This window comes from Olsenella sp. KH3B4 (assembly GCA_900111695.1).
Lineage (GTDB): Bacteria > Actinomycetota > Coriobacteriia > Coriobacteriales > Atopobiaceae > Tractidigestivibacter.
Window position 1 is genome coordinate 172260 of record FOHD01000005.1, and the last position, 57068, is coordinate 229327.

The following is a 57068-nucleotide window of genomic DNA, read 5'->3' on the forward strand; positions in this document are numbered from 1 at the left end:
GCCCTCCGCATGAGCCGAGAACTCCTTGCCCAGGTAGGCAATGATGTCATCCGACTCGTACATCGCCTTGCCATCAATGAAAAGGCACGGAACCTGACGCTTGCCGCCGACCTCGACCAGGCGGTCGCGGTCCGCAGCAGACTCGTCGATGTTGTGCAGCGGCAGCACGATGCCGTTGGCATCCATGAACGCCAGCACCTTGTGGCAATAGGGGCAGCCGTTCTTAACGTAGAGTTGAAGGTCCTTCTCAGCCATGTTGTTCCTTTCGGAGAGGGTTCCAATTACGACACTGACCGGCGTATACCCCGATTTGGGCCGCCGCAGAAATGGTATTTGACAAGTTACAAATCTCCACATCCACAGGATCAATGCCGCCGTCACCGGTGACAATGGGTCACGCGGCAACATTTGGCTGATGAATTGGCCCTCTAGTAAGACGGTGCGATCACGAATTGCCGGTTGGTGGCAGTTTTCGATTAATCATTTATATGTTATTCATAACCAACACATTATTGACCAGCGGTTTGTCGGGGGTACGATCGACCGATACTCGGACCACCCCCATAAAACTGCCACCAACCGCAATAACGTGCCACAGCGCGGTAGATGAAGTGCCAATGAGGGCAGCAGGCAGCGTTGGAGGGCAATGGTGCGCGCCTGCGTGGCTAGTTATTGCGGTTGGAGGCAGTTTTTCGGCAGTATCTCAAGTAGCTCTGCCCCTGTCGGCCGAGGAACCCCAGGTAGTCGATTTGCGATAAGCCTTGTATCACATCAAGGATTTAATGCAAACTGCCACCAACCGTCATTTCGTAAAACTAACCCCGCCCCCTCGGTTCTTGAGCGGACTCCCAGAATCGGCCATGCACTATCCCAGGCAGATTCCAGCGAGAGCAACAAAGACCGCAAAAGAACGAGAGGGCGGGGCAAGCAAGACGGAACGAGGATGATCCCCTACAGGAGCCTCAGCGAGACCTCCTTGAGCTGCGCGCCCGTGACCTCGGACGGCGCAGCGCTCATGAGGTCGGAGCCGCTCGCCGTCTTGGGGAACGCCATGACCTCGCGGATGTTGTCCGCGCCCGCAAGCAGCATGCACACGCGGTCCAGGCCCAGCGCAAAGCCACCCATGGGAGGCGCGCCAAACTCGAGGGCGTTCATGAGGAAGCCAAACTGCGCCTTGGCGCGCTCGGGCGTGAAGCCCAGCTTCTCGAGGATCTTCTCCTGCAGCTTGGCGTCGTGGATACGCATGCCGCCACCGCCGGCCTCGTAGCCGTCCATGACAAAGTCGTAGGTGTGCGAGCCCATGGCCAGCGGGTCTGTGTCGAGGAGGTCGATCTGGTCCTCGTCGGGCTGCGTGAAGGGCTGGTGCTCGGAGTCCAGGCACTTGCGGTCCTCGTCCCAGTGGAACAGCGGGAAGTTCACAACCCAGAGGAAGTCGTGGCCCTCGCGCGGTACCTCGAGCTCGTTTGCCATGTGGCTGCGCATGCCGCCCAGGATCTCGTCAGCGTGCAGGCGGCTCTCGACGGCGAACATCACAAGGTCGCCGGGCTCGACGTCCATCTCGGCGCGGAGCGCGGCCATCTCGTCGTCCGAGAAGAACTTGACGATGGGGCTGGTCACCGAGCCGTCCTCACGGAAGGCAATGTACGCCAGGCCCTTGGCGCCAAACTCGGCGGCGACGTCAGCCAGACGGTCAATGCGCGCACGGGGCCACTTGCCGGCGCCCTTGGCATTGATGGCCTTGACGTACTGCCCCTCGGTGTTTGCGGCGGTAGCAAAGAGCTTGAACTTGGATGCCGAGAAGATCGGCGTCACGTCGTGGAGCTCCATGCCGTAGCGGGTATCGGGCTTGTCGGTGCCGTAGGTGTCCATGGCATCCCAGTACTGGATGCGGCGGAGCGGCAGCTCAAGCTTCACGCCCATCTTGCCAAAGGCCTCGGCGAGCACGTGCTCGAGCGCACCCATCACGTCGTCCTGGGTGACGAAGCTCATCTCGACATCCACCTGGGTGAACTCGGGCTGGCGATCCTTGCGCAGGTCCTCGTCGCGGAAGCACTTGGCCACCTGGTAATAGCGCTCGACGCTGCCCACCATGAGGAGCTCCTTCAGGAGCTGCGGGGACTGCGGCAGCGCGTAGAAGTGACCCGGCTGCATGCGGCTGGGGACCAGGAAGTCACGGGCGCCCTCGGGGGTGGACTTGAAGAGCGAGGGGGTCTCGACCTCCATGAAGTCGGAGCCGTGGAATGCCTCGCGCAGGGCAAAGGTGAAGTCGCTGCGCAGCTTGAGGTTGGACATCATCTTGGGACGGCGCAGGTCGAGGTAACGGTAGCGCAGGCGCACGTCCTCGGCGGTGTCGACGTGGTCCTCGATCTGGAACGGGGGCGTCTTGGACGTGTTGAGCACCACGATCTTGGTCACGTAGACCTCAATGGCGCCCGTGGCCAGTTTGTCGTTGTTCTGTCCCTCCGGGCGCTCGCGCACGGTGCCGCTCACCATGATCGGCCACTCGGAACGGATGGTCTCGGCCTCGTGGAAGGTGGCTTCGTCGCAGACCTCGGGGTCAAACTCGAGCTGGGTCACGCCAGCACGATCGCGAAGGTCGACAAAGATCAGGCCACCGTGGTCGCGGCGGTGCCACACCCAACCAGTGAGCGTGACCTCCTCGCCGATGTTCGACTCGCGCAGCTCGCCGCAGGTGTGCGTGTGCATGCTATAGGACATGTGGTTCCTCTCGCCTCTTCCGCCCCGTGCCGTGCGGGCGGACCAACAGATGACGGCGCGCCGACGTAGACCGCGGCGGCACGCGCAATTGGCCATGGTAAACCAAATGAGGGCAACCGCCCACCAACATGCACGGCCGCAACCGTGCCTTAACGGAAAGCCCGCATCGGACGAGAAGTTAAAAGGCCGAGAAGCCCCAAACCAATCGCCGGAACGCCTACAACGTGACGAAAAGCTCGCTCTTCTCGCGATCGTAAGCGCCACCCAGAATGTCCGCGCAGAGGTCCTGTGCCCAGGCGGGCGTCACCGAGGGCAGCTTGCTCGTTGCGGCAAGCTCATCGGTGTAGTCCGCGAGAAAATACGTAGTCTCGTCTGCGGGGTCAATGTGGGTGACCAGGGGCTTCATGCCGTAGGAGGCCACACGGCACGTGCCTTCGGCATCGCGTTCGAGCCGCACGCGCGCCATGCCGCCGACCATGTTCTGTGGGGCGTCCATGCCGCTCACGAAGTTGCCCACCGACCAGTAGCAGACCATCGTGTGGCCGTCTGCGCCAGTCATGGTCTCGACAGGACCCATCACGTGCGGGTGGTTGCCCAGGACCACGTCGACGCCGCACTCGAGGAAGAGGTCCGCCCAACGCTGCTGTTCGCCATCTGGTCCGGTGACGTTCTCGCTCCCCCAGTGCGGGCACACCACCACCATGTCCGCCTCCTCGCGTGCCCGCTTGCAGTCCTCGCGCACGCGGTCCTCGTCCAGCAGGGCCACGGCGCCCTTGGGGTCCGCATACCCGTTGAGGCCGTACGTGTAGTTGAGCACAGCCACGCGGAAGCCGTCCTTCTCGTACACAAAGATCTTGTCGTCTGGCACCGGCTCATCTGCCAGCGGGTCCGTGCAGCCAACAACCTCAACCTCAGGGTGAGCCGTGCGCCAGAACTCCAGCTCGGAGTGGATGCCGTCATAGCCACGGTCCATGGTGTGATTGCTGGCACGCAGCACCACGTCAAAGCCCGCACTTGCCTCGGCGTCGCCCACCTCCTGGGGACCGTTGAAGGCAGGGTAGCCCGAAAGCCCCATCTCCGTGCCGCCCAAAATGGTCTCCTGGTCAAGAATGGCAAGGTCACAAGCTGCAACTTCGTCACTCACGTTGGCAAAGAGGTGCGAGAAGTCATAGGAGCCGTCCGCCGTGCGACCGGAGGAGTAGACCGAGGGGTGGAGAAGGACGTCGCCCACCATGCAGATGTCAATGGTCGTGGGGGCCGCGGCACCTTTGTCATCGTCCACGGGGGCCTGCTGGGCCTGGGGCTCCTCGGCACCGGAATCACCGTGAGCCCAAACGGGCGTCTGCACTGTCCAGGCACCGTAGGCAAAGCCAAGCGCAATCACGATGCCGGCAAGCACAGAAAGCGCAAGGCGCAGCCCGTCGTGCGCATGTGAGCTGCCAGCAGAGCGGTCAACGTAGTCGTAGCTAGTGCGCTGAGAGGAGCGCTGGTACACGGGCAGCGGCGCCACGGCACGCGGCGCGCCCTTCTCGGCCGCGTCTGGAACCTCGCGGGAGTCATCGTGCGTTGGCTTCTGAGACACGTTGTCCCTCCTTGGCGTCAAACCTCGTCCGGATACGCGCAGCAATGGGGCCGCGCTGCTGGGATTTGCGTGACGTTACGGCCAGCGTGCGATAGGCGGGCGCGTTTGCGTGTACGCTCGTTTGGCTAGCCAATGTTCATCTTACGCAAGCGCGTCCGCGCCGCACAGCGTTACGGGAAACGGTTCTGCCAGCGGGCGCAGTGGGAGTGATGGGGATGCCCTACCAGACCGCAGTCTTCGACCTCGACGGCACGCTGCTCAACACGCTTGACGACCTCTACGAGGCCGTCAACCACTCGCTCGTGGCATACAAGCTGCCCAAGCGCAGCCTCGCCGAGGTGCGCCTCTTCACCGGAAACGGCATCCGCCGCCTCATTGACCTCTCAGTGCCCGAGGGCACCCCAAAGGACCTCGCCGACAAGGTCTTCGACGAGTTCAAGGCCTACTACGACAAGCACAAGCTCGACACCACGCGGCCCTACACGGGCATGGCCGAGGTAATCGATGATCTCCGCGCGGCCGGCATCGCCTGCGCCGTGGTCTCCAACAAGGCCGACTTTGCCGTCCAGGGCATCATCGACCACTTCTACCCCGGCAAGTTCGACTACGTGATGGGCGAGAGGGCCGGCATCAGGCGCAAGCCCAACCGCGACATGATCGACGTCATCCTACGCGACCTGGGGAGAAGCGTAGACGGCATGGTTTACGTGGGCGACTCCGAGGTCGACATCGAGACGGCCCAGAACTGCGGGTGCCCGTGCCTGTCCTGCTCGTGGGGCTTCCGCGACAGGGACTGGCTCGTCGAGCACGGCGCCACCACCATCGTGGACACGCCCGCCGAGCTCGAGGCAAAGATCCTGGCGTAGGACGGGAGGCGCAGCGGGACAAGGCAGCCTCCCAACGGAGCAACTTGCCGCAGCCCGTAGCGGCTAGCCGCGAAAGCCCCGCCTGAGGGTTCGGGACACGCGGGGATGCCGGTGCTCCACGAAGTACGCCACGGCAAGCGCACGGCGCGCGGGGAGCGTCATGCCGGCAGATGAGATTGTCGCCTGCAAGAGCATGGTGTGGGTCGTTGCGAGCACGTCAAGCGACGAGAGGGCGCGCTCGTCCCAGCGGGAGAGAAGCACGGGGCGCAGCGCCTCGGCAACCCGTTGGTAGCCGTCGTCATCCTGGCGAATCGCCTCGCGCATCACGAACTCCATGATGAACTCGACGAGGTTCTCGTCGTCCATCCCCAGGAAGCCACCGCGCTCCCAGTCGGCCAGGATGCGGTCGACGATGCCCACGTGCGCGAGCATCTTCGCAACGGGGTCGTCACTCATACGCGCCATGAGTGAGCCCTCGCGGGCGACGCGGTACTCGTAGAGCTTCTCGGAGGAGACCGCTGTGCGAGAGGACCGCGGGTATATGGCGAAGTCGAAGAGCTGGTCCTCGCCAAAGCGCACGTCCTCCGCAAAGCGTATGCCCTTGTCGTTGAGAAACTCGCGCCGGCAGGCGGTGCGCCACGCAAAGGGGCGCGTGTCATCGAGGAACATGAGCTTCGAGCTGTAGCCGTCATAGAGCGCGTCCTCGGGAGAGAGCACGCGCTCGAGCCAGCGGTCGCGCGTCTCGGGCGGGTTGAGCGTGGCGCCAAAGGTGAGCACGTCGGCACCGGTCTGATCGAGGAGCCGCACCATCTCGGCGCACGCGTTGGGGTGGAAGCGGTCGTCAGAGTCGAGAAAGCACACGTACTCGGTGGCAGCCGCGTCGATGCCGGCGTTTCTCGCCGAGGAGAGCCCGCCATTTGGCTTGTCTATCACCCGGATGCGAGGGTCGCGCTGCTCCCAGCGCGAGAGCACCTCGCGCGACCCATCGGTAGAGCCGTCGTTCACGCAGATGACGTCGATGTCCGCAAGCGACTGGTCCTCCAGCGAGCCCAGACATGAGTCCAGATAGCCCTCGACGTTGTAGACGGGCACAACAACAGAGATGCGACTCACAGCGCCGCCCCCTCCTGGTTGGTGCGGCGCACGGAATGGCCGTGCGCCTTGAACCGAAGCGCCTTCGCGAGGAGCGGCACCCCACCGAGCGCAAGGTAGCGCGCGACCTCGCCGGCAGGGAGACGCAGCGCGTCACGGGACCGGACGAAGCGTGCGGGGTCGTTGACCAGCGCGTCGAGGTCGGCCGCGGCACCAGGCTCGAAGAGCGTCATGTCAACGCGGCCGGCGGCCACGTCGTCTGACATCTCGTGGGAGATGCGCTCGACAAACTCGGGACGCAGGCTCGGGTCGAGCCGGTCGTAGTTCCAGAGGTAACTGTCGAGCTTCATACGCTCGAGGATGCCCGTGAGGCGCGAAGCCTCGGGGCCCGAGAAGTGCTCGCCCACGTACTCGGCCATGGACTGGTACTCGTCGCACACGCAGAACGCCTTCGCGCTCGACTTAACGGAGGACGCCTCGTTGTCCTGGCGGTAGCACAGCACGCAGTCGGCGATGAAGGTGGCGCGCTCGGCCGCCGCCCACACCTTGAAGTTGAAGCCTGCGTCCTGGTACGAGGCCCCAGGGGTCTCGAGGAATCGGATGCCGTTCTCCTCCAGGAAGGAGCGCCGGTAGACGCCAGACCAGATGGAAGGCTTGCGGAAGAAAATCGCGAGGTCGGCGTCCCCGCGCGGGCAAAAGGTCCTTCCCACCAGCGGCCCGTCGACGACCGAGAAGGGTATGCGGCGCTCGTTGGGGCTCGACCAGTACAGCCAGAAGTTGCCCTTCGCCACGTCGGCGTCCGCCGCCTCGGCAGCAAAGACGAGAAGCTCGAGGGCCTGTGGGTCGAAGAAGTCATCGGACTCGAGGATGCCCACGTAGCGGCCGCGCGCATGGTCGAGTCCCACGTTCATAGAGGCACCGTAGCCGGAGTTCTCCTTGCTCACCAGGGTGAAGCGCTTGTCCCTGTCGGCAAACCCGCGCACGATGTCTGCCGAGGCGTCGGTTGAGCCGTCGTCCACGCAGATGGCCTCGAAGTCGTCGAAGGTCTGGCCGGCAAGCGAGGAAAGGCACTTCTGGAGGAAGCGCGAGGCGTTGTAGATGGGCACGATCACAGAGACCATGGGCGTGGGTTGCATCTTTTCCTCCTCGCTCATCGGAATGCCTTCTCGCGCAGGACGCGCACAAGGTAGCGCGGGCCGCCGGCCTCCCAGTAGGTGCGCACGGTCTGTGCACGGTCGGGGCTTGTCTCGCTCGTGAAGTGCGCGGCGAAGTAGGCAGGCTCGTTCATGATGTCCGCCACCTCGGCCACCTCCCAGGGCTCGAAGTAGCGGAAGCGGTCCTGGTCGGTGCCGGTGGGCCGAAGCGTGCCGTCGAAGTAGCCCCGTGGGATGGCGCCACGCTCAACCTCCTCGCGCATCTCGGCCGAGAAGCGCTTGAGAAACGAGGGCCGAAGCTCCGGGGTAAGGCGGCCGTAGTTCCAGCGGTAGTTAAGGAACTTCACGTGTGCGCGGATGGGATCGAGGGCAGCCTTGAGGTCGGGACGGTCCTCGTCGAGGAAGCGGCACATCTCGGCATGCTCGTCACAGGTGCAGAAGACCTTGCCCTTGGAATTGACCGAGGACTTCTCGTTGTCCTGGCGGTAGTGGACGAAGGCGCGGCCGGAGTAGGCGACGCGCCTCGCGCAGGCAAGGACCTTGAAGGTGAAGCTGGAGTCCTGGTAGGAGGCACCGGGCGTGGGGAGGAAGCGAATGTGGTTCTCGTCCAGGAAGCTCCTCAGGTAGAGGGCGCTCCAAATGGACGCCTTGGACCAGAAGACCTCCGGGTAGTCAACGGGCGCGTGGGGGCCCATCCCCACCATCTCGGGCGACGCCAGGGGGAAGTAGAGGTCGTGGCGGAAGGAGTGGTCTTCGGTGGCCTTGGACCAGTAGAGCCAGAAGCTGCACTTGAAGACCTCGAGCGAGGCACGCTCGGCCTGCTCGACCATGTACGCGAGGCCATCGGGCTCCATGAAGTCATCGGACTCGAGAATCGCAACGTACTTGCCGCGCGCGGCGTCAAGTCCCTTGTTCATCGAGTCGCCATAGCCACTGTTGGACTTGTCCACCAGCCTGAAGCGGCGGTCGCGGTCGAGGAAGGACTGGATGATGGCAGGCGAGCAGTCCGTTGAGCCGTCGTTGATGCAGATGACCTCTATGTTGTCCAGGGTCTGGGCAGCAAGCGACGAGAGACACTGCTCGAGGTAGGCCTCGACGTTGTAGATGGGGACCAGCACCGATACCAGGGGCTGATTGGTGTCGCTCAAATTGACCTCCGTACGTCATGCAGGCAGGCGGAATGCTCGCCCACCAGGTAGTCTATCATGCGCGGCGTTGGCGCATCCCGTCTGCGCCCCCATGGGCTACGATGGAAGGGTTTAGCACGCGGGACGTCCCGCGAACGTCCATCCTCGAGCGAAGCGGACAATACAAGCTATGTGGCTCTCCTTCTACGTAACGATCCTCGTGACACTGCTCTTCCTGGGCGTGCCGGGGTATCTCCTTGGGCGCACCCTGGGGCTGCCCCGCATGACCGCCCTGCTTGCCGCAGCACCTCTCGGCATGGCGGTCATCTGTCTCATGGGCCAGGCGCTCTCCATGACGGGAGTCCCCGCCACGCCCGCCGCGATGGTTGGGGCGCCCTCAGCGCTGCTGCTGGTGGCGGCGCTTCTCCGCACCCGATTCCAGCCAGCCCAGCCTGACGGCGCACCCGCCGTGCATCCTGCCCTGGTTGCCGTCTTTCTCGTGGCGGGCATAGTTGCCGGCTACGTCTTTCTTGCGGGGATACTCCCCTCCCCCAATGCCTTCCACCAGGACTACGACTCGGTGCACCACATCAATTCCATCCGCGCGATGATGGACTCGCTCTCGATGTCGCCGCTTGACGGCAGCTCCTACTCGACGGAATCGGACGCGCTTGTGGCCGTGCAGTCGACGGGCTACTACCCCTCGGGCTGGCACGTGCTGTGCGCCACCGCTGCCCTTGCCACCAACGTGAGCGTGACCAGCGCAATCAACGCCGTGAACCTGGCGCTCATGGCCGTGGTCTATCCCCTCTCCATGCTCCTGCTGCTCTCGACGGTCTTCCCGGGGCGCACGCGCGTGGTGGCTTTTGGCGCCGTCGCGTCGCTTACGCTCACCATCTTCCCGTGGGGCATCTGCAACTGGGGGCCGGTCTACCCCAACATCGCCGCCTTCGCGATGCTGCCCGCCATCTGCGCCCTCTTCATGCGCGCATTCGACCAGGGCGAGCGGCGTCGGGCAACCGTCGACCACCTTATCGCCTGGGCACTTGCGACTGGCGGGGCGGTGCTTCTCCACCCCAACGTGGTCTTCTCGATGGCGGTCTTCCTGGCACCGTGGATCGTGTGGCGCCTTGCCAGCTCCACGCTGCGTCTGAGGCTTGGCTCGCGCTTGAGCCTGGGCCCGCGCGCGCTTGCCGTGGCCTTTGCCATCTTCTGCGTGGTTGCCTGGGTGGGTGCCACAAAGATTCCCGCCTTCGCCGACCTCGTGAGCTACCACTGGGACTCCTTCGCCGACGGCGACGGCGCCATCACCAACGCCTTGCACCTGAGCTACATGCGGGGCATGTGGCCCGCACCCGACGCCGAGCAGCTCTTCCCGGCGGCGATACTGCTGGTGGGAGGGGTGCTTCTCGTCTCTCGCCGAGACACGCGCTGGGTCGTGGTGCCTTACGTGATCACCGCCTTCATGGTCTACGTGGCGTGCAGCTCGACGGACGACGCCTTTAGGTCTGTGCTAATTGGCTTTTGGTACTCGGACCCCTACCGCATTGGCTCTCTGGCAACGATCTTCTCGGTACCGCTCATCTCGTACGGCCTGGACGCCGTGGCCGAAGGGGCCTGCAGGCTCGTGCGCCTCACGCCTTGCCGCAGCTGGCGCATGCTTCCTGTGGCCTTGGGGCTCATTGTTGCCGCGGCGTACGTGCCGCTTGCGCTCTTCTATCCTGGCCAGGCACGCAACGGCTACAGCTCCGAGAAGGGCAGCCCCTGGGACATCTACCAGAGCTACGCCTACCGGGCGTACTCCCATGACGCACCTCTCACCTACCGCGAGACGGACTTCATGGAGAGCGTCCACCACCTGGTAGGCAACGAGCTTGTCATAAACCAGCCCTTCGACGGCAGCGTCTTTGGCTACGGCGTCACGGGTCTGCGCTGCTACTACCGATACTTCTCGGGCTTTGGCGGCAGCGACGAGACCTGGCAGAGCCGCGTGATACGCCAGCGGCTCTACAACATTGCCAACGATCCGCAGGTCCAGGAGGCCGTGGAGTCCGTGGGCGCCCGCTACGTGCTGGTCATGAGCACCGACGAGCGCAAGAGCACCTTCGTGAAGGACACCTACGACGCCAGCAAGTGGCGCGGCATCAACTACATCACCGACGACACCCCCGGCTTTGAGCTGGTGCTCGAGGAGAGTGGCTACAAGCTCTACCGCATCACCGCAACGGAATGAGACAGAGGGACAGTCCCTTTGTCTCATTCATGCTCATCGATGAGACAAAGGGACTGTCCCCTTGTCTCATGCAAGCAGGCGCTCGACCTCATCGAAGGTGGGAATGGAGCGCTGCGCTCCCGCACGCGTGGTCGCCAGAGCGCCCGCCGCCGACGCCCAACGCATGGCATCGATGATATCGAGCCCATGGGAGAGCTGCGCCGCCAGGGCGCCGAGGTAGGCGTCGCCCGCGGCGGTGGTGTCCACCGCGTCCACCTGGTAGGGCTCGATGCGGTACATGTCGTCGGCGATAAGAGCCACAGAGCCCCTGGCCCCCAGCGTGATGACCGTGGTTGCCACGCCGTGTGCCGAGAAGGCCATGAGCGCGCGCATGCGGCCCTTCTCGGTATCTGGCGAGATGTCCGTGAGCGCTTGGCACTCGGTCTCGTTCACGCAGAGAAGGTCGATCGACTGGTAGATGTCCGATGAGAGCGGCGCCGCCGGGGCGGCGTTGAGGATGGTGTACAGCCCGGACTCGCGTGCGTAGGCAATGGCGTCCATGGTGGTGTCCAAGTCGCACTCGAGCTGCGTGAGGAAGACGTCGCCCGGCTCTGCGATCTGGTCAATGGCCGAGCAGACCACATCGGCATGGGTGGTGGCGTTGGCGCCAGGATCAACCACGATGCGGTTGTCGCCCTTGGCTCGAAGGATGGTCGCAGTGCCGGTGGGCACGTCCTTCAGGGCACGCACGCGCTCGCAGAGGACATCTGCCTCCACAAGCGACTGCACCAGGCGCGTGCCAAAGACGTCCTTCCCCACGGCGCCCACCATGTGCGTAAGGGCGCCCATGCGCGCCGACGCCACGGCCTGGTTGGCGCCCTTGCCACCAGGGCTTGCGAGAAACCCGCTGCCTATGATGGTCTCGCCTGACTTGGGGACGCGCGGGCAGCTCACCGAGAGGTCCATGTTGAGCGACCCAAAGACGACGACCTTCGACATGCGCCCTCCATCCCGTGCGTCGGGCGACGGCAACGGCCGCCCGTGACGCGCTAGCTCTCCTGGACCTCTCCTGCCATGAGTCGATGGTACATGACCTGGTTGGCGGCAAGCTCCTCGGTATCGTCGAGCGGTTCGAGCTCCGCGATGCCGTACTTGCGCTCCAAGGCGCGGGCGATGAGGTGGTCGGCGACGCCAGGGTTCTTGGGAAGCAGGGGGCCGTGAACATAGGTGCCCACCACGTTCTTGTAGAGCACGCCCTCATAGCCCGTGACGCCATCGTTGCCGTGGCCATAGAGCACGCGCCCCAGCGGGGTGACGCCCTCGCCCAGGTGCGTGCGGCCAGCGTGGTTCTCGTAGCCCACGATGGGCTGCGACGAGATGGAACTCTCCACCACGATGTTGCCAATGAGGCGCGGGTCGCCGTGGTCGGTGTAGAGGTCCACGAGGGAAAGTCCCTCCACGCGCTCGTCGGCCATGAGGTAGCTCGAGCCCAAGAGCTGGTAGCCGCCGCACACGGCCGCGAGCACGCCACCGTCCTCCACAAAGGCCCTGATCTCTGCCTGCTCGGCCAAGAGCTTGTCGCACACGATGCGCTGCTCGCGGTCCGAGCCACCGCCGATGAAGGCAATGTCCACGCCCGAGAAGGACGGCGTGTCGTCGACGTGGACCTCCATCACATCCGGGGTGATGCCGCGCCACTCCATGCGGCGGCGCAGGCACAGAATGTTGCCGGAATCGCCGTAGAGGTTCAGGAGCTCTGGGTAGAGGTGTGCTATGCGCAGCGTTCGACCGCCCGTGGGAATGGGCTTCTCTGCGACCTTGCTAGTCATGACGCTCACCCATCCCCTCGAGCTCGGCCTTGGCCGGCCATAGCGCAGAGTAGTTGCACAGCACGTAGAGCGGCCTGTCCAGCGGCACCGAGCCCAAGCGGCCCAGGACCTCGCCAACGGTCTTTGCCACCGGGGCCTTGATGCCCGCGTACTTCATGCGAACCTGCACGTCGTTTGCGCGGTGGCCACCGGCAAAGGCGAGAAGGTCCTTCTCGGACAGAAGGCGCTCGAAGTCCACGTCCCAGATCCAGGAGATGTCCTTGCCGTCGTTGAAGTCGTCGTTGATCACGAAGAAGACGGCCTTGGGGCGGGTATCAGTCTGGAGCAGCGAGATGTTCTGGTTGAAGCCCGTGGGGTTCTTTGCCAGGTTGAGAACGACCTCGCGCCCGCCAACCGTGAAGTGCTGCAGGCGGCCGTTCTCGGGATGGTAGCCATCGAGCGCCGCCTGGAACGAGGCGGAATCCACACCCGCAAGGTGCGCCGCAGCGGCTGCCGCAAGCAGGTTATAGACCATGTAGACGCCGCCAAAGCCAGCAGAGACGCGCGCCGTGCCGCCCTCGGGAAACGCCACGTCGAAGCCGACGCCGTGGGCGTCCACGCGTACGCAGGTGGCAACAAAGTCGAGCTTGGGGCGCTCGAAGTCGCCATTGGGGCAGCGGAAGGCGCCCAGCTGGGCATAGGCGCGGTAGTCGTAGGCGAGCTCCGCTCCGCAGACCTGGCAGAAGCGTGCCTCGGGCACGCGGTCGGGCGGAAGATGGAGGTCCTCTCCTATCCCAAATGCCAGGACCTTGGTACCCGCCTTCTTCGCGCGAAGCGCCACGCCAACGGAGAGGGGATCGTCTCCGCACACCAGGAGCGTGGTCTCGGGCGAGGCCGCAAGTGCGGCCACGATGGTGTCCTGCACGTGGTCTATCTCGCCCGCACGGTCAAGCTGGTCGCGGAAGAGGTTGAGAAGAACCAGGTAGCGGGGGCGCAACTGGGGCAGGATATGGACGGTCGAGAGCTCGTCGGCCTCCATGACCGCCCAGTCCGCACCGCTGCCGGGCAGCAGCGCCGCGGTCACGCCGGCGGCCATGTTGGCGCCGGCTCGGTTGCACAGCACCGTGCTGCCCGAGCGCTCGATGGCGTTGGCCAGCACGTTGTTGGTTGTTGTCTTGCCGTTGGTGCCACAGACCACGATGGCGCCCTGCGCGAGCTTGGGTGCCAGGTGCGCTATGGCGTTGGGGTCAAGCGCCAGGGCGACCCTGCCAGGCATCTGGGAGGCGTTGCGGTGAAGCACGCGGCGCAGGCCCCAGGACGTAAGGCGCCCCAGACCAACGGCGCAGGCGTTACGGAACCCCATGCGCTACGCCTTCCCGCCGCGAGTGGCCACCGGAGCCTTGGCGTCATTGGCATCCGAGGCTGGGGCGGTCTTCTCGGCGTCCTTCGCGGCCTCTACGCTGCGCTTGTACTCCTCGGGCGTGAGCACGTCCTCGATGCGCAGGTTGACACCCGCAACTTCCAGCCCAGTCATGCCCGTGACCTGCTTTACGATGGCCTTCTTCACGTCCTCGAAGACCTGCGGGGCGTAGGCGCCGTACTCGATGAGCACCGAGACGTTCACCTTGACGGCGCTCTCGGGCGTGACCTCCACCGAGACACCCTTCGTGGTGTCAGAAGCACCAAAGGCGTCCTGAACGCGGTTGAGCCAGCTGCCCTTCATGCCCACCACACCGGGCACGTCGCGCATGGCGATGGCCACGATCTTCTCGATGACGCCGTTGGAGAACGTGAGGGAGTCCTCGGAATCGGAGTCGTCCGCAATGTCGATATCCTGCCCCTCGACGGGCTCGGGCTGGGCTGCGGGTACAGGAGCGGCTACGATGGCCGCCTCTACCGGGGCCTCGGCACCCTGCGTGTTGTTCTCGGTATCCATGCTCACTCCTCTTGCTGTGGGCTACTGATTGCTGCGTGCGACGCCGCTGCGTCGCGGTGGCTAGTGCGTCTCGTGGTCCCGGAAGATCTTGCCCAGGGCGCGCAGGATCTTTGGGTCTCCGTCTGCCTGCTGGCCGATGGCCACGCCAATGAGCACGAGAAGCACCAGCAGAAGCGTGCGCCAAAAGCCGATGGCCGCCATAACGATTGCAACGATAAGGCCGCAGACACCACCCAGGAAGGCGTTCTCGTGACCGGGAAACGTCCTGCTCACCCAAGCGGAGGCCCTGTTGACCGTGTTCTGGGTGCCCTGGGTGCCGGCCGTCGACTCATGCGGCTCGCTCATTGGCGCGGCGTCTTGCTGGGCACCCGGCACGCCCGACGCCTCGCGCTGCTCGTCCTGGCGCTGGTGCGACTCCTCGGCCTCGACCTTTGCCCGCGGCGCCTTGGTGAACTCGTCGCTCATGGCTAGGCCTCCTCGCCCTTATCGTCGCCGTTATTGTCTGCAGTGCTGCTGTCAGCGGAGACGGACGCACCGTCGTGGCCCACGCCCATGGGAACCGTAATGGCACCGTAGGATGTTACCTGCGGCTCGGGAGTCGGAGCCTCCTCGCTGGGCGGCTCGGCGGCGGGCAGGTAGTCATCCGTCGCATAGTCCGTGGCGGCCGAGGCAGAAGTCTGCGTGGTGCGCACGCTCACGTCACCCGCGGGCATGGCAGCGGCTTCCTTGGGCACCACGAACTCAAGGCTCACGTCCTCGAGCTTGTCTCCGCACACGGCAGTGAGGCCGCGAACCAGCTCCTCGTGGAGTTCCGTGCCTTTCTGGACCACGTCCACGCTCTCGTGCGGCAAGACGCGCACGTGCACGCGAACGTGACCGCGCTTCTTGGCGCTCACAAAGACGCGGTCTGCCGAGCAGGTGCCATCGGCCTCGACCACATGCGTGGCCTGCGACGCAATGGCGTCACGCGAGACCGAGATGGTGCCACCATCGACGGTGGTCACCTCGACGGTGCGCACGCGACGCGAAAAGATCGAGCGGAAGAGCATGACGAGCAGCCCCACAACCGTGATGAGAAGAAGCACCTCAACCACGGTGTAGTACTCCGGAAGCGAGAAGAGCGCCGAGGCCTGGGCGGTCCATGGCCCGAGCCACGTAAGCACGAACGCCGCCAGGCACAAAAGCCCTGCCAGCGAGAAGACAAACATGCAGAAGCGCTTGAAACCACCCATGCGCAACTCCCCTGTCGAGCGCCGTTCCGACGGTTCCCCCGCCGACCTGACAAAGAAGAGCATACCCCTTTGACGGGACGCTAATTGGACCGTCTGGGGTGTGACAGGGATACCCTCACGAAACCTAGTCCGTGAACGTCCTTGCCGTGGGGGTCTGACGCACCTGGAGCGCACCTGCTCCCGCCGCAGTAGTCACCTGGTATTCGATGGTCTCGGTTTCGCCAGGCATGGTGCTCACGGCAAAATAGTGGCCGTCGAGCCCCTCGAGCTGCCCGTTCGTCGCGCGGTCGCTCAGGCCGGAGACCGTCCCGCCCGCAGGGCCAAGCACGATTACGAGGGACACCATGTCGCCCCTGCCGGAGGTCATGTCCGAACCGCCCGTGATGTACTCGGGAGCGGTGGCCGCCTCCTCTTCGGTCATGCGGTTGGTGATCGTGGTAGTCACGTTGTAGGTGGTGGTGCCGTCGCTGTTCGCGGTTGCCGAGCCCACGGTGGTACGCAGGTCCATGTACCAGTCCATCTTCGCCCAGGTGTTGTCGTTCACGTAGACACCGAGCACCGGGTTCGCCGGGTCGCTGTCAAGCTCGCCCGCGACGCCCAACTCCTGCATGACGGCCTCCTCGGAGTCGTCGGCCATCCAAACCTGCAGGCGACGGTCCTCTCCCGACTGCTTGATGAGCTTGGTGAGGTCATCGAGGCTCACGGAGCCGAGCGAGGTCATGAGCTGGTCGAAGCACAGGCCAGCGACCTCGGCGAACATGGCATCCTGCTTCGCACCCTCGGGGTACTTCCAATAGATGTCGGAGAGCAGCACCTGAGCCGCGTTGGTGCCGTCGACCGCCGTTCCGTCGGACGCAACGACCCCGCCCGTCAGGGCGAGGAGGTTCTGCAGGAAGACGGGATCAATCGCGATGACGCCCTCGACCTGCTGGTCGCTGTGTTGGTTCCAGCCGTCGGCGAGGTACTTGCCAGCATGCGAGAAGTCGGGGGTGAAGTTTGCCCAGGAGGCAGCGACGGCGGGAGCCTCGCCGAGAAGCGAGCGCTCCTCGTCGGTGATGTCGATGTTGACGTCGAATCCCTGGCTCAAGGGCGTAGACTCGCCAAGGCTGATGACTCCGTTGCTAACGGTCACGGGGATGCGCGCGCCAGGAAGGCCGCCCGTCGCCCTCAGCTCGGAGTTGTTCTGCGCAACGATGAGGTAGGTGCGCGTACCGTTCGCACCGAGGAGCCCGGGAAGGCTCGGGGCGATCTTCTCGGCGGTCTGTGCTCCCTCATCGGCGGTCGAGAGGAGCTGTTGGGCCTTCTCGACATAGGTGTTCACCTGCGAGACGGAACCGGGCTTGATAGCACTTGCACGCTTGGAGCAGTCCGAGATCGTGGGCGAGACGTCCGAGAGGGCGTTGACCAGGCTCTGGATGGCGTCCACATCCACCTTGCCGTTGGAGAGCAGCGAGGACATCGAGACGTCCGAGAGGCTCTGCGCCATGGGGACGAGGACCTTGGCGCCCATGTCGTCCGCGATGCCTGCAAGCTGCTGCGCGTTTCTCACGTCCTGGCCAACCACGGGCAGGTTGGCGGCGAATCCCCAGAGGGCGCCGCTCGTCTCCTTGTGCATGTCGGAGGCCGCGCTGGCAAACGAGTTGGCGTTGTTGAGGAGCGCCTCGCCGTCCCCAGAGGTGAGATTGTCCTTCATGGACGAGGCGGTTGAGGATACCACCTTGGCGTCTGCCTGAACGGCCTGGGCAGAGCGGTAGAGGAGGAAGCCGCAGGCACCAATGGCAGCGACAAGGGCGAGGACCACCACGAGCACGACCCTGCCGGGGTGGTGGCGCCTGGCCTGTTTGCGCCCACGCCCAGTCTGCCGACTAGGGCCGTCGAGGTAGACGTTCATCGCCGGCACGGGCTCGGGAGGCTCGACGTGGGGCGCGCCCTGGTCGCCCGCGAAGCCAAACGTCTGGCCTGCGTCCGAGAGCTGCTGGGTAGCCCCAAAGCCAGAGGAATCGGGCCGCATGTCGGACTGCAACGGACGGGAGTCCTTCTCGTCCTCATTGCCCCTCGGGCCCACCGGCTTGGCGAAGTGTGCTCCACGCGGACTGTCTGACATCTGCTGTCCCCCCATACGAAAGCCGGCCATGTCCTTGTCCTTGGCTGGCAAGCCGTAGTCTGATGCTATTGCCTTTCAGGTATTCTCGCATACGTTTTAACGATACGCGCAGGAGGAGATGTCCGAGACCACCGGTGACAAAAGTCCAGATAACTGGCATGTGGAAGGGAAATCGGCACGGCTCCTTAGACCCATGGGCTACACCAGAGTGATACCACGTGGAGCGGCGCCGTCACGCAATCGCACCCAAATCTGTGACCCAACGCGGGCCGGCCGCATCAGAGAGCACCTTGCCAACGGAGGCAGGACCGGAGAGCTCCGCCCCCATACCGCAGCTCGCCAGCAGGAGCCTACTTGATTACGTTGCCATTCTCGTCGTACTTGTAGAAGCCCTCGCCCACCGCAATACCGGTCTTACCTGCATCGACGTAGCTCTTGAGCAGTGCGACCATCTTGCCAGCCGGAGTGGAGGAATCATCTGCGCCAGGCTCCATGGAAATAATCTTGAGCGCCAACGGCAGGCCGACCTTGTCAATCTTGCGGAACGGGGTCTGGTCGGGACGGGCACCAGTGTCAAGCTCCCAGCACAGGTCGACCGTGGCAGGATCCGTCACGCCCGAGGCGACGAGATACATTGCCGCCTTGAACCATGGGATGAGAAGCGTGTTGAGGATGTAGCCGGGCTGCTCCTTGTTGAGTTTGAGGGGAACCATGCCGATGGCATAGGAGAACTGCTCGGCAAGCTTGAAGGACTCGTCGCTGGTGCGGCCGTGGCGCATGAGCTCCGTGAGGTTGTTGCGCCAGATCTGGTTGGCAAAGTGCAGCGTCATGTAGCGGTCGGGGCGGCCAGTCGCGTCGGCGAAGGTGCTTGGCAGGAAGGTCGACGAGTCGGTGAGCAGCAGGGTCTTCTCGGGCATGATGCCCGCGATCTTCTCGTAGAAGCCACGCTTCTGGGCGGGGTCCTCGTTGATGCACTCGATGACGACATCGGCGTCCGAGAATGCCTCCTCCGCGCTGGTAGTAAGGTGAATGTGCGAGAGGCGTTCCTCGGCCTGGGTCTTGAGCTGGTCGATCTGCTCGTCAGTGAGGTCCCTGTCGTCCGAGAGTCCGCGGCAGTACTCGCCACGGTCGGCCTTCCAGGCATCGAGCTCGCCAAGAATCTGCCTGCGCACGGACTCCAGCCTGGGCTTTGCGCGGTCGATGGAGCCTTCGCTCCGCAGCCACACGGTTGTCTCGAAGCCCTTGTACGACACCATCGAGGAGATCTGGCTGCCCTCGGTGCCGCAACCTGCAACGGTTACCTTCTTTACATCTTTGATATCCATGCCCCGCTGGTCCCTTCAGTAAGGTACTACGTTTAACCTACGTGTACGTTATGCTCCAGGCAGATAAGAAAGTGAAGTAGAAATACGTAGGCGGCGCCGGAGGAGACATAGGGGAGACATAGGGACAGTCCCTTTGTCTCATGCGCGTCTCGCCCTGCCCTTATCGCAGCTTCACCCCGAGAAGCCCCGCAAGGTCAGGCAACTGGTCCACTCCCACATACGCGTCGCGAAGCTCGCGAAAAGTGTCACTCACACGGACACCCGCGATGTTGCAGCTCGTGAGGTCGACTCCCGCCAGCCGCGTCTGGAAGAGCTCCGCACGCGAAAGATCGCAGTCCTCGAGCTCAAGACGGCTGCGCAGGCGAAGCCGCGAGAGGGACGCCTCGCGCAGATTGCACCCAGCGAACGAGACGCGCTCGAGCTTGGACTCCGCCAGCCCCACGTACGAGAGGTTGCACCCCACAAATCGGGTGCGCACGAGGACGGACTTGTGGAGGTCCGCACCCACCAGGCGGCAGTCATTGGCCCTCGAGTCCCGCCAGAAGCCGGTGTTTCCTGCAACGTTTGCCAGGTCACAGCCCACAAACGTGCAGCGCTCGAAGCTTGGGCGCTCCAGCTGCGCTGAGGCCAGGACGCACCCGCGAAAGGTACAGTCCTCGAACTCCACGTGCCCGAGGTCTTCTCCGGAGAGGTCCTCCCCCACAAACTCTCGGCCGCGGACATCCCCGTCTGCCTCAGCAACAGCGTCGATCAGGTCGCTCATGCGCTACTCCTCCGGCCACACGAAATCGAAGCTACCAGCCTCGCCGCCGTCGATGAGAAGGTTCTGCCCTGTCATAAAGCGGTTGGTCACACCAACGAAGTAGATCCACTCCGCGATCTCCTCCGGCGTCGCCCAGCGGCGGAGCGGCGTGAGGGCCATGATGCGATTCCACAGGACTGGGTCGTCCATCACCGGGCGGTTGAGCTCGGTCAGGACGCCGCCGGGATCCACGCTGTTGCAGGTGGCCTGTGGCGCCAGCCGCTGCGCGAGGTTCTTGGCATAGGCGAGAACCCCACCCTTCGATGCCGCGTACTCGGGGAACTCGGCACCGGTGTGCCCGCTGGATGAGCCCACCAGCACCACGGCGCGTACCTGCGGCGCAGGCGTGCGGCCGCCCGGCGCAAACGCATAGCGCTCGCACACGTTGATGGTGCCTTTGAGGTTGACGTCGATGTCCGCGCCGCTGTCCTGGACGCCGGCGTTGCTCACCACAACTTGGGGCGCGAGCCCCGCAGGCAGCGCTTCTCGGTCCCGCACGTCGGCAATAACGTGCTGGTACCGGGGGTGCTCGATGGAGGGAGGCTGCACGTCTAGTCCCCACACACGATGTCCGCGGGCAAGGAACAGCTCTGCCGTCGCTCGACCTATGCCGCGCGAGGCGCCCGTCACCAGCACGTCGAGCGAACGCCCGTCAGCGTCCAGCGGCGATGAGACAAAGGGACTGTCACTTTGTCTCATCGCGCAGCCTCGACGGAGTGGAGGCGCAGGTAGTCCTCGCCCACGCCCTCGCGCTCCCAGCTTCGCACCACGTGGAAGCCCACCGGCGAGAGGAACATCTCGCATGCGAGCTCTGCCAGCGCACCCGTGAGCGAGCACATGACAACCTGCGTCCAGGTCCAGCCAAAGAACGCGTGGCTCACGATGGTCGCGAAGACGAAGTTGTCCACAAACTGGCCAACCATCGTGCTCACATAGGAGCGCAGCGCGAAGGAGCCAAAGGTGTTCTTGTGCAGCATGCGGCCGATGCCCTCGTTGAGCAGCGAGTTCACGACAGACGAGCAGAGCATGGCCACCATGGATCCAACTACCACGTACCAGCTCCCGCCAAGCGTGGCGTTGAGCGCATCGTTCACCTGGATGCTGCCCGTGTCGTAGTAGGCGCCCCACATGCCCGGCGTGAGGCTCATGAGCCAGAAGAGCAGGCATACGGCCAGGTTAATTGCCTCGGCAAGCACGCTTACCTTGATGGAGGCGTTGGCGCCAAAGCGCTTGCAAATCATGTCCATGCAGAGGAAGCTCACCCAGCTCACGGTGAAACCGCAGTCAAGCGCCAGCCATGGGAGTGACACCAGCTCCTTGTTTGCGAGGAGGTTCATCACGATGACGCTCACCACAAAGAGGGTAACGGTAGCGCTGGGGATGCTTCGGAGGAGGACCTTGTAGTCCTCAAGGGTTCGCTTGAGCATGCGTTGTCTCCCGGTTTTGGATTTGCAAGCAGGTTTTACCTGGGACTGCTTAGAGGGCCACCCGTGCGGCCGGGAAACATAGTAGCGCACGTGGCGCTGACGTGGGGGGCGAGGCTCGGGCTGGCGTTGTAGCCGGTCCAAGAAAACGTCCGCACCCCAAACCTCCAAAATGGCAGCCCGCGCAAGCGGTCTTGCCGCAATTACGTCCAAAAGTGAGGTTGTGTGGAAATGCGAAACGCCACAAGCGACGTCTACGGGACATCTCCTCTACAGTCCGATGGCTATGCGTGATTGCCATATGGAGTAATGCAGTTACGTTGTTGACGCCACGGCAGTTTGGCAGATTGAGTCCGCCCAAATGGCCCTCTAACCAAGAAAAATAACCCACACATCTTCACTTTTGCACGTAATCTGAGTCGTTCATCTAGCGACCCCCGCACAGCGTCTCCCGCCATATCGGGGACAACCATTACGGGCAACCACAAACCGTCATCACACAATGCCGGAGATCTCTGCGCCAGCAGTGCACCCCCCGGCGCATCCGTCCGAAAGGGCCAGCGCTGGCGGGTGTTTTGTGCTTGCACCGGGGTTAGACTCAAAGCATCACGCCAACCCCGCAACCACTCGGAGGCCTCCATGAAGGCACACGGGTACTTCGCGTTTCTCACCCTCTTCTGTATGGCGATGACCATCATCACCGGCTACGAAATGGGCAAGGACTGCAAGGACTAGGAGTTCGGGGGAGCCGCGCAGGCGTTTTTATCTCGCCGGCCGGTACGATCCCGTCATGCGCTTCCGGCGACGCAGCTGCGCGACAAAGTTCACGAGCAGCACCAGCACACCAGCCGCCGCGCACGCGTAGCTCACGGGCACGAGCCAGAAGTCCTCGTGCAGCATGCCACTCGCGTCCACATAGCTCACCGAGTTTGTGGCCACCACGGCAAGCACAGTCGCAATCACGATGAGCGCCGCACCCACGACAGACATCGCAAGGCTCATGCGCATCCATCTGCCCTCGCTGCCGTCGCGGATGAGCTTGTTGGCCATGTTGTTCTTCTCGCCTGCGTCACGTGTCATGTCTTCTCCTCCCAGGATGAGCTCGTCAAGGGAGACGCCAAACGTCTGGGACAGGGCGATGACGACCTCGATGTCGGGCAGGTTGCGGCCGTTCTCCCAGTTGGAGACCGCCTGCCGCGTCACCCCAAGGCGCGACGCGAACTGCTCCTGCGTGAGGCCCGCGCCGCTGCGCATGGCCTTGACCCTCTCGCCAAATTCCATGAGTTCCTCTCCCTTCCTGGGCACAGCTTCGTCCGGCCAAAGACACCACGCAAGAAAGCATAGCTTGCGCGGCGGCGTGCGACATGACAGCAGAACTGTCGCGGCATCTACCTGCTAGTTTCGCATCCCACCCGCACAAGAAGATGGTGACTCGATGTGCACGCGAGGAATCGCGTAAGCTAGTCCCTCGCACGTTTTCTCGTTGTTAGGAGCACCACCACATGGCCAAGCGCCGCAGTACCAACGCATCCAGCCCCATCATCACTGCCGAGAAGGACCTCCCCACCCGCTTCGAGGACCTCGGCCTCTCCGATCGCGCCCTCGCCGCCGTGAGCGACATGGGCTACGAAGCCCCAACGCCAGTCCAGGCGGCGTCAATCCCCGCCGTTCTCGCAGGCACCGACGTCATGGCTGCTGCGCAGACGGGCACCGGCAAGACGGCCGCCTTCCTGCTCCCCACGCTCGACCGGCTGGGCCACGCACGCCATGGGCAGGGTCCCCTCATGCTCGTCGTCACACCCACGCGTGAGCTCGCCGCCCAGATCGAGGAGGTCGCGACCGCCATCTGCGCGCGCACCGGCCACACGGCAACGGTCCTCGTGGGTGGCGTCTCGTACGAGCCGCAGCGCGCCGCGCTCCACAAGGGATGCGACCTGGTGGTGGCCACGCCGGGACGCCTCATCGACCTCATCAACTCAGGCGACTGCAACCTCTCGCAGGTAGAGACCCTCGTCCTGGACGAGGCGGACCGCATGCTCGACATGGGCTTCCTGCCCGACATGCGCCGCATCGTGTCAAAGACGCCTGCGTCCCGGCAGACCCTGCTCTTCTCGGCAACACTCTCAGATGACGTCCTGGACAACACAAAGTCCCTGGTCAACAACCCCGTACGCATCGAGATTGCGCACAAGGGAACAGCCGCCGAGACAATCGAGCAGTTTGTCCTCCCCATCTCGCACGAGGCCAAGAACGACGCCCTCATCGGAATCCTGCACCGCGAGGGCGCGGAGCGCGTGATCGTCTTTGTGCGCGGCAAGCATCGCGCCGACGCCGTCTGCCGGCGACTGCGCAAAGCCGGCATCGAGTGTGCGCCAATTCACGGCAACCGCAGCCAGAACCAGCGTGCCAGTGCGCTGAGGCGCTTTGCCGACGGCGAGGTGGGCGTGCTGGTGGCAACCGACGTCCTGGCCCGCGGCATCGATATCCCCAACGTGGCCTACGTGGTCAACCTCGACGTTCCCTCGGATGCCGAGGACTACATCCACCGCATTGGCCGCACGGGGCGCGCGGGCGAGTTTGGCTGGGCGCTCACCTTCGCGACGCCCGAGGAGGAGTTCGACCTGCGCGACATCGAGCAGCTCATGGGCAAGAACATCCCCGTGTACCCGCGCGCCCAGGGCATTCCCCTGGGCGAGAACCCGCTGGTACTCGACCCCAACCGCACGCCGGCCGACCGTCTGCCCGGCAAGAAGGAGCGCAAGAAGCTCGTGGACGAGCGCCGCGAGGCGCGCATGGCGCGCACCGCAGAGATCGTAGCGAGCCGCTCCCCGCGCGGGGCGCAGGCGCAGCGCGGGCCAAAGGGAAATCGCCCAGGTGAGAGCCCCATTCCTCCTGAGAAGCCCAAGGCAGGCCGTCGTCGCGGCAAGGCCACCACACAGCAGCGCCCTCACGCAAAGAAGCCGGAAACCGCAGGCAGAGCGGGCAGACCGCAGGGCAGGCGTCATCCTGGCGACCACGGCGGCATGGGCAGGCGCTAAGCCCGCTGCGCGCTTGGGCAGGCGCTTTGATGTCGTGGATTTGCCATAGAAGTTGTGATTACAACAGTTCACTGCTCCTTACTCTCATATCCTGACTTCGACAAACGGCGCCATGCCGCGGATTTCGCTGTCCGCAACATGGCGCACCAGGCCAAACGGCCTGGTCACGAGACCAGGAGCAGCCATGAGCAAGACACTTGACATGAGCAAGAGCGTCCACGACCTCGCCCAGGAGTTCCCCGAGTTCACCCAGGTGATGGTGGACCTCGGCTTCACGGACATTGCCAAGCCGGCCGCGCTCAACACGGTCGGCCGTGTGATGACCGTCCCGCGCGGGTGCTCAATCAAGGGCATTGGCCTCGATGACGCGGTGCGAGCCTTCGAAGCCGCTGGCTTCACCGTTATCGGCGCCAGCAAGCAAGATACCCCGTCTGCGCACGAGAACCCCAGCGAGTCAGAGACGAGCGCCCCTCTCGGCACCAAGGTCGAGGGGCTTGACGAGGCCGGCCGCGCAAAGCTCCTTGAGAGCTACATCGCTCGCCTCTCGTCCGGAGAGTCGCTCGAGAACGTTCGCGCGGACTTTGTCGCCAACTTCAGTGACGTGGATGCCGGCGAGATTGCCCGCGCCGAGCAGGGCCTCATCGAGGGTGGCGCGAAGATCGACGATGTCCAGCGCCTCTGCGACGTCCACTCTGCCCTCTTCCACGGCGCCACCCGCGAGGAGAAGATCGCCAACGCTGAAGAGGCGGTCATGGGCTCGCTCACGCAGGGCGCGGGCGACCTCAACACGCGCTTCCTCACCAACCTCCCCGGACACCCTATGCACGTCTTCTCCCTCGAGAACCGGGCCATCTCCGAGCAGATAGCCCGCACCCGCGCTGCCCTCGGCACCCCCACCGCCGCCGAAGAGCTACGCACCCTCTCCCAGCTGGGCATTCACTACGCCAAGAAGGGCGACCTTCTCTACCCCGTGCTCAAGGTGCGTCACGGATACTCCGGCCCCTCAGACGTAATGTGGGGCGTCGACGACGAGATTCGCGCGGAGCTGCGCGCGCTCCTCGGCGCTCGAGAGCAGGACGAGGCCTGGCGAGAGCGTGCCGAGAAGGTCCTCACCCGTGCCGACGAGATGGTCTACAAGGAGGCGAACATCCTTCTGCCCCTGTGCGCCCAGAACTTCTCGGGTGACGAGTGGCTCCAGATGTACGCCGACCTCAAGGGCTATGACCTGTGTCTCATTGAGGACGCAGGCACTTGGGGCGCCGGCGAGGAATACTGCGAGAAGCGCGCGGCGGCGGCCGGCGAGGGCGCGGACAACAAGCCCGTCAGCGCAGACGAGGTGGTCCTCCCCACTGGCAGCATGACCCGCACCCAGCTCGATGCCATGCTCAACACCATTCCGCTGGAGATCACCTTCGTCGACGACAGCGACATCAACCGCTACTGGAACGACGACGGCGAGAAGAAACTCTTCAAGCGTCCGTCCTCCGCACTCGGACGCGAGGTCTGGAGCTGCCACCCGCCCAAGGTGCAGCAGATGGTGCGCCACGTCATCGCCACGCTCAAGAGTGGCGAGCAGGACTCCGTCGACATCTGGATGGAGAAGGAGGGCGAACCCGTGCTGGTGCGCTACATGGCCGTGCGCGACCGCAAGGGCTCCTACGTTGGCACCATGGAGGTGGTCCAGCGCATGGGGTTCGCACGGGATCACTTCAAGGCATAGGGGGAGCGGGGTAACCTCCGCGCGTCACAAGATAACGAATCAAACCAAAAGGAGAACCGCATGAATGAGATCCAGAACGAGCTTACCGGAGCCGCCGTTGCCCTCGGCGCAACCATCACCGCGGCAATGGACGACGCGCCCGGCTTCGTCCCCTGCGGGACCCCCGCGCAGGTCGTAATCGACGCCCTTGTTGCCGCTGGTGCCGCCGAGCCCGCCGCCAGCCTGCCGCAGCAGGTCGCGCAGGTGCGCGGCTTCGTCGAGCACGTCTCCGGTCACCGCGGAGTGCCCGCCCACGCCGGGACAGACGTCACCGCCCTCTCCCCCGCCGGCAAGCAGCTTCTCGACGCGCTCCTCGCCTTTGCCGCCAGCGCAAACGCCGAGACCCTCTCGGCCGACGCCACCTCCTGGCTCTATCGCTCGCTTGCCGCCCTCGAGAGCGGAGACGACGACAAGGTGACAGAGCAGCTCTCCGCTGCGCCGCACTGCTAGGCGCTGTCTTTCGCGCGAAGCTTGCAATTCAGGCGGGCCCGGGCCACTCCCGGGCCCGCATTTTTCCTTCTTCGATAGTTCGCGGAAGAATCCGTCCCGGAAGGCCGCCTCTCACCGAAACCAGGGCCGAAACCGGACCCGAGAAGTGCGAATCCGCGTGCTGACTGCATAAAAGTGCTCTATCGGACGAGGAGCTCGCTCACGCCGGAGCCTTCGCGTTGCAGGCCAAACACCTGAATAGGTTGGCGAGTCTTGCAGCAATCCCCTAGATGTTGCGCTTTCAACCATATGACCCACAACTTCTAGGATATATTGCTAGTATTCTGATAGCATATATCCCAGAAGAGCCGGCCACCAGGATTCGGCCATGCGAGGGCGACGCTTGCAAGACCAGCGCTAAGCCCGTCACGAACAAGCACAACACGGCGGCGACATCGCCGCAGAACGGGGTCAACATGCAGGTCACCAAGCGAGACGGGCGCACAGAGTCCTACGACAGAAGCAAGATTATCCGCGCAATGGAGAAGGCGCTCACCGAGGTCTCTGACCCGGCTGCACACGACGAGAGCGCCCTCGAAACGCTGCTCGCACGCGTGGAAGAAGCCCTCGCTGTCACCGGCGCAACCGAAGTGGAGCAGATCCAGGACCTGGTCGAGCGGGCGCTCATGGAGACTGGCCACTACGATGCCGCCAAGGCGTACATCCTCTACCGGCATCGTCGCGCAGAGCTGCGGAGCGCACGCCGAGCAATCTGCTCGCTGGCGCTCTCGGAGCCAGGAGGCCAGTCTAACCTCGAGCTGCAGAAAGCCGCCAGCGAGCTTGATGCCGTTCTCGTCAGCATCTCGCGTGACTTTAATCCCGAGGTCTATCCGCCCTCGGCACTCGCAGCCAAGTTCCAGGGCTTCGCCAAGCCCTCCATGGCCGTCGCCGAGCGCGAAGACGCCCTGGTACATGCCGCCATAGAACTCACGACGCCCGAGACTCCAGATTGGGAGCTCATCGCCGGCCGCCTCCTCTCCTTTGTCGCAGCGCATCGCCTTGCCAAGGAAGAGCGAGCCCGCGGCCTGGGTTCCTTCTACGACAAGATTCGCTACCTCACCGACCAGGGTCTCTATGGCAGCTACATCCTCGAACACTACTCGCGCGAGGAGATTGACCAAGCGGCATCCTGGATCGATCCCACACGTGACCAGCTTCTCGACTACCCTGGCCTTGACCTGCTGCTCAAGCGATATGTCATATGCAGCCACGACCACGTGCCCCTCGAGTCTCCGCAGGAGATGTTCATGGGCATCGCGCTGCACCTTGCCCTGCGTGAGCGCCGCGAGGCGCGCATGCGTTGGGTCCGGCGCTTCTACGACATGCTCAGCCGGCTCGAGGTCACCATGGCGACGCCCACCATGTCGAACGCGCGCAAGCCGCACCATCAGCTCTCAAGTTGCTTCATCGACACCGTGCCCGACAGCCTCGAGGGCATCTATCGTAGCGTGGACAACTTTGCCATGGTCTCAAAGTTTGGTGGCGGCATGGGCATGTACCTGGGCAAAGTTCGCGCCAAAGGCGGCAGCATCCGCGGATTCGAGGGTGCGGCGGGCGGCGTGGTGCGCTGGATCCGCGTGATCAACGACACCGCCGTCGCCGTTGACCAGCTCGGCGTCCGCGCGGGCGCCGTGGCGGTCTACCTGGACGCCTGGCACCGCGACCTACCGGAGTTCCTGCAGCTACGCACCAACAACGGCGATGACCGCATGAAGGCGCACGACGTCTTTCCGGCCGTCTGCTACCCCGACCTGTTCTGGCGCATGGCCGAGCAGGACCTCGACCAGCCCTGGCACCTCATGTGTCCCCACGACATCCTCACGGTGAAGGGCTATGCGCTGGAGGACTACTTCGGCGAGGAATGGGAGCGCCGCTACCTCGAGTGCGTCGCCGACCCGCGCATCCCCAAGCGCACCGTCACCGTGAAGGACATCGTGCGCCTGGTGCTGCGCAGTGCCGTCGAGACGGGCACGCCGTTCGCCTTCATGCGCGACACCGTGAACCGCGCGAACCCCAACCCGCACGCAGGCGTGATCTACTGCTCCAACCTCTGCACCGAAATCGCCCAGAACACAAGCGAAATCCAGAGCGTGTCGCAGGAGGTCGTGACCACAGACGGCGACACCGTCGTCGTGACCACCACGCGCCCCGGTGACTTTGTGGTGTGCAACCTCGCGAGCCTCTCGCTCGGGCGCCTGCCCGTCGAGGACGACGCCTACCTGGCCCGCACCGTAGAGACGGCCGTGCGCGCCCTGGACAACGTGATCGACCTCAACTTCTACGCCCTCCCCTACGCCAAGGTGACCAACCGCCGCTACCGCTCGGTTGGCCTCGGCGTCTCGGGCTACCACCACATGCTGGCCAAGCGCGGCATCATGTGGGAGAGCGAGGAGCACCTGCGCTTTGCCGACGACGTCTTCGAGCGCATCAACCGTCACGCCATCGAGGCCTCCTGCCAGCTGGCCGAGGAACGCGGGGCATACGAGAAGTTCGCGGGTTCCGACTGGCAGACCGGCGCGTACTTCGAGAAGCGCGGCTACACGTCCCCAAGCTGGCACGCGCTCGCCGAGCGCGTGGCCACCCACGGTATGCGAAACGCGTACCTTCTCGCCGTTGCCCCCACCAGCTCGACCTCCATCATCGCCGGCACAACGGCCGGGCTCGACCCCGTGATGCGCAAGTTCTTCCTGGAGGAGAAGAAGGGCTCCATGCTGCCGCGCGTGGCGCCCGAGCTCTCGCCCAAGACCTGGTGGTACTACAAGCCGGCGCACATGATCGACCAGACGTGGAGCATGCGCGCCGCGGGCGTGCGCCAGCGCCATATCGACCAGGCGCAGTCGGTGAACCTCTACATCACCAACGAGTACACCATGCGACAGGTACTGGGCCTCTACCTCGAAGCGTGGCGCAACGGCGTCAAGACCGTCTACTACGTGCGCAGCAAGTCGCTCGAGGTCGAGGAGTGCGAGAGCTGCTCCAGCTAGCCGCGCCGCGCGCCCCCACGCCGCGCCCCACCCCACACGCCACACGAAAGGACCCCCATGCAGCAAGCAAACGGCACGCGCCTCTCGCCCAAGGCGCTCTTCAACCCCAACGGCGACACTGACGTGCGCGCAAGGCGCCTCATCGGCGGCAACACCACCAACCTCAACGACTTCAACAACGTGAAGTATGCCTGGACTTCGGACTGGTACCGACAGGCCATGAACAACTTCTGGATCCCCGAGGAGATCAACCTCTCGCAGGACGTTAAGGACTACCCCAACCTCCTGCCTGCGGAACGGGCCGCGTACGACAAGATCCTCTCGTTTCTCGTCTTTCTCGACTCGCTCCAGACCGCGAACCTCCCCAACGTGGGCGAGTTCATCACGGCAAACGAGGTCAACCTGTGCCTGCACATCCAGACCTTCCAGGAGTGCGTGCACTCGCAGAGCTACTCGTACATGCTGGACACGATCTGCAGCCCCGAGCAGCGCAACGACATTCTCTACCAGTGGAAGACCGACAAGCACCTGCTGGCGAGAAACACGTTCATCGGCAACCTCTACAACGAGTTCCAGAAGCACCAGGATGCGCCGACGCTGCTGCGCGTGATGATGGCGAACTTCATCCTCGAAGGCGTGTACTTCTACTCGGGCTTCATGTTCTTCTACAACCTGGCGAGAAACGGCAAGATGCCCGGCAGCGCCCAGGAGATCCGCTACATCAACCGCGACGAGAACACCCACCTGTGGCTCTTCCGCAACATGATCCTGGAGCTGCAACGAGAGGAACCGCAGCTCTTCACCGAGGAGGCCGTGGCCGATCTGCGAGCCATGCTCGAGGAGGGCGTGCGGCAGGAGATTGCCTGGGGCCGGTACGTGATTGGCGAGAGCATCCCCGGTCTCACGGGACAGCAGGTAAGCGACTACATCCACTACCTGGGGAACCTTCGCTGGAGTTCGCTCGGGATGGGGCAGCTCTACCCGGAGTTTGCCGAGGAGCCGGCGGACATGGCCTGGGTCTCGCAGTACAGCAACGCCAACATGGTGAAGACGGACTTCTTCGAGGCGCGCTCGACCGCCTACGCAAAGTCGACCGCCCTGGTGGACGACCTGTAGGAGCGCGGGCGATTGCGGCGCGCCCTCAGCTACCATGGGGGCGGGCAGGCAAGCAAAGGAGAGGCATGTCAGCAGAGAAGCACGCCAAGACAAAGACGCACGTCATACTCCGCCGCATCGCGCTGGGGCTGCTCGCGGCGCTCGCGGTTGCCGTGGTTGCGTTTCTCGTCTACGCAAGCACGTACTCGCGGGCAACCTCGCGCGCCCAGGCGGCGCTTGGCGGAAGCGATGCCGTCCGTGTGACCGCCACCCAAAACGGTTACCTTTTTGATGGGCCGGGAACACAAGACGCACTGGTCTTCTACCCCGGCGGCAAGGTCCAGTGCGAGGCGTACGCGGCCCAGCTGGAGGCCATTGCCGAGAGGGGCACCGATGTCTTTCTCGTGCGCATGCCACTCAACTTTGCGTTTCTTAACATGAATGCCGCAGATGCCATTATCGACAGCAACGACTACCACTACGACCACTGGTACGTGGGCGGGCACTCGCTTGGCGGTGCGATGGCGGCCGTCTACGCCGCCGACCACACCGCCAAGCTTGACGGCCTGGTGGTTCTCGCCGCGTACCCCACCAAGAGCCTGCGTGCGCCGGGCTTTAGGATGCTCTCCGTCTATGGCTCCGAGGACGGCCAGGTAGACAAGCTGCAGTCGCACGCTGACCTGCGGCCAGACGACTATTCGGAGCTGGTCATTGAGGGTGGCAATCATGCACAGTTTGGCGACTACGGAGCGCAAGACGGGGACGGCACCGCGACCATAAGCACGGAGGAGCAGCAGGAGCTCGCCGCGGATGCCGTGGCCTCGTTCACGCAGCAGGGCGAGTAGGGCCGGTGCGAGAAGGGCGCGCGCGAGAAGTCCCCTACCGTCGCGCCCGACCCTGTAGCGCCAGCATCACAACGCCGAGCAGCGCAATGGCCACGCCGCTTATGCCAAACCAGGCATTCACGCCGAGCGCCTCTGCCACCGGAGAGGCAATCGCCAGCCCGATGGGCGTTGACACCATCGAGACAATCTGGAACGCCGAGAAGGCCCGGCCGAGCTTCTCGGGCGCGATGCTCTTCTGCATGTACGCCACAATGGGCACGTCGTAGCAGGTCGCGGTTGCCCCCATTGCACCGCAGAGCACCGCAAACGCCACCCATCCGCCAAAGCTCTGGGGCAGGAGGCCGGAGGCAATGCACGTCGCGCCCAGCGCGGCCGTTGCCATGAAAGATGCGCGTACCTCGTCCTTGATGTTAGCCTTTGCAACCGCAATGCCCGCCACCAGCATGCCGAGCGCCCAGCTCATCTCGACAAGACTTCCCTCAAAGGCCCCAAGCCCAAAGTAGTTGCTGGTCATGAGCGGATAGAAGGACGAAAGCGGCATAAAGAAGACCATGAACACGAGAAAAGAGACAATGACCTGCGTAAGCACGCGGTCTTCCAAGAAGACCGCAAGGCCATCCCTAAGCTCGCGGACGGGATGGAGCTTGGGGCGCTCCCCCTCCGCGCGGTGATCGCTCACGGGAACAACGCCCAGCGTAATGGCGGCGACAAGCGCGCCAACAAGATCCGTCACCAGGATGACCGGCAGTGGAAGCGCCGCAAACAGCAGGCCGCCAACAACAGGCCCCAGGACGTACGAGGCGCTGCTTATGGCCTGCGACATGCCACCGGCCTCAACAAGGGACTCGGCCGGGACAATCTGCGGGACCATTGCCTGCATCGCGGGGGCCTGGAACGAGGTCGCTGCCGCACGGGCGGCGAGAAGCGCGATCACCGCCGCGACCGAGATTCCCCACGCGCCCATAGCCAGCGCAAACGCCGACGCCATGATGCCGGCGGCGAGGTCGGCCGCAATGCAGACGCGCTTTCGGTTGTGGCGATCGGCCACGATGCCTGCTGCCGGCGAGAGGAGCGCGCCGGGGAGGAAGGCCGCCAGGCCCGCAAGTCCCATCGCGGCAGGCGACGCGGTTTCCTGCGCGAGGTACCAGATCAGCGCAAACTGTACGGCCGAGCTTCCCACCTGAGAGACGGCCTGCCCCGCCAGGATGGTGTAGTACGGGCGCCGCCATGCAGCGTTGGGTGCCGTGCTTCCCTGCGGCGCATTGGTTGTCTGCTCGTCCACGTTGCGGCTCCGTTCCTCTCGCCAAAGCGGTAAAGGGGCGAGACTATAACACTCGTGTTGCCGGGTGTCCAGGGCGCTCATCGGGCGCGCGGCGGGCGCTTGTCGGCGTACCATATGACCGTTAGGCAACGTAACGCTTGGGGGACACATGAGTGATTTCACACTGGAGGAGCGCGGACAGAAGATCATCGACGCTTGTCTGGACGAGAAGAGCGCGAGCCCCTATGTGGTCTTCCGTGACGTTGCGCACAGCGACTTTGTCCGCATGCACGGACCCGAGCACCACGTTCTGGATGGCGCGGCCGTGCTCACTGCGTACCGCAACGCCGGCGGTGACGTTGACCTCCCCGCGGCACTCTCCGAGCTCATGCCGCGCGGCCTGCGGATGCCAGGCGCCATGTGCGGCCGCTGGGGCGTGTGCGGTGCCACGGCATCTGTGGGCGCGGCACTCTCGATCCTTGAGGGAACCGGTCCTCTCACGAACGACGACTCGTGGGGCAGCCACATGGTGTACACGTCCCGCGCGCTTGAGGCCCTCTCGCGAATCGGCGGACCGCGCTGCTGCAAGCGCGACGCGTACGTCTCGCTGGAAACCGCCGTCGACTACATTCGCGAACGCTTTGGCGTGCGCCTCGAAAAAGGCGACATCAACTGCGAGTTCCACCAGCAGAACTCCCAGTGCCTTGGCGAGAGGTGCCCGTTCTATCCCAATCACTGAGACATCACGGGCGTGCGCTCGTGGCCTCTTACTACGCAAGATCCTTGCGTCGCGCGTCGTGGTTCTCGGCGCTCGGTTCGTGCACGTTTCGCCCGTTTCGGGTAGCCTGTGATACGCGAGCTGCAGCTCCGCGCACCGGCGCAAGCCGGGGCGAGAAGCCCGCGTCAACCTTCCACTAGGCAACCTCAAAACGGATGAGGCGAGAAGATGCACATACCCGAGAACTACCTCAGCCCTTCCACCTGCGGGGTCATGGGAGTCGTGATGGTGCCGGTGTGGCTGCACGCCGCCCGCAAGGTTCGCGAGACCGTCCCACGCGAGAAGGTCCCCCTGCTGGGGGTAGCCGCGGCGTTCAGCTTCCTCGCCATGATGTTCAACGTGCCAATCCCCGGCGGCACCACCGGCCACGCCGTGTGCGGGACCCTTGTGGCGATACTCTTCGGCCCCTGGGCGGCGGTGCTCTCGATATCCATCGCCCTCGTTATCCAGGCCGTCCTCTTTGGCGACGGAGGCATTCTCGCCCTGGGCGCCAACTGCTTCAACATGGCATTCGTGCTGCCCATGGTTGGCTACGGCATATACGTGCTGGTCATGCGCGCCTTCGCGAGCAGGTCGTCCGCCGGTGGGTCCCAGGCGCACCAGGGTCGGGCGCAGGCACCAGCGCTCGAGCTTGTCGCTGCCGGCATAGGGTCGTACGTGGGCATCAACGCTGCCGCCCTGTGCGCGGCCATCGAGTTTGGCATCCAGCCGCTGCTCTTCTTGAACGCGGCGGGACAGGCCCTGTACTGCCCCTACCCGCTGTGGGTCTCCATTCCCGCCATGCTCGCCGGGCACCTTACGGTGGCCGGCGCCGCCGAGGCAATCTTCACGGTGGGGATTCTCGCCTACGTGAGGAAGGTTGCTCCCTCCTTTGGAGCGGGCAGCGCGCTTGCCACCGCCGGCAGCTCCGCGAACGGTGCCACCCTCCCCCAGTCCCAGGTGCGCAGGGCTCGCGCGGGTCTCGCCGCACTGCTGGTCGCGCTCGTTGTCCTCACGCCGCTGGGGCTTCTCGCCACGGGCGACGCCTGGGGCGAATGGGCAACCGAGGACATCGCCGAGAGCGTCGGCTACACCCCCGCGGGCATGGCCACAGGCTGGGAGTGGAGCTCGCTTCTGCCGGACTACTCGCTTGGCGCCCTGCCCGACTGGGCCGGCTACGTGCTCTCAGCCGTCATTGGAGTCGCTCTGCTCGTCATTGTGTTTCGCGCGATAGCCGCCGGGATGAAGTCGAAGGTGGACTTTGGAACAAGGTAGCGACAGGCCATCACCAAGCGGCGCACCAACGCCGGCGAGCCCCCTTCCCACCTGGCTCGCCCAGCCGGAGGCATATAAGCCCGCCTCCGACCGCGACGGCTTTGTGCAGAAGAGCCTGCTTTCGCTTACCGGGGTGCTGTCGCGCCTGCGCATCGACGACGGGCAGACCACGCCCTTCTCGCCCTCGGCACCCGTGAAGCTCGCCTGCGGCCTCGCGCTCATCCTCATGACGTCGCTCAGCTCCAACTTTGCGTTCACGCTGGTGATGGCGGCGGCAGTGCTGCTGAGGATGGCTGCCCTGCCGTCCAAGGCGCTACGCCGTGCCGTCGGCGTTTCGTTCACCGCGGCCGGCGTGAGCGCCTTGGTCATGCTTCCTGCGTTTCTCGTTGGCCAGCCACAATCGGCGCTGCTCGTGGGGACAAAGGTGCTGGTTTGCGTGGGGGTTGCCATGGTTGTCGCGCTCTCGACGCCCGTCCACCAGCTGACGGGGGCCCTCCGCACCTACCACGTCTCGAACCTGGTGATCATGACCTTCGAGCTTGCGCTCAAGAGCATCGTGACGCTGGGCAGCGTTGCCACCGAGGTTCTGCGCGCGCTTGACCTGCGCAGCGTTGGCAAGAACCGCGAGAAGGGCGCCTCCATGGGCGGCGTGGGCGGCGTGACGTTCCTCAAGGCCAACAAGGCGGCGCGCACAACCGCCGACGCCATGCGCTGCCGCGGGTTCGAGGGCGAGTACCGCGCCGTCCCGCGCGACATCTACAAGCGCGTCGACATCGCCTGGATCCTTGCGGTGGCGGCTGTTTGCGTCCTTTTCGTCTACCTGCAGGGGGTGGCCTAGCATGGTCCATACCTCAACGCACCCGCAGTCGCTACATCATCCCCAGCACGAGAGCTCCCACCCCTTGATGGAGTTCCGCGACTTCTGCTTTGCGTACGAGGATCGCCCCGTCCTCTCGCACATCGACCTCACCATTGACGCCGGCGACTCCGTCGTCCTCATGGGCGACAACGGCTCTGGCAAGTCGACGCTGCTCAAGGCTATGTGCGGGCTCGTCTTTCCCCAGGAGGGCAGCTACCTCTTTGACGGCAGGGTCGTGGACAGCGCAAGCATGCACAACCCCGCGTTCTCCAAGTCGCTGCACCAGCGGGTGGGGTTCATCTTCCAGGACTCGGACTCCCAGCTCTTCTGCGCAAGCGTCGAGGAGGAGATTGCCTTTGGGCCGCGCCAGATGCAGTTCGACGAGGCCGAGGTGAGCCGCCGCGTGGACGACGTGTGCCAGCTCCTGGGCATCGAACACCTACGCAGCCGCGCTCCCTACAACCTCTCGGGCGGCGAGCAGAAGAAGGTGGCCATAGCCTGCGTGCTCTCCATGAACCCCGACGCCTACTGCTTTGACGAGCCGCTCAACGGCCTTGACCAGCGCACGCGTGAGTGGCTGCTGGGCTTTCTGCGCCAGCTCAAGGGCGCGGGCAAGACGCTCGTGGTGGCGACGCACGACCAGTCCCTTGCCGACGAGGTCGCCGACTACTTTGTGTACTTTGGCGACTACCATGGCTATGAGGACCGTCCCCACATTCACCTCAACCGCTAGCGGAAGGCGGCATTATGAACGACTTTGTTTTCCAGTCCCCCACGCGCTTCGTGTTTGGCCGTGGCTACGCCGATAAGATTGGCGAGGAGGTCGCCGCCCTTGGGGCAAAGCGCGTCCTTCTGGTGTACGGCGGCGGCTCTGTGGTGAGGACGGGTCTTCTCGCCCGCGTGACCGCATCGCTCGACGCCGCCGGCGTCACTTACGTGGAGCTTTCCGGCGTGCGCCCCAACCCCGAGGTTGGCCTGGTGCGCAAGGGCATCGAGGTCGCACGCGCCGAGAAGGTCGACCTCATCCTTGCCGTGGGCGGCGGCTCTGTGATCGACTGCTCGAAGGCAATCGCGTTTGGCACCCCCTACCAGGGCGATGTTTGGGATTTCTTCTCGAAGAAGGCAACCATTGGCGCCTGCCTGCCGGTGGCATGCGTGCTCACCATCCCCGCCGCGGGCTCCGAGGCCTCGGCCTCCTGCGTCATTAGCAACGACGCACTCAACCTCAAGCGCGGCGTGAACGGCGACGCCTTTCGTCCGCGCGTGGCCGTCCTCGACCCCGAGGTCACCTTCACGCTGCCGCAGTACCAGACGGCGGCGGGCGCGGTGGACATCATCTGCCACATCTGCGAGCGCTTCTTTAGCGGCGCAGGTCCTGTTCCCGTGACCGACAACATCGCCTGCGGCATCATCCGCGCGGTGATCGACGCCGCCAACACCGTGGTTGAGAAGCCCGACGACTACAACGCGCGCGCAACGATCATGTGGTCGGGCACGCTCGCCCACAACGACCTCTGCGGGTGCGGGCGCTCCTCCGCGCCGGAGAAGCGCGCCGGCGGCTGGGAGAGCCACGGCCTGGAGCACGAGATCTCCGCGCACCGCCCCGAGGTCACGCACGGCGCTGGCCTGGCCGTGATTCTCCCCGCCTGGATGCGCTACGTGTGGCGCTCGAACCCGGAGCGCTTCCTTGCCTTTGCGCAAGGCGTCTTTGACGTGGAGCCGGTGGACGAGACGGACGAGGCAACCGAGGACGCCATCACCTTTGCCATCGACGAGCTTCAGCGCTTCTTTGTGGGACTGGGCATGCCGCGCACGCTGGACGACCTTGGGCTTGCCCCGGAGGAGGTCGACGGCTGGCTGGAGACCCTGCGCCAGAACAAGGGCGAGCGCTTCGGTGAGCTTAGGCCGCTTACCATGGACGACGCACGCGCAATCTACCTCTCGGCGTTCTAGGGGCACCGGGGCGCGCCGTGGTACTCCCGGCGCGTCTTAGCGAACCCCCTCGTAGTGCGTCCACATCCGTACGACCCTCACGACACCGTCGTACCGCACACCGTCCCTATCGACGGGCTCGCGTTGCACGGAGTAGACAAAGCGGTGCTGAAGGCTGATTCTCCTCGAGTAGAGACCGGAAAGGCTTCCTACCAGCGCCTCGTATGCGGGTGGCGTACCAAAGGGGTTCTCGCGAACCACCTCCACAAGCGCCTTAGCCTTCTCGTCGAGCCCGGCCGCCTTCAACCTCTTGGCATCCTTCGCAGCCTGGCGGGTGAACTCTACATGCCACATGGCGTTACCAGTCGAGGTCGGACTCGGAGACGCAGTTCTCCTCCGGCTCGTCACGCCCCTCGATGAGCGACTCGGCCATGCCGGGGATACCCATGAGGTAGAGAGTCTCCTCTATTGACGCCCACTCGTCCTCGCCGACGAGCACCGCGCCCTTTCCCCTGTTGTTCGTGATGGCTATGGGAGTGCAGTCCTCGTTGACGCGGTCAATGGTGTTGTAGAGGTCCTTGCGGAGAGCAGTTGCGCTGATGGATGTCATAGAATGCCTCCCCCGTGTTTTCAGAGCGTACGCTTTAACGTACGGAATTATACCCGAGAAGTACGGAGGCAAGTAGAGCGCCAGCCTCGCTACGCGTTCTTCTCGACAAACCGACGCCAGCAGGCGTTTGCCTCGGCAGCCACGCGCTCCTCGTCGATGCCCAGCAGGTGACCGTTCTTCATCACGGACTTGCCGGCGACAATCGTGCGATCCACGGGCCCGCGCCAGCCCACAACGGCCAGCACCGCCTTGGGATCCTTCGGGGCACCCGTGAGTCCCAGCCTGTTGGCGTCGATCACGGAGGGCCGCTGGAATCCCATGCGCTTGTCTTGCTGAGGGGATTGTAGCGCTCCGGGGCGCCCCTTCGCCCGATGGGTTCTGTTGCAACCGCAACACAGAGAGCCCCGCATGCCCGCACTCCCAAGGGCCATTGCACAAAAATCGACATTAGGGCAAAGTAACGGTACGAACGTCCGGGGCCACGCCCGATAGCCCCCTGCACGGGGGTGTCTTGCGGGCAGCCATGGAAGCCATGGCGATTCGTCGGCTCAAGCGTTGTGCCCCCCGGAGAACATCGCTTTTTCTTAAAGAACAATCGCATTTGCCCAGTTGGGCGAAACCGGATTTAAGAAAAAAGAGCTATTCTCCGCGAGGTCGCCGGGCATGGGGGGCACAACGCGGGGCACAGCGGGCTCGCAGCCCGCTGGAATTCCTAGCGCTACTTGAACAGCCGAATATCGTCGACGAGAAGTGCGAAGTAGGGATGCGAGTTCGCGCGTGCCTCCCCGGCAACCAGAAAGAGCGCGAACCTGCCGTCGTAGTCAAAGTGTCTTTCGTGCGAGAAATCAAGCGCTCCAGTGGCGCAAGCGGCAATCGCGGACTCGCTTTTGACCTCGCCGCCCTCGTTGTCGAGGCTCAGCCCAATGGTCTGGAGTGCCTGGTCAATGATGCACTCCTGACCCTTGGCATTGAGAAACTCCTGCCCCTCTAGCTCGTGGAACTCCTTTGATAGCTTCAGAGAGAGATTGGGACACATGAAGAAATCCTGATCGTCGAGGGGACGAGTCTGGGTGCTGTCGGCACGCTTTGCCTGGTCAAGCATATTTGCCCACATCTCCGAGAAGGAGCCTCCCCTCGGCGAGCGAACAAGCACGACGCTGTCCCCCTCTTTGGTCTGCAGACTCACCGCGTGATGCTGCCTGTCCTTGTAGTAAAGGGGTTTCACCTGCTGCCGCATCTTACGGCTAAGGCGTCGGTCCGGGTCGTCCGCCTCAAAGTAGGTGACGCATGCGTCCCCGTCTCCCCAAGGCTCGTCTTCGCAAACTCCAAACGGCACAGGAAACGAGAACTTGCGATACAGCATGCAATAGAAAAGCAACGAGGTCATACCCGGAGAAGGCTCCGACCAGTCGATCTGATCGAGAACCTCGCTCGATTGGCCAAAGAGACGCCTGACCTCGGTTTCTATCTCTCTTCTCGCCCGATTGTTCTTTGGTCCGGAATAGGCATAGAAGTGATCTTTGGGCAAAGCACCCCTCCCAAGCCTGCTAGCATTGAGTGCTCTGACCAGCTCGTTTGTACCCACAAGCGGGTTCAGCGGACCGCCGCCACAAAGCGTTTCCAGCATGTTGTCCCAGCAGACCTGCATGGTAGCGCACCACACCGCTGACCCGCGAACCGCCTGCACATCCGACGCAACGACCTCAATGCCCCTGCCCGCATTGCCACCTGCACTCGTCATTCGTGGTCACCTTTCTCGTTAGCGCACGCAAACGCGATCTCTTCCCCATCCCACGCAAGCGGCAGCCCCGCATAGACCGTCATGCTCCAGCTATAGCCATCAAGCACGGGATCCTCGGGCTCAAACGGCTCTGTCCAGGTGTCCGCATGGGTCGCCAGCACCGCGGACAAGAGCTTCTCGGCAGCCGCGCCCTCAAGGGTCCGGCGCTGGTCTACCGCGCGATCGGCACTTCGGGCAATCACGTCCACCGCCCCGTTCCGCCTCCAGATCACGACGACCGGGCGCTCGCCGATACGGAAAAAACGAGTGGGAGACCAATACGAGAAAGTCAAACCCCTCGAGCAGCGCCCGACTATCTGACGGACCAACCTCCGTGGGCCTCTCGGCATGCAACGCCAGGTACTCCTCGCGCTCGGGCTCGGGGAAGCCAAGCTGGTACCAAGTTCCGTCATCGCGCGCGTCATTCTTCGCCATGCAGACCACCCCCTCAATCCCAAGATCCGTAGGAGGCCGAGACGTTCTTGCCGCCACACTTGGGACACCCCGCAGAGACAAACCCTTCGCAGCGGGCCGAAAGTTCCTCCTCGCTCATGGAAGGCACGCACTCTCCGACCCGCAGCGATTCTCCGCACGAGGGGCACTCCTCAGGGATGGCGTGATACTCCAACCAGCCATTGCCGCCATCGTCAATCTTCAGCGAAATGCCCAAAACCACCTCTCCACAGGAAGGGCACTCGAAGTAAGAATTCTCTCGCTGCACCGTCCACCCATCGGGGACGCCGTTTCCAAGCAGGACTTTCATCGCCGACCCAAGGTCACCCTGCTCGGCCTGCTCCACCACGTCCGCCGGATTGAAGTCCGAGAAGCCCCCGCCGCAAAGGAAGCCCTCGCCGGCACCGCAGTCTCTGCAACGCCACTCGAACAAGCGGCCCATACCTCGCGCCCTCCTCACCGCTAGATGACGAAGAACCCAACTGGTTGTATTATTTCTCGCCCACGCGACATTAATTAGGGCATCGGGTGCCCAGGTCGGGCCACCCCCGACGCCGTCCGCATCACGGAGAATAGCTCCTATTCTTAAATCGACTCCCCGCCAACTGGGCAAACGCAGAGCTCGTTTAAGAAAAGGAGCTATTCTCCTCGAACCAAGTCCGCATGCAAGTCGCAAGAAAGCGCGAAATCCCCAACCTCACCGCACGGGGCCCTTGGCACCGTTGTGGCCCAGGTCCTCGACTCGACAGGCGTCGTAGCCCTCGTAGGCGTACGAGGCGTCGATGCTGCGGGCGAGAAGCGCTGCGCTATACAGGTCGTCCGAGAGCGACGGCCCGAGAAGCGCCCCGGATCAAACCCCCGTTCTCGGGTGCCGGTACTGGCCGTGCTCGCGGGTCCTGCCGTCGTATTGGATGGCGAACTTGGGGCAGCGGTGCAGGCAGTCCAGGCACGTGATGCAGCGCTCCTTCACCCAGACGGGCCGCCCATCCCTCATCTCGATGGGCCTGGTCGGGGCACTTCCTTGCGCAGAGCCCACAGCCTATGCAGGTGTCATCCAGCGTGAAGTGGGACGTCTTACGCATCTTCTCGTACTCGGGAAGGGCAACTCGCGATGTGAAGTAGGGCATGGCGCGCCTTGCGAAGTTGCCGTACTCACGCCGCTCAATCCGCCCGACGATCTCGGAAATCTCCTCGTCGGCCTTGCGGTTGGTCTCGGCGACCTTGTACGGGTCTGAGAGGTCAAAGGTGGGCGTCCAGTTGTCCGGCATCCTCACGCTAAAGAGCGCATCCAGGGAGAAGCCTCGTTCGCCCAGCAGTTTCCTCTCCTGCTCGCCCGTGAACCCGGAGTGGTGCCGTAGGTGACGACGAAGAAGGCGTACCCGGGCTGCTCCGCCACGAGCGCCGAGAATAACCGCATCACTATCTCGGGAAGGCCCCAGGCGTAGGTCGGCGTGACGAAGCCGATAACGTCCGGCCGAGAAAGATGCCCATCACACTCCTGGATGCTCCGTGCCTCGTCACCCAAGGCCCCGACAATCCTCTCGGCCACGTACTTGCTGTCCCCGTCACGGAGAAGTAATGGACCATCTTCCGACGCCCCGCTTTATTGAGTTTGCATGCCCCCCCACATTCTGGCGGAGCCGTGGCGGAGCGGATGCTTCTCCCGCCGCATTCTATGCGGGGGACTGGCATGGGCGAGAGGCACTGGGCACGTTGCGATGCGAGCAGCCCTCCCCTACCGCGCGCCGGCGAAGGCGTCGAAGATCCGCTGTTTGTTCGCCAGGATCTGTATGATTCTCTCGTCGATGGTCGTGTGGCGACGCAAGCTGGGACTGCGCAAGGTCGTGATAGAACCCGTGCGATGCCCGCTGACCTACGAGGAGCTCAGACTGGAGGAGTTCGGGCGCGACCGCGGCGGGACCTGGGTGGACGAGATTCCGAACGGGAACGACCACTTGATCGATACAGTGCGATATACCGTGAGGGACGACGTCCTGCGCGGTGAGTGCGAAGCCCAGAGCGTTACAGACCGAGCTCGTCGACGACCTCGCGCATAGCGAGAGCCCACCCTAGCTGCTGCTTTATATAGCCAGGCCAGGAATTTTCATTACCCTTTATCTTGCAGTTCTCCTTGAAGAAGCGAAGACCCGAGGCCTTCTTGGCTTCGTACGGTTCCGCTTTGAGGTCGAGGCGGTCCTCGAACGTCGAAGCGTTCTCGATCGCCTTGCGGCCTATCGCCTTGTCGCCTGGTACACAGAATTCGACACCAATCTTGTTCCTCTGTGTGTTAATGAGCAGAGCGATGTGATATGCAGAAGACCCGCAGCTAAGGTCCGACCAATGCTGTGCAGCCGGCTTGTGCGGGCTAAAGACCTTGAGGAATTCGGGCGACTTCTCCGCAATGTCTTTGTACATGGTCCAATAAGAGAGCTTGATGCGTTCGGTATCATTGAGTCCCTCGCTAAGCTTAATTGTCCTAGCCCATTCGTTCGGCTGCTCCACGACGTTGAAGCGTGGCGCGGGAAGTGAGCCTCCAATGGACAAAAGCTCGATTTCCACGAGGAAGAAGCCGAGGTTGTCGTCAGTGCGATCGTTTAGCCACTCGATAGCTTTACGATGCTCGTCCCGCGCATGTTTCACAACCCAGATGACAACGTCTGCACCCTTACCTGCGGCGTAGGTGATTATCTTTCCCAGGTGGTCGTGGTTGGTATCCTCAAGCTGGTTTTCGATGATGACTGTTCGCCCTGTTCCGCTCTCTCGCGCAAGGATGTCGGCATTGAATGACCCCACTGAGGACTCCGTCTCGACAAGCTCAAGCTCCATACCAACGGAGAGCCCAAGTGAATTCAGGTTCTCATCTTCCGACAGCCATTTCGTGAAGTCGTGGGCTTCGTGTGGCCAAACCGTACGCAGATCTACCTCATCCAGTTTGCCAAGGTTGTATTTCTTGTTCATTCGCGCTGTCCGCCATTCCCGTTTTTCTCCGATTACTCGATTTTCACTTTCACGAGCTCTTCCTTCAAGAGGAAGAGTTTCGTCGCTTTGTGAGATATCACGTTGGTCGTGGATGCATTGAGATCGTCACTAACCAGTCCCACCAATGAGTGGCGCCGCCTTACCAAGGTTGAAGGCTTCCCTGCTCGTCAAACTTGGCAACGACGCGGAAGCCCATGTGCTGGTTGATCTTCGTGAGGGTCACCCGAGTAATCTTCTCGATGGCGATTCTGACTGTTTTCTCCCCCACCTTTGCCCCCGCCTTCTGAACACACCTGCGACGATATCGCCGACGAGGGCAACTCCGCAGTAGTCTGTGCCTGGTTGGACTTCACGTCGCGCCAGCCGGGGCGGGCAATTAGACAACCATGTGCACCTGCGCGTAAGCAACACTGGGGATGTTCGCTGGGATGGCGGCGAGCAAGGCGCCGAGTCCCGTGATGAGGCCAGCCGCGGTGCACTTAGCTATCTGCCAGCGCACATGGTTGGATTGCGCGTCGAGCGCCTGAATCATCTTCTTCTGGCCGAGAACTTCCCTGTTCTGCTCGCCGTTCTTGACGTCACTGCTCACTACGAACACCTCCTCTGAGTAAATCGGAAAGACCTTCGCAGCTCGACTGAGACACGTCAATTCAAACGGCATCGTGGTCAGATTAATTCGCACTTGCGACGATGAAAAACGCGAGGGAGCGGGTCCGCATGACGACATCGAAGGGAGATGTACCGGTTGCCGGAGCACGTGAGGGCGTACCTGAGCGGCTAGGAACTCAGCGCGGGCGCTGGAGGACATGGAACCGCACGTGCGGGAGTGGGACTCGTGGATGCGGGCTGTCGGGGAGCTCTACGACTACCAGGACACAGACGGCTTTGGCAGGGTGTACCAGGTACATAGGCGCACGGTCATACCTGCTGTGCGGGTGTGCTGGGAGTGTAGACCACTGCTCCTGGACGAGAAGACAGCGGTAGCAGGCAATTCGCGAGAGTACACTGACTGGTCCAACCCTTCCTTCTCGTTCGTCTCATAGAAGCTTCCAATAGCGTTGGTTATCGATTACCAAAATTTTTCTCTTGACGTCTTCTCATTGCTTGGTATTCTATAACCAACAATTTGGGTTATTGATAACCGAGGAGGTTGTCTTGGCTTACGACAAATCTGATGCCGACATCCAGACAAGGCTGTGGAACGTTGCGGGTGCCGTTAGGGGCCGTATCAAGGATTTCATTGGCGACGGATCGCTCAACCTATTCGCTTACGTCGCTTATCGCGCCCTCGACCGTGGGCTCAACTCAGAGGGCCTCACCTCCGGGAACCTCCTCGATGTCATAGACTCGACTCCCGTCAGCGCTGAGCACCGTGCCACCCTTCGTAGCCTTGTCTCCAACGACACGGTCGACGTGTTCCGCGACCTGATGAGAGACTTCTCCGACAAAGAGCTCAGGGACATCGTCCTGCGATGGGAGATCGAACCCCTCACGCGCTATTCCTTTGACCGTCTCAAGGACCCCGACCTGCCCCCCTCACTTCAGAGGCTGGTCGTGGACCTGCTTCACATCAAGAATGACGACTATGTCGCCGACCTCCACTGCGGCGACGGCGCATTTCTGATGGACGTGCTTGAGGCCAACCCCTCTGCCAGGGTGTACGGGAACTCCGCCGACACCCTGCGCGCTTGCCTCGCGGAGGTACGCATGAGCCTCGTCGGCGCCGAGCACCTCATCGAACGCCGTGACGACCTCCTTGGCGGGCACCTGGGGACCTTCGACAGGGTCTTTGACGCGCCTCCCATCGGCATGCGAGTCGCCTTTCTGGCCAAGGGCGCGACGTCTTACCTTAAGCCCCTCCTCGACGGAACGGACCCCATGGGAAGGCCCTCGTCTGCCGACTGGCTCTACTGCAGGCTGGCGTACGACTCCCTCACCGACGAGGGCACCGCAGTCGTGATCGTCACGAACGGCGCCACGTTCAACGGCGGGGACATCCAGACGCGACGCTACTTCGTCGAGAACGGCATGGTCCGTGCCGCAATTGCGCTCCCCGAGGGGCTTTTGACATACACCACCATCCCTCTCACCGTCCTCGTGCTGGGGAAGAACGACGGCCCCATCCGCTTCGTCGACGCCACAGACCTCGCCACGCTCGGCCGCAGAACGAATGCACTTTCCGACGACGCGATTTCGAAAATCGAGGCCAGGCTCTCGCAGGACGGCGACATGAGCCGTCTGGCGTCCCGCGAGGACCTCGCCACCCGCGACTACAGCCTCTATGCACCCCGCTACCTCTACGAGGCCCCCGAGCTCGTCAACCCGACCCCCCTCGGCGACCTCGCGGTGAGCATAGAGCGCGGTGCCTCCATCCGCGCCTCCGACCTCGATGACCTCACGACTCCCGAGGATACAGGCCTCTACTTCCTCAGGCTCGCCGACATCAGCGACGGGTCCATCTCTGACGACCTGCCCCACCTTAAGAGCGTTGACCCCTCCACCGAGAGGCAGTGGCTCCGCAGCGGGGACCTCATCCTCTCCAAGAACGGGGCCCCCTTCAAGGTGGCGGTGGCGGACGTGCCCGACGGAAGGACCGTCCTCGCCAACGGAAACCTCTACATCATCAGGGTCGATACCGAGCGCGTTGACCCCTACTTCGTCGCCGCTTTCCTCGCGAGCGAGGACGGGAAGAGAAGCCTCGAATGCATGGTCGTGGGCACCACCATTCCCAACCTCCCACTCCGAAACCTGAGAAACGTGCAGCTACCAGTTCCCGACATGGAGACCCAGCGTCGCGTTGCCGCGAGGTACCGCGCAGACCTCGACCAGATTGCCGTGCTCAAGATTAGGCTCGACTCGGCGCGCGCCGCCCTCTCGGCCTCGTACGACGAGGAGATGGGACATTGACGCTCTCCCTCTACGAGCTCGAGGACCTCCACAAGGCGGTCAGCGAGCGGATCGGCGACGAGCTTCTCCCCGCACTCTCCCGGGCGAACCGCACGGGGGAGCTTGGCGAGCTGCTCCGCCTCCTCGGCATGGGGGACCTCGTCGGGGACGACGGCAGCGCGCACGTCGTGCCGACGAAGGTCGTCGTCATCGGCGAGAGCGTCGTGAGCGAGAGCAGGCTCCGGAGCATCGCAAAGAGGCATGGAATCTCGGGGAAGGACATCGAGTTTGCCCTTGGTTACGAGAGAGCCAAGTGCTACCCCTTCCCGAAGCTGCGGGACTCCCTCACCTACCGCGCCGTCCTCGTCGGCCCCATGCCTCACAGCACCTCCGGCAAGCGAGACGCGTCCAGCGCGATTGCGGAGATGGAGAACCATCCGGAGACGTATCCCCCCGTCATCAGGATGCATGATGCCAATGGGTTGAAGATCACGAACAACAGCTTTGCCCAGGCGTTGGACGAACTCCCAAAGATATGAATTGCTTGATACGATTCACTATATGAGACTTGATGGAATGGACACGCATCATGCCTAGACAAGCCAAAGCCAAGAAGCAGAAGGAGCTTACCCTCGAGGATGCGCTCTGGAACTGCAGAGTAGCGCTTCGCGGCGTTGGAAGTATCGAGAAGAACCGCGACGCAGTCATCAGCCTCGTGTTCCTCAAGTTCGCAGGGGACAAGTTCGAGGCGCGGCGCCGCGAGCTACCCAACGTCCTGAAGGAGCAGTACGGCCTAGACGATTGCCCGCCCGAGATGCTCGAGGACCCCGCATTCTACAATGCGGCAAACGTCTACTACCTTCCCGAAGAGGCACGCTGGTCCTACCTCGTGAAGAACGCCGGCGCAAATGACATCGCAGTGAAGATTGACAACGCGATGGCGGAGGCCGAGCACATCAACCCCGCCCTCAAAGGTGCCCTCCCGCTCGGGCTCTTCGCCACGCTCGGGGCAGAGATTCGTTCCATCAAGGCGCTCATAGACGCAATCAACCAGATCAGCGAGACGCGCTTCCACGAGGAGGACCTCATCGGGCGCGTCTATGAGTACTTCCTGCAGATCTTCGCCGTGGGAAGCTCCAAGGAGGACGGCGAGTTTTACACGCCGGCCTGCATCGTCCGCCTCATCGCCGAGCTCATCGAGCCCTACGAGGGCACCGTCTACGACCCGTGCTGCGGCTCGGGCGGCATGTTCGTGCAGTCGCGCAAGTTCGTGGAGCGCCACCACGGCAACAGCTCGAAGATCTCGGTCGTGGGCCAGGAGAGCAACCCCGATACCTGGCGCCTATGCAAGATGAACCTCGCCATCCGCGGCATCGCCTGCAACCTGGGCGACGCGAACGCATCGACCTTCACCAACGACAAGCACCCGGACCTCAAGGCCGACTACGTGATGGCCAACCCGCCCTTCAACCTCAAGAACTGGCGCGACGAGGACGAGCTCACTAAGGACCCGCGCTGGCGCGGCTACGCCCTGCCGCCCGTCGCCAACGCCAACTACGCCTGGATTCTGCACATCCTCTCGAAGCTCGACGTGACGCACGGCGTGGCAGGGTTCCTGCTCGCCAACGGCGCGCTCAACGCCGACGGCACCGAGCAGGAGATCCGCCGCAAGCTCATCGAGAACGACAAGGTCGAGGCAATCATCGTGCTGCCACGCGACATGTTCTACACGACTGACATCTCGGTGACCCTGTGGATCCTCAACATGGACAAGGCCGGCGGCACGAAGGACGGCCGCAGACTGCGCGACCGGCGCGGCGAGGTGCTCTTCTGCGACCTTCGCACGTGGGACGAGAATGTGGAGACCTACACCTACGACAAGGGCAAGCGCAAGAAGAAGACCGTGCTCACTCCCGAGCAGATCGAGCGCGTCAAGGACATCTACGTGGCCTGGCAGACGGGCGAGGGCTACGAGGACGTACCCGAGCTCTGCAAGTCGGCGAGCGTTGACGGCCCCGACGGCATCGCCGCCCACGACTACACGCTTACGCCGAGTAAGTACATCGAGTTCGTGGACCACGACCTCGAGATCGACTACCCGAAGGAGATGGCCCGCATCCAGGGCGACATGCACAAGCTGCTTGCCGAGGAGAAGGAGTCCCAGGCCGCGCTAGAGGCCGCGTTCGAGGGGATCGGCTATGGGATTGACTAGGGTGCGGCTGGGAGAGCTGCTTACTCTCGTAGAGCGGCCAAATGCGGATGGCATCTACGGCATCGACGACGTACGTGGCGTAAACAACCTCAAGCTCATGATCCGCACCAAGGCCGATGTGTCGAAACGCAACTTCACCAAGTTCCAAATCGTCAAGCCCGGCGAGTTTTTCTTCAACCACCGCACTTCGCGCAACGGGTCGAAGTTCAGCATTACCTACAACTACGACAATGTGCCCCACATCGTCACTGAGGACTACGTCCTCTTCTCCGTCGCAGATAAGAACATTCTGTATCCAGGATGGTTATATCTTTATGTGTGTCGTGCCGAGTACGACCACTACGTCATCCAGAACTCATGGGGTAGCTCGACGGAGTTCTTCAACTGGGAAGACCTCTGCGACACGGTCGTCGACCTGCCGCCCATCGACGTGCAGCGAAAGTATGTCGCCATCTACGAGTCCATGCTTGCTAACCAGCGTGCCTATGAGAGCGGCCTCGATGATGTCAAACTTGCCTGCAATGCACTGCTTGACAGATGCAAGCTTTCGTCTCAACGGATTCGAGTGGGCGACTGCGTCAGCGAGGTCGATAGACGCAATGGCGACAACAGAATTGATTGCGCCTATGGCATCAATATCAACAAGGAGTTTATGCCCTCGAAAGCCAGCAGCGACGACTTGCGCAACTACAAACTTGTGTTTCCGGGCGAGCTAGCCTATAGCTCTATGCAAACCGGGCGCGACAAATGCATTCGCATTGCCCTCCACGAAGGTGAAGACAGCATTGCTGTTTCTCCTGCTTATTCTATTTTGCACATGAAGGAAAGCAGCGCACTTTCCGCAGAATACCTTATGACGTGGTTCTCCCGCCCAGAGTCCGACCGGCTCGGGTGGTTCCTGAGCGATGCAAGCATTCGCGCAAACCTTGATCTCGACCGATTCCTCGACATTGAGATTCCGGTTCCCGAGTTTAATGTACAGGTCGCCATAACATCGATCTACAAAGCCCTACGCGCGAGAACTGCAATCAACAAGCGCCTAAAGACGCAACTCAGGGAAATCTGTCCCATCCTCATCAGGGGCTCAATCGAGGAGGCTTTAAAGCAGCCATGAAACAGGTCTTCTCACAACGATGCGAAGGGCTACTCCATACCGGTGACGATGAGTCAGAAGATGATTTGTGTGGCAAGATAGATTCCGCTACCCGGCGTAGGCTTGCAAGTGTGGTCGAAGACTTCCGCGAACCCCAGGCCTACCACCCCAATAGATATGACAGCTGGACCGAGGAAACCGACGCTCTAGCCTCTGCCATCGGACGCCTGAGCGACATCCTTGGCTATTCTCCCATCATGGACTTCGCGTCCGATAGCTTCTTCACGGACAGCAACGAGCAGGGCCAGATAGCAAATCTCCCCACTCCCCACCTCTTCGACCTTATTGAGCTTCAGTACGATGAGCTCTCGGACTCCCCAACTGACGGGCGGGAGGAATACAGAAAAGAAATCAACTCGGCGTTCCAAGAAGACAACGTGCCGTGGCTCCTTGTGGATGGTCGCATGGTCAAGATAGACGCACAGCAGTTCGAGCAGGATCTGAAGAGGAAGGCACTCGAGCGGCTTCACGAGCTTAAGGATACCTCCCCAGCTTTTCAGTCTGCATATGACGAGTTGACCAAAGCAGTCGAATTCCTGAAGAAGGGCGACTATCCAGAAGCCATCACAAACGCCGAGAAAAGCTACGAGAGCGTCATGAAGGTCATCTGTGCCGAGGAAGGCCAGGAGGTGAGCAGCGAAAGTGCTGACATGCTGACAAAACGACTTTCAGAGGGTTCGTACCTGACTCTGCCTGACAGCCTTTCGTCTGGTGGCCTCAAAAGCAATGTGCTCATGTCACTACCGTACCTGCGCAATCATGCAGCCGCTCATGGAGCAGGTTTGGACAACTCACCCATCGACAGGCCACTTGCAAACCTGGCAGTCAACCTTGCGGCCGCTCTTGATATGTACCTCATAGACGAGTGGGCGGACCAACAACAGACGAATGAGAGTTAGGCTCCATTATGGACACGTATGACTGCGCTAACGCTAACGGAAAGTTCACAGAGGACCAGCTGGAACAGGCAATCATCAGCATGTTTCAGGAGATCGACGAGCGTTGGGGCTACGTCAACGGCAAGACCATGCACCGGCGCTTCGACGACGTGCTCCTGGAGGACCGCCTGAAGGCGAATCTCCTCAGTCGCTATTCCGGCCTCTCGCTCACCGACACCGAGCTCATCACTATCGTGAACAAGATCAAGTACGTACCCGCCGACCCTCTCTATGAGGGCGCGCGGCAGACCTTCTGGCGCATCAACGAGGGCTTCGACCTCAAGCGGGAGGACCCCTCGCTTCCCGCCACACACATAGAGTACATTGACTTCGACAACCCCGGGGCAAACGACTTCCTCATCGTCAACCAGTACAGCGTGCAGGGTTCGGAGCTGCGCCGTCCAGACCTTCTGTGTTTCGTGAATGGCATCCCCCTTGCCATATGGGAGTTCAAGACCGCCATCGAGGAGGACAAGACCGTACACGACGCCTGGGAGCAGATCACCATCCGCTACCGCCGCGGCATTCCCAACCTGCTCAAGTACTGCTGCCTCGCCGTCATAAGCGACGGCGCCAACAACAGGCTGGGAACGACCTTTACCCCGTACCGATTCTTCTACGCCTGGAACAAGGCCGACGAGCAGGACGCCGTGAGAAACGGCATCAGCTCGCTGCGTACCATGGTCAAGGGGGCCTTCACGCCAGAGAGGCTTCTTGCCATCGTCCGCGACTTCGTCTTCTTCCCCGACGACGACAAGCACGAGACCGAAATCGTGTGCCGCTACCCGCAGTTCTTCGCCGCAAACAGGATGCTCGACCACATCTGCGCGCACCTTCGGCCCGCCGGGGATGGCAAGGGCGGCACCTACTTCGGCGCCACCGGCTGCGGCAAGACGTACGCGATGCTCTTCCTCACGCGACTCATGATGCTGAGGCGCACCGAGGAGCTGGGCAATCCCACGGTCGTCATCCTCGTTGACCGCGAGGAGCTGGACACCCAGACCTCCGAGCTCTTCGTGACCGCCAAGCACTACCTGCACGAGGAGGACGTGAGGAGCATCGAGTCGCGCGAGGACCTTGGGAACACGCTTCGCAACCGGCCGAGCGGCGGGGTGTACGTGACGACCATCCAGAAGTTCTGCGAGGGGACGGGACTGCTCTCGGACCGCCCGAACATCGTCTGCATCTCGGACGAGGCACACCGCACGCAGACTGGCGTTGGCTCGCGCCTGAAGATGACCGACGAGGGCGTCTTCACGCGCTACGGCTTCGCCCACTACCTGCGGCGTGGGCTGCCAAACGCGACCTACGCCGGCTTCACGGGCACGCCCATCGACGAGACCCTCGCCGTGTTCGGCCCCATAGTGGACCGCTACACGATGAAGGAGTCGAGCGACGACGGCATCACCGTGCGCATAGCCTACGAGCCGCGCCTCGCCCGCGTGCAACTCTCCGACGAGGAGACCAGGAAGATCGACGAGTACTACTCCCGCTGCGAGGACGAGGGCTCGAACCCCGAGCAGGTCGAGGAGAGCAAGCGCGCCATGAGCGCGATGACCGTGATCCTTCGCAACCCGGAGCGCATCAGGAAGCTCGCAGCGGACCTTGTGCAACACTACGAGGCCCTGTGCGCGGAGCAGCCCGAAGTGGTCAAGAAGGCCATGGTCGTGTGCTCCGACCGCTTCCACGCATGGGACCTCTACCAGGCGATTCTCAACATACGACCCGATTGGGGCGTTCCCCGCAAGGCCGAGGACGAGTCGAAGCTCACCAAGGAGCAGCTGGAGGAGCTCACAGAGCTCCCCAAGATCAACCTCGTTGCAACGCGCGGCAAGGACGACCCCAAGGAGCTTTGGGACCTGTGCGGGACCAAGGAGCACCGGGCCATGCTGGACACGCAGTTCAAGAATGATGACTCGAACTTTCGCATCGCGGTCGTGTGCGACATGTGGATAACCGGCTTCGACGTGCCCTCGCTCTTCGTCATGTACATCGACAAGCCTCTGCAGCGCCACACCCTGATCCAGACCATCTCTCGCGTGAACCGCGTGTTTGACGGCAAGGACAAGGGCCTCGTCGTGGACTACATCGGCATCAAGGACAACATGATGAAGGCCCTCAAGACCTATGGGGGCGATGATCAGGGCTCCATCGACCAGCTTGCGGTGACGCTGGGAATCTTCCGCAACCACCTCGCCATGGTGGATGACCTCATGAGCGGCTTCGACGCGTCGCCCTTCCTCATGGGCAAGCCGCTGGAGCGCCTGGACTGCCTGAACAACGCCGCCGAGTACGTCCAGGCGAGCAAGAGGATGCAGACACGGTTCATGGGGCTTACCCGCGTGCTCAAAAGCGCCTATAACATCTGCTTCCCCTCGGGAGAACTATCGGACCGAGAGACCTCGATGGCGCAGTTCTACCTAGCAATCCGCTCGATCATCTACAAGCAGACCATGGGCGACACCCCTGACGCGGAGACCATGAATGCCGTGGTCGAGGACATGGTGGCCAAGGCCATCAGCTGCACCGGGGTCGAGAGCATCGTCGACGCTCAGAAGACGGAGGACCTCTTCAGCGACGAGTTCTCCAAGGAACTCGATCAGGTCAAGATGCCTATCACCAAGTTCAACGCGCTGCTCAAGATGGTTCGCAAGGCAATAAGGACGTACGGCCACACGAACAAGGTTAAGGCCATGGAGTTCGGCGAGCGTCTGCGCAAGGTGGTTGAGGCCTACAACAACCGTGACAACCTTCAGTTCACGAGCGAGGTAGTGTCCGACTTCGTGGATGACCTCTCGGACCAGCTCATCCAGATCATGAAGGACCTGGAGAAGGACAGGAGCTCCTTCGAGCAGATGGGCATCACCTATGAGGAGAAGGCGTTCTACGACATCCTCGTGAAGGTGCGCGACGACCACGGCTTCCCCTACGCAGAGGACAAGTGCGTGACGCTTGCCAAGGAGATCGCGAAGCTCGTGAACGACAAGGCCCAGTTCGCAGACTGGTCGACGCGCGACGACATCAAGAGCCAGCTGAGCATGGGGCTCACCGTACTGCTTTACAAGAACGGTTACCCACCGCAGTGGGACGACGAGGTTTTCCAAAAAGTGCTCGAACAGGCAGAGAACATGAAGAGGAACGAGGACGAGTAGACGTGACAGTCGATTGCTTTCAAAGCGGTTATCTCACTGAAGCGTTGAAATCTTGCCTTCGCAAGATGAAGGACGAAATCAGCAAGCTCACCTCACGAGACATGGACCGGACGAGTCGGGACGAGTGGGTGGATTACTTCGTGTCCAAATACGAGGTGGAGCCACTCGTTATACAACCCGAGGCTATGTCTATCGATTTTGGCGAGAAGACCGTAAAACAGTACAACAACTGGGCGAGAATGATACCTGACGAGCCCGAATACCTTGATGTACCTGGCATCCGAGCAACCTGCAAAGTACCCTTTACTGGCGATACGGGGCTCTTCAGATTCACTCCAACCACTAGCACCATTCGACCGTTCCGGCTTGATAGGCTTATTGATCCAAGTAATGGCCACGCTGGTTACGTGTGCCTCTCATACGAGATGACCCAACGTGACGCCACTGCCGAGGCAATCAAAGGTCATTTCAACGAGGAGGCAAACGCCTTTAAGGATGAGGCTGAACATGCGAATGCAGATGTTGCAAGTTTCAATGCCTCACTCAGGAGCGAGGTTGAGAAGGCTATAGACAAGCGCATTGACCAGCTTGACAAACTCATTTCCCTACGGCAAGACCTCAATCTTCCGCTGAGCGTGGTCAAGGACGCTCCGATGGCCAAACCCATTGTTCCTGCCCGAAAAAAGTTGACCTATCCAAGGCCACAGCCATCTGAAACCGAGTGCTCGTACAGCATCACAGACGCTGACTATAGGCATATCACTGATATCATCGACAATTTCGGCAGTTCGATGGAGTGTGCTCCTGGTTCATATGTCCCATTTGGTGAGGAGCAGCTCCGCGACCACATGCTTTCTGTTCTCAACACGCACTACGAGAACGCTACAGGCGAGACGTTCAGAAACCACGGGAAGACCGACATCCATATCCCGCTTGAGAATCACTCTTCATACATTGCCGAATGCAAGGTCTGGCATGGCAAGAAGAAGTTCCTCGATGCCATCGAACAGCTCTTCTCTTACACGACATGGCGCGACACGAAGGTCTCCGTCATCGTCTTCAACAAGGAGGTCAGTGACTTCCAGAAGGTTCTATCTGGCATCCAAGAAGCACTGGACGAAAGGGCAATTGGGGTTGGGAAACTGGGTGGCCATACCATGTGGAGCTGTCGTATCCAGAATAACGAGGACGGCAGAATAATGCACGCCACAGTCCACGCCTTCAATCTCTACTACTCAGGGCATGGCAAGGCCAACGCTTAAGCACGTTCCTAAACTCAACGATTGAAGTTCGCCGTAATGAAGCAGACAGAATTAGTGAAAGCATTCGTCAATGGAGCTACCCAAAGAGAGGCAAAGTCGCTTCACCTAGTTGGCGACCAGCTCATTCACTACAACACCCCCATAGCCGAACGGCATGGCGGCAAAATCATCCTGAACTACACACGCTACTCACTGGCAACCGGCAAGGTCCAGAAGATGATCACGGACCTCGTTCCATCAGAGCTGCTTATCTTCGTCAAAGGAGTTGAGGCGGAAACAAAGGGCTCGCTCGCAAGATTCTGCAATGAGGACAAAGTCCCTGAGTCATACATCGCCTTGGCTATCCACAAGACGCTGGGTCATGGCTATGTCATTTCAATCGAAGGGAACAAGCTAACAGCCTCCTTCAAGGGCAAGGTAAGGGAGTTTCTATATCCGGATGTAATCGAGAGAGGTCTCCTCACGATACTGAAAGATTGCAAATAGGCTCGCCTCCCTCGCATCCGAGGACCCCCCTTGTGACACCCCCCGGACAATGCCCGTACCTAGAAGGTGCGGGCATTTCTCTTTGTCCGCCGACGCGGAAAGGCGGTCGCAATGGAGGGTGAGTCCAGTGGCGTGCAGCAGGCGCAGAGCCAGGTCGAGCAGGGCGAGAACCAGCGGCAGGGCTGGCAGGAGCCGGGCGTTGATGCGCAGGCGGAGCAGAGGCAGAACCAGCAGGAACCCCAGACGGACGCGGTGAGCGGCGGCGACACCGACTACGCCGCACAGTTGAAGGCCAAGGACGTCGAAATCGAGGCGCTCCAGGCGAAGGTGGCCGAGGCCGCCAAGACGGCGGAGGCGACGGAGAGGCTCGGCAAGGAGATCGCCGACCTGAAGGCCCGCCTCGCGAACGAGCGCACGGAGTTCGCGCTGAGGTCCGCTGGCGCGCGGTCCGTCACCACCTCGAAGGCGCTCCTGGCGGAGCACAACGGAGGACGTGGCCGCGCTCGCGAAGGCGGAGCCGTGGCTCTTCGAGACAAAGGGCTCGAGCCAGGGTTGCGCCACCGGTCTGGAGCCGGCCGGCACCTCCGGCGGCTCTGACGACCAGTACATGAAGCACTGGGAGAGAATCGCAGGCCTCGCCGACGAGGGCAAGGAAGGCTAAGGCATGGCCAACAACATCGCAGCTATCAAGAACTACGCGACCGTCCTCGACCGCGTGTACCAGAAGGAGGCGACGAGCTCGTGTCTGAACTCGCCGGCACGCATGACGCGAGCGGGACGCAACGCTAAGGAGATCATGATTCCGAAGATCTCCGTGACGGGGCTCGGTGACTACACGCGAAACGTGGGAGCAGTTGACAATGAGGGTTCCCGGCGAAGATGAACTTCTCGCTCACTGAAGCATGATGTGAATGAGCTACAAGCTCAGAGCTTATCGAGCTGCGGGCGGCGCGACATGTCCGGAGGCCACTATCTTCTATCTGCTGCTGTATGCGCTTCTCTACATCCTAAAACACGAAACTTGGGACGGCAGAGTTGCCGCGAACGAGCTTCACGAGATCCTGCACGCCATGAAGCCGAGGGAAGCATTGTTAAGCTTCCTGTTCAAGTTGTCAATGCCATCGCTTCACCTTCTAATGCCCCCGTATGCCGCCTGCGCTACGCACTCTATGGGGCCGGCGTCTCTCAGAGACGCTCTGGCCCTCTCCACTTGTCGCTCGCTCTTGCCAATCGCAGTCGCTATCTCTTTTGCTGTCGCGATTGGGTTCGCTTGGATTACATCGAAAACAGCTCTCTCGATCACCGACAACGCCTTTGCCCCAACGACATTACCGACACCATTACCGACATTACCGACATTACCGACATCATTCCCGACGTTTGTTCCGCTAGCTGGACAGCTGACTTGGTCGCTAGGCTTGTTCCCCTGGCCGCTCCTCGGTGGTTCCATGTTGTCGCGCACCAAAACGATGTACAAGTCA

54 protein-coding genes (1 of these 54 only partly in view) are annotated in these 57068 nt (G+C 62.6%); 24 read left to right on the plus strand and 30 right to left on the minus strand.

Features of this window, described 5'->3' with window-relative positions:
* The 3 genes from BMX94_RS06370 to BMX94_RS06380 all read right to left on the minus strand — a co-directional run.
* A protein-coding gene (locus tag BMX94_RS06370) for a glutaredoxin family protein (RefSeq protein WP_091004904.1) crosses the window boundary here: on the minus strand, positions 1 to 255 show its 5' portion. It extends 63 nt beyond the left edge of the window; 255 of the gene's 318 nt are visible here — the first part of the coding sequence; the start codon lies at positions 253 to 255; its stop codon lies beyond the left edge, outside the window.
* Between the two features lie 696 nt (positions 256 to 951).
* Positions 952 to 2718: an aspartate--tRNA ligase gene (gene aspS / locus BMX94_RS06375; RefSeq protein WP_091004907.1), complete on the minus strand. Its 1767-nt coding sequence runs from the start codon at positions 2716 to 2718 to the stop codon at positions 952 to 954.
* Between the two features lie 217 nt (positions 2719 to 2935).
* A complete protein-coding gene (locus tag BMX94_RS06380) occupies positions 2936 to 4300 on the minus strand; it encodes a CapA family protein (RefSeq protein WP_091004909.1) in 1365 nt (454 codons plus the stop codon).
* A gap of 215 nt (positions 4301 to 4515) precedes the next feature.
* On the opposite strand from BMX94_RS06380, the gene BMX94_RS06385 reads away from it, so the two are divergent.
* Positions 4516 to 5166 carry an HAD family hydrolase gene (locus BMX94_RS06385; RefSeq protein ID WP_091004910.1) on the plus strand — a complete coding sequence of 217 codons (651 nt, stop codon included), beginning with the start codon at positions 4516 to 4518 and terminating at the stop codon, positions 5164 to 5166.
* 63 nt (positions 5167 to 5229) lie between these two features.
* On the opposite strand, the gene BMX94_RS06390 is transcribed toward BMX94_RS06385, so the two are convergent.
* Genes BMX94_RS06390 through BMX94_RS06400 form a run of 3 tightly spaced genes read right to left on the minus strand, consistent with a single transcriptional unit; the run spans position 5230 to position 8560 of the window.
* Positions 5230 to 6279: a glycosyltransferase family 2 protein gene (locus BMX94_RS06390; protein ID WP_091004912.1), complete on the minus strand. Its 1050-nt coding sequence runs from the start codon at positions 6277 to 6279 to the stop codon at positions 5230 to 5232.
* Entirely contained in the window at positions 6276 to 7412 is a 1137-nt protein-coding gene (locus BMX94_RS06395; protein WP_091004914.1) for a glycosyltransferase, read from the minus strand. Before BMX94_RS06395 ends, BMX94_RS06390 begins: the two co-directional genes overlap by 4 nt.
* Positions 7409 to 8560, minus strand: coding sequence for a glycosyltransferase (locus BMX94_RS06400; RefSeq protein WP_091004916.1), 1152 nt, complete (start codon positions 8558 to 8560; stop codon positions 7409 to 7411). The genes BMX94_RS06395 and BMX94_RS06400 overlap by 4 nt, the downstream gene beginning before the upstream one ends.
* Positions 8561 to 8729: 169 nt before the next feature.
* On the opposite strand from BMX94_RS06400, the gene BMX94_RS06405 reads away from it, so the two are divergent.
* Positions 8730 to 10772, plus strand: a complete 2043-nt coding sequence (locus BMX94_RS06405; RefSeq protein ID WP_091004918.1) for a DUF6541 family protein — start codon at positions 8730 to 8732, stop codon at positions 10770 to 10772.
* A gap of 66 nt (positions 10773 to 10838) precedes the next feature.
* Here the strand turns inward: BMX94_RS06405 and BMX94_RS06410 are convergent, their stop codons facing one another.
* The 11 genes from BMX94_RS06410 to BMX94_RS06460 all read right to left on the minus strand — a co-directional run bounded on the left by BMX94_RS06410 (position 10839) and on the right by BMX94_RS06460 (position 21385).
* Complete coding sequence (locus tag BMX94_RS06410; RefSeq protein WP_091004920.1) at positions 10839 to 11750, minus strand: ribokinase; 912 nt, start codon at positions 11748 to 11750, stop codon at positions 10839 to 10841.
* 50 nt (positions 11751 to 11800) lie between these two features.
* Positions 11801 to 12580, minus strand: coding sequence for a type 1 glutamine amidotransferase (locus BMX94_RS06415; protein WP_091005018.1), 780 nt, complete (start codon positions 12578 to 12580; stop codon positions 11801 to 11803).
* Complete coding sequence (locus BMX94_RS06420) at positions 12573 to 13922, minus strand: Mur ligase family protein (protein ID WP_091004922.1); 1350 nt, start codon at positions 13920 to 13922, stop codon at positions 12573 to 12575. Before BMX94_RS06420 ends, BMX94_RS06415 begins: the two co-directional genes overlap by 8 nt.
* Before the next feature lie 3 nt (positions 13923 to 13925).
* Positions 13926 to 14495, minus strand: a complete 570-nt coding sequence (locus tag BMX94_RS06425; RefSeq protein WP_091004924.1) for an Asp23/Gls24 family envelope stress response protein — start codon at positions 14493 to 14495, stop codon at positions 13926 to 13928.
* A gap of 60 nt (positions 14496 to 14555) precedes the next feature.
* Complete coding sequence (locus tag BMX94_RS06430; RefSeq protein WP_286160046.1) at positions 14556 to 14960, minus strand: DUF2273 domain-containing protein; 405 nt, start codon at positions 14958 to 14960, stop codon at positions 14556 to 14558.
* 2 nt (positions 14961 to 14962) lie between these two features.
* Positions 14963 to 15727 carry an alkaline shock response membrane anchor protein AmaP gene (gene amaP, locus BMX94_RS06435; protein ID WP_091004926.1) on the minus strand — a complete coding sequence of 255 codons (765 nt, stop codon included), beginning with the start codon at positions 15725 to 15727 and terminating at the stop codon, positions 14963 to 14965.
* A 124-nt stretch (positions 15728 to 15851) separates the two neighbouring features.
* Positions 15852 to 17831: a DUF4012 domain-containing protein gene (locus BMX94_RS06440; RefSeq protein WP_177171355.1), complete on the minus strand. Its 1980-nt coding sequence runs from the start codon at positions 17829 to 17831 to the stop codon at positions 15852 to 15854.
* Positions 17832 to 18181: 350 nt separating this feature from the next.
* Complete coding sequence (locus BMX94_RS06445; RefSeq protein ID WP_091004929.1) at positions 18182 to 19156, minus strand: 3-hydroxyacyl-CoA dehydrogenase; 975 nt, start codon at positions 19154 to 19156, stop codon at positions 18182 to 18184.
* A 160-nt stretch (positions 19157 to 19316) separates the two neighbouring features.
* On the minus strand, positions 19317 to 19919 hold the full coding sequence (locus BMX94_RS06450) for a pentapeptide repeat-containing protein (RefSeq protein ID WP_091004931.1): 603 nt from the start codon (positions 19917 to 19919) through the stop codon (positions 19317 to 19319).
* Between the two features lie 3 nt (positions 19920 to 19922).
* The gene (locus tag BMX94_RS06455) at positions 19923 to 20657 is read right to left on the minus strand and encodes an SDR family NAD(P)-dependent oxidoreductase (RefSeq protein ID WP_091004934.1); all 735 of its coding nucleotides are present in this window, start codon (positions 20655 to 20657) and stop codon (positions 19923 to 19925) included.
* The gene (locus BMX94_RS06460; RefSeq protein ID WP_091004936.1) at positions 20654 to 21385 is read right to left on the minus strand and encodes a VUT family protein; all 732 of its coding nucleotides are present in this window, start codon (positions 21383 to 21385) and stop codon (positions 20654 to 20656) included. The genes BMX94_RS06455 and BMX94_RS06460 overlap by 4 nt, the downstream gene beginning before the upstream one ends.
* 636 nt (positions 21386 to 22021) lie before the next feature.
* Between BMX94_RS06460 and BMX94_RS10745 the strand changes: the two genes are divergently transcribed.
* Positions 22022 to 22117 (plus strand): DUF6219 family protein, encoded by a 96-nt coding sequence (locus BMX94_RS10745; RefSeq protein ID WP_286160047.1) that lies wholly within the window; start codon positions 22022 to 22024, stop codon positions 22115 to 22117.
* 27 nt (positions 22118 to 22144) lie between these two features.
* On the opposite strand, the gene BMX94_RS06465 is transcribed toward BMX94_RS10745, so the two are convergent.
* Complete coding sequence (locus BMX94_RS06465; RefSeq protein ID WP_091004938.1) at positions 22145 to 22663, minus strand: helix-turn-helix domain-containing protein; 519 nt, start codon at positions 22661 to 22663, stop codon at positions 22145 to 22147.
* A gap of 221 nt (positions 22664 to 22884) precedes the next feature.
* Between BMX94_RS06465 and BMX94_RS06470 the strand changes: the two genes are divergently transcribed.
* The 6 genes from BMX94_RS06470 (at position 22885) to BMX94_RS06495 (ending at position 31592) form a co-directional block, all read left to right on the plus strand.
* Positions 22885 to 24420, plus strand: a complete 1536-nt coding sequence (locus tag BMX94_RS06470; protein WP_091004940.1) for a DEAD/DEAH box helicase — start codon at positions 22885 to 22887, stop codon at positions 24418 to 24420.
* A 184-nt stretch (positions 24421 to 24604) separates the two neighbouring features.
* Positions 24605 to 26140 carry a DUF438 domain-containing protein gene (locus tag BMX94_RS06475; protein WP_091004942.1) on the plus strand — a complete coding sequence of 512 codons (1536 nt, stop codon included), beginning with the start codon at positions 24605 to 24607 and terminating at the stop codon, positions 26138 to 26140.
* A 60-nt stretch (positions 26141 to 26200) separates the two neighbouring features.
* On the plus strand, positions 26201 to 26629 hold the full coding sequence (locus tag BMX94_RS06480; RefSeq protein ID WP_091004944.1) for a hypothetical protein: 429 nt from the start codon (positions 26201 to 26203) through the stop codon (positions 26627 to 26629).
* A 455-nt stretch (positions 26630 to 27084) separates the two neighbouring features.
* The gene (locus tag BMX94_RS06485) at positions 27085 to 29652 is read left to right on the plus strand and encodes a ribonucleoside-diphosphate reductase subunit alpha (protein ID WP_091004946.1); all 2568 of its coding nucleotides are present in this window, start codon (positions 27085 to 27087) and stop codon (positions 29650 to 29652) included.
* 57 nt (positions 29653 to 29709) lie between these two features.
* On the plus strand, positions 29710 to 30768 hold the full coding sequence (locus BMX94_RS06490; RefSeq protein WP_091004948.1) for a ribonucleotide-diphosphate reductase subunit beta: 1059 nt from the start codon (positions 29710 to 29712) through the stop codon (positions 30766 to 30768).
* Between the two features lie 65 nt (positions 30769 to 30833).
* Positions 30834 to 31592, plus strand: a complete 759-nt coding sequence (locus BMX94_RS06495) for an alpha/beta fold hydrolase (RefSeq protein WP_091004950.1) — start codon at positions 30834 to 30836, stop codon at positions 31590 to 31592.
* A 34-nt stretch (positions 31593 to 31626) separates the two neighbouring features.
* On the opposite strand, the gene BMX94_RS06500 is transcribed toward BMX94_RS06495, so the two are convergent.
* Complete coding sequence (locus tag BMX94_RS06500; protein WP_177171356.1) at positions 31627 to 32874, minus strand: MFS transporter; 1248 nt, start codon at positions 32872 to 32874, stop codon at positions 31627 to 31629.
* A 148-nt stretch (positions 32875 to 33022) separates the two neighbouring features.
* Between BMX94_RS06500 and BMX94_RS06505 the strand changes: the two genes are divergently transcribed.
* The 5 genes from BMX94_RS06505 to BMX94_RS06525 all read left to right on the plus strand — a co-directional run bounded on the left by BMX94_RS06505 (position 33023) and on the right by BMX94_RS06525 (position 37697).
* The gene (locus BMX94_RS06505) at positions 33023 to 33592 is read left to right on the plus strand and encodes a DUF5714 domain-containing protein (RefSeq protein ID WP_091005022.1); all 570 of its coding nucleotides are present in this window, start codon (positions 33023 to 33025) and stop codon (positions 33590 to 33592) included.
* Between the two features lie 207 nt (positions 33593 to 33799).
* Positions 33800 to 34885, plus strand: a complete 1086-nt coding sequence (gene cbiM / locus BMX94_RS06510; RefSeq protein ID WP_091004954.1) for a cobalt transporter CbiM — start codon at positions 33800 to 33802, stop codon at positions 34883 to 34885.
* The gene (locus BMX94_RS06515) at positions 34872 to 35723 is read left to right on the plus strand and encodes an energy-coupling factor transporter transmembrane component T (RefSeq protein WP_143052282.1); all 852 of its coding nucleotides are present in this window, start codon (positions 34872 to 34874) and stop codon (positions 35721 to 35723) included. The genes cbiM and BMX94_RS06515 overlap by 14 nt, the downstream gene beginning before the upstream one ends.
* A gap of 1 nt (position 35724) precedes the next feature.
* Positions 35725 to 36477: an energy-coupling factor ABC transporter ATP-binding protein gene (locus BMX94_RS06520; RefSeq protein WP_218138467.1), complete on the plus strand. Its 753-nt coding sequence runs from the start codon at positions 35725 to 35727 to the stop codon at positions 36475 to 36477.
* A 14-nt stretch (positions 36478 to 36491) separates the two neighbouring features.
* Entirely contained in the window at positions 36492 to 37697 is a 1206-nt protein-coding gene (locus BMX94_RS06525) for an iron-containing alcohol dehydrogenase (RefSeq protein ID WP_091004960.1), read from the plus strand.
* A gap of 36 nt (positions 37698 to 37733) precedes the next feature.
* Here the strand turns inward: BMX94_RS06525 and BMX94_RS06530 are convergent, their stop codons facing one another.
* From BMX94_RS06530 to BMX94_RS06580, 11 genes are all read right to left on the minus strand, one after another.
* Positions 37734 to 38030 carry a Txe/YoeB family addiction module toxin gene (locus BMX94_RS06530; RefSeq protein WP_091004962.1) on the minus strand — a complete coding sequence of 99 codons (297 nt, stop codon included), beginning with the start codon at positions 38028 to 38030 and terminating at the stop codon, positions 37734 to 37736.
* 4 nt (positions 38031 to 38034) lie between these two features.
* A complete protein-coding gene (locus tag BMX94_RS06535) occupies positions 38035 to 38286 on the minus strand; it encodes a type II toxin-antitoxin system Phd/YefM family antitoxin (RefSeq protein WP_091004964.1) in 252 nt (83 codons plus the stop codon).
* 89 nt (positions 38287 to 38375) lie between these two features.
* Positions 38376 to 38606, minus strand: a complete 231-nt coding sequence (locus BMX94_RS06540) for a hypothetical protein (protein WP_091004965.1) — start codon at positions 38604 to 38606, stop codon at positions 38376 to 38378.
* Positions 38607 to 39004: 398 nt separating this feature from the next.
* On the minus strand, positions 39005 to 40027 hold the full coding sequence (locus BMX94_RS06545) for a hypothetical protein (protein WP_091004967.1): 1023 nt from the start codon (positions 40025 to 40027) through the stop codon (positions 39005 to 39007).
* On the minus strand, positions 40024 to 40269 hold the full coding sequence (locus BMX94_RS06550) for a hypothetical protein (protein WP_143052283.1): 246 nt from the start codon (positions 40267 to 40269) through the stop codon (positions 40024 to 40026). Before BMX94_RS06550 ends, BMX94_RS06545 begins: the two co-directional genes overlap by 4 nt.
* 245 nt (positions 40270 to 40514) lie before the next feature.
* The gene (locus BMX94_RS06555) at positions 40515 to 40961 is read right to left on the minus strand and encodes a hypothetical protein (RefSeq protein WP_091004970.1); all 447 of its coding nucleotides are present in this window, start codon (positions 40959 to 40961) and stop codon (positions 40515 to 40517) included.
* 364 nt (positions 40962 to 41325) lie between these two features.
* Positions 41326 to 41787, minus strand: coding sequence for a 4Fe-4S binding protein (locus tag BMX94_RS10865; protein ID WP_091004972.1), 462 nt, complete (start codon positions 41785 to 41787; stop codon positions 41326 to 41328).
* 2 nt (positions 41788 to 41789) lie between these two features.
* Entirely contained in the window at positions 41790 to 42068 is a 279-nt protein-coding gene (locus BMX94_RS06565; RefSeq protein ID WP_143052285.1) for a hypothetical protein, read from the minus strand.
* A gap of 473 nt (positions 42069 to 42541) precedes the next feature.
* Positions 42542 to 43477, minus strand: coding sequence for a DUF4268 domain-containing protein (locus tag BMX94_RS06575; protein WP_091004977.1), 936 nt, complete (start codon positions 43475 to 43477; stop codon positions 42542 to 42544).
* A gap of 160 nt (positions 43478 to 43637) precedes the next feature.
* A complete protein-coding gene (locus BMX94_RS10750; protein ID WP_286160048.1) occupies positions 43638 to 43766 on the minus strand; it encodes a hypothetical protein in 129 nt (42 codons plus the stop codon).
* A 108-nt stretch (positions 43767 to 43874) separates the two neighbouring features.
* Complete coding sequence (locus tag BMX94_RS06580; protein ID WP_091004979.1) at positions 43875 to 44087, minus strand: hypothetical protein; 213 nt, start codon at positions 44085 to 44087, stop codon at positions 43875 to 43877.
* A gap of 566 nt (positions 44088 to 44653) precedes the next feature.
* On the opposite strand from BMX94_RS06580, the gene BMX94_RS06590 reads away from it, so the two are divergent.
* The 10 genes from BMX94_RS06590 to BMX94_RS06635 all read left to right on the plus strand — a co-directional run bounded on the left by BMX94_RS06590 (position 44654) and on the right by BMX94_RS06635 (position 56470).
* On the plus strand, positions 44654 to 46405 hold the full coding sequence (locus BMX94_RS06590) for an N-6 DNA methylase (protein ID WP_091004983.1): 1752 nt from the start codon (positions 44654 to 44656) through the stop codon (positions 46403 to 46405).
* Positions 46402 to 46923 (plus strand): hypothetical protein, encoded by a 522-nt coding sequence (locus BMX94_RS06595; protein ID WP_091004985.1) that lies wholly within the window; start codon positions 46402 to 46404, stop codon positions 46921 to 46923. The genes BMX94_RS06590 and BMX94_RS06595 overlap by 4 nt, the downstream gene beginning before the upstream one ends.
* Positions 46924 to 46973: 50 nt before the next feature.
* Complete coding sequence (locus tag BMX94_RS06600; RefSeq protein ID WP_091005024.1) at positions 46974 to 48596, plus strand: N-6 DNA methylase; 1623 nt, start codon at positions 46974 to 46976, stop codon at positions 48594 to 48596.
* A complete protein-coding gene (locus tag BMX94_RS06605) occupies positions 48583 to 49710 on the plus strand; it encodes a restriction endonuclease subunit S (RefSeq protein WP_091004986.1) in 1128 nt (375 codons plus the stop codon). Before BMX94_RS06600 ends, BMX94_RS06605 begins: the two co-directional genes overlap by 14 nt.
* Positions 49707 to 50648 carry an abortive infection family protein gene (locus tag BMX94_RS06610; protein ID WP_091004988.1) on the plus strand — a complete coding sequence of 314 codons (942 nt, stop codon included), beginning with the start codon at positions 49707 to 49709 and terminating at the stop codon, positions 50646 to 50648. Before BMX94_RS06605 ends, BMX94_RS06610 begins: the two co-directional genes overlap by 4 nt.
* 8 nt (positions 50649 to 50656) lie before the next feature.
* On the plus strand, positions 50657 to 53839 hold the full coding sequence (locus BMX94_RS06615; protein WP_091004990.1) for a type I restriction endonuclease subunit R: 3183 nt from the start codon (positions 50657 to 50659) through the stop codon (positions 53837 to 53839).
* Positions 53840 to 53904: 65 nt separating this feature from the next.
* Positions 53905 to 55101 carry a hypothetical protein gene (locus tag BMX94_RS06620; RefSeq protein ID WP_218138468.1) on the plus strand — a complete coding sequence of 399 codons (1197 nt, stop codon included), beginning with the start codon at positions 53905 to 53907 and terminating at the stop codon, positions 55099 to 55101.
* A 36-nt stretch (positions 55102 to 55137) separates the two neighbouring features.
* Positions 55138 to 55587, plus strand: a complete 450-nt coding sequence (locus tag BMX94_RS06625) for a hypothetical protein (protein WP_091004994.1) — start codon at positions 55138 to 55140, stop codon at positions 55585 to 55587.
* A 111-nt stretch (positions 55588 to 55698) separates the two neighbouring features.
* On the plus strand, positions 55699 to 56184 hold the full coding sequence (locus BMX94_RS06630) for a hypothetical protein (protein ID WP_091004996.1): 486 nt from the start codon (positions 55699 to 55701) through the stop codon (positions 56182 to 56184).
* A 67-nt stretch (positions 56185 to 56251) separates the two neighbouring features.
* On the plus strand, positions 56252 to 56470 hold the full coding sequence (locus BMX94_RS06635; RefSeq protein WP_286160049.1) for a hypothetical protein: 219 nt from the start codon (positions 56252 to 56254) through the stop codon (positions 56468 to 56470).
* The last annotated feature ends 598 nt before the right edge of the window (positions 56471 to 57068 follow it).

Coding starts and splice junctions, on each gene's coding strand:
- BMX94_RS06475 (WP_091004942.1), top strand. CDS start 24,605: ATGAGCAAGACACTTGACATGAGCAAGAGCGTCCACGACCTCGCCCAG.
- BMX94_RS06415 (WP_091005018.1), bottom strand. CDS start 12,580: ATGACTAGCAAGGTCGCAGAGAAGCCCATTCCCACGGGCGGTCGAACG.
- BMX94_RS06615 (WP_091004990.1), top strand. CDS start 50,657: ATGGACACGTATGACTGCGCTAACGCTAACGGAAAGTTCACAGAGGAC.
- amaP (WP_091004926.1), bottom strand. CDS start 15,727: ATGGGTGGTTTCAAGCGCTTCTGCATGTTTGTCTTCTCGCTGGCAGGG.
- BMX94_RS10745 (WP_286160047.1), top strand. CDS start 22,022: ATGAAGGCACACGGGTACTTCGCGTTTCTCACCCTCTTCTGTATGGCG.
- BMX94_RS06470 (WP_091004940.1), top strand. CDS start 22,885: ATGGCCAAGCGCCGCAGTACCAACGCATCCAGCCCCATCATCACTGCC.
- BMX94_RS06635 (WP_286160049.1), top strand. CDS start 56,252: ATGGCCAACAACATCGCAGCTATCAAGAACTACGCGACCGTCCTCGAC.
- BMX94_RS06605 (WP_091004986.1), top strand. CDS start 48,583: ATGGGATTGACTAGGGTGCGGCTGGGAGAGCTGCTTACTCTCGTAGAG.
- BMX94_RS06525 (WP_091004960.1), top strand. CDS start 36,492: ATGAACGACTTTGTTTTCCAGTCCCCCACGCGCTTCGTGTTTGGCCGT.
- BMX94_RS06530 (WP_091004962.1), bottom strand. CDS start 38,030: ATGTGGCATGTAGAGTTCACCCGCCAGGCTGCGAAGGATGCCAAGAGG.
- BMX94_RS06405 (WP_091004918.1), top strand. CDS start 8,730: ATGTGGCTCTCCTTCTACGTAACGATCCTCGTGACACTGCTCTTCCTG.
- BMX94_RS06395 (WP_091004914.1), bottom strand. CDS start 7,412: ATGAGCGAGGAGGAAAAGATGCAACCCACGCCCATGGTCTCTGTGATC.
- BMX94_RS06455 (WP_091004934.1), bottom strand. CDS start 20,657: ATGAGACAAAGTGACAGTCCCTTTGTCTCATCGCCGCTGGACGCTGAC.
- BMX94_RS06575 (WP_091004977.1), bottom strand. CDS start 43,477: ATGAACAAGAAATACAACCTTGGCAAACTGGATGAGGTAGATCTGCGT.
- BMX94_RS06545 (WP_091004967.1), bottom strand. CDS start 40,027: ATGACGAGTGCAGGTGGCAATGCGGGCAGGGGCATTGAGGTCGTTGCG.
- cbiM (WP_091004954.1), top strand. CDS start 33,800: ATGCACATACCCGAGAACTACCTCAGCCCTTCCACCTGCGGGGTCATG.
- BMX94_RS06555 (WP_091004970.1), bottom strand. CDS start 40,961: ATGGGCCGCTTGTTCGAGTGGCGTTGCAGAGACTGCGGTGCCGGCGAG.
- BMX94_RS06460 (WP_091004936.1), bottom strand. CDS start 21,385: ATGCTCAAGCGAACCCTTGAGGACTACAAGGTCCTCCTCCGAAGCATC.
- BMX94_RS06630 (WP_091004996.1), top strand. CDS start 55,699: ATGGAGGGTGAGTCCAGTGGCGTGCAGCAGGCGCAGAGCCAGGTCGAG.
- BMX94_RS06520 (WP_218138467.1), top strand. CDS start 35,725: ATGGTCCATACCTCAACGCACCCGCAGTCGCTACATCATCCCCAGCAC.
- BMX94_RS06490 (WP_091004948.1), top strand. CDS start 29,710: ATGCAGCAAGCAAACGGCACGCGCCTCTCGCCCAAGGCGCTCTTCAAC.
- BMX94_RS06385 (WP_091004910.1), top strand. CDS start 4,516: ATGCCCTACCAGACCGCAGTCTTCGACCTCGACGGCACGCTGCTCAAC.
- BMX94_RS10865 (WP_091004972.1), bottom strand. CDS start 41,787: ATGCCGGACAACTGGACGCCCACCTTTGACCTCTCAGACCCGTACAAG.
- BMX94_RS06420 (WP_091004922.1), bottom strand. CDS start 13,922: ATGGGGTTCCGTAACGCCTGCGCCGTTGGTCTGGGGCGCCTTACGTCC.
- BMX94_RS06440 (WP_177171355.1), bottom strand. CDS start 17,831: ATGTCAGACAGTCCGCGTGGAGCACACTTCGCCAAGCCGGTGGGCCCG.
- BMX94_RS06625 (WP_091004994.1), top strand. CDS start 55,138: ATGAAGCAGACAGAATTAGTGAAAGCATTCGTCAATGGAGCTACCCAA.
- BMX94_RS06430 (WP_286160046.1), bottom strand. CDS start 14,960: ATGAGCGACGAGTTCACCAAGGCGCCGCGGGCAAAGGTCGAGGCCGAG.
- BMX94_RS06505 (WP_091005022.1), top strand. CDS start 33,023: ATGAGTGATTTCACACTGGAGGAGCGCGGACAGAAGATCATCGACGCT.
- BMX94_RS06535 (WP_091004964.1), bottom strand. CDS start 38,286: ATGACATCCATCAGCGCAACTGCTCTCCGCAAGGACCTCTACAACACC.
- BMX94_RS06425 (WP_091004924.1), bottom strand. CDS start 14,495: ATGGATACCGAGAACAACACGCAGGGTGCCGAGGCCCCGGTAGAGGCG.
- BMX94_RS06480 (WP_091004944.1), top strand. CDS start 26,201: ATGAATGAGATCCAGAACGAGCTTACCGGAGCCGCCGTTGCCCTCGGC.
- BMX94_RS06485 (WP_091004946.1), top strand. CDS start 27,085: ATGCAGGTCACCAAGCGAGACGGGCGCACAGAGTCCTACGACAGAAGC.
- BMX94_RS06600 (WP_091005024.1), top strand. CDS start 46,974: ATGCCTAGACAAGCCAAAGCCAAGAAGCAGAAGGAGCTTACCCTCGAG.
- BMX94_RS06620 (WP_218138468.1), top strand. CDS start 53,905: ATGAAGGACGAAATCAGCAAGCTCACCTCACGAGACATGGACCGGACG.
- BMX94_RS06495 (WP_091004950.1), top strand. CDS start 30,834: ATGTCAGCAGAGAAGCACGCCAAGACAAAGACGCACGTCATACTCCGC.
- BMX94_RS06465 (WP_091004938.1), bottom strand. CDS start 22,663: ATGGAATTTGGCGAGAGGGTCAAGGCCATGCGCAGCGGCGCGGGCCTC.
- BMX94_RS06610 (WP_091004988.1), top strand. CDS start 49,707: ATGAAACAGGTCTTCTCACAACGATGCGAAGGGCTACTCCATACCGGT.
- BMX94_RS06445 (WP_091004929.1), bottom strand. CDS start 19,156: ATGGATATCAAAGATGTAAAGAAGGTAACCGTTGCAGGTTGCGGCACC.
- BMX94_RS06410 (WP_091004920.1), bottom strand. CDS start 11,750: ATGTCGAAGGTCGTCGTCTTTGGGTCGCTCAACATGGACCTCTCGGTG.
- BMX94_RS06450 (WP_091004931.1), bottom strand. CDS start 19,919: ATGAGCGACCTGATCGACGCTGTTGCTGAGGCAGACGGGGATGTCCGC.
- BMX94_RS06540 (WP_091004965.1), bottom strand. CDS start 38,606: ATGGGATTCCAGCGGCCCTCCGTGATCGACGCCAACAGGCTGGGACTC.
- aspS (WP_091004907.1), bottom strand. CDS start 2,718: ATGTCCTATAGCATGCACACGCACACCTGCGGCGAGCTGCGCGAGTCG.